The 57,671-nt window shown below is 67.4% G+C and carries 45 protein-coding genes and 1 tRNA gene (2 of these 46 cut by a window edge); 27 read left to right on the top strand and 19 right to left on the bottom strand.

What is annotated here, in order from left to right; translation table 11 throughout:
• The 7 genes from rodA to FSB78_RS04830 form a co-directional block, all read left to right on the top strand.
• Window positions 1-686 carry the 3' portion of a rod shape-determining protein RodA gene (rodA, locus tag FSB78_RS04860; protein ID WP_147080448.1) on the top strand. It extends 424 nt beyond the left edge of the window, so the window shows 686 of its 1,110 coding nt (coding positions 425-1,110); its start codon lies off the left edge, out of view; its stop codon occupies window positions 684-686.
• Window positions 687-784: 98 nt separating this feature from the next.
• Window positions 785-860, top strand: a tRNA-Lys gene (locus FSB78_RS04855).
• A gap of 259 nt (window positions 861-1,119) precedes the next feature.
• Window positions 1,120-1,710, top strand: coding sequence for an NADPH-dependent FMN reductase (locus tag FSB78_RS04850; RefSeq protein WP_147080446.1), 591 nt, complete (start codon window positions 1,120-1,122; stop codon window positions 1,708-1,710).
• A 358-nt stretch (window positions 1,711-2,068) separates the two neighbouring features.
• On the top strand, window positions 2,069-3,691 hold the full coding sequence (locus tag FSB78_RS04845) for an FAD-dependent oxidoreductase (RefSeq protein WP_147080444.1): 1,623 nt from the start codon (window positions 2,069-2,071) through the stop codon (window positions 3,689-3,691).
• A 127-nt stretch (window positions 3,692-3,818) separates the two neighbouring features.
• The gene (locus FSB78_RS04840; RefSeq protein WP_147080442.1) at window positions 3,819-5,348 is read left to right on the top strand and encodes a tryptophan halogenase family protein; all 1,530 of its coding nucleotides are present in this window, start codon (window positions 3,819-3,821) and stop codon (window positions 5,346-5,348) included.
• Between the two features lie 104 nt (window positions 5,349-5,452).
• The gene (locus FSB78_RS04835) at window positions 5,453-8,017 is read left to right on the top strand and encodes a TonB-dependent receptor domain-containing protein (protein ID WP_242008029.1); all 2,565 of its coding nucleotides are present in this window, start codon (window positions 5,453-5,455) and stop codon (window positions 8,015-8,017) included.
• Between the two features lie 77 nt (window positions 8,018-8,094).
• The gene (locus FSB78_RS04830) at window positions 8,095-9,114 is read left to right on the top strand and encodes a LacI family DNA-binding transcriptional regulator (protein WP_147080440.1); all 1,020 of its coding nucleotides are present in this window, start codon (window positions 8,095-8,097) and stop codon (window positions 9,112-9,114) included.
• Here the strand turns inward: FSB78_RS04830 and FSB78_RS04825 are convergent.
• From FSB78_RS04825 to FSB78_RS04805, 5 genes are all read right to left on the bottom strand, one after another.
• Window positions 9,111-11,309, bottom strand: coding sequence for an alpha-galactosidase (locus FSB78_RS04825; protein WP_242008027.1), 2,199 nt, complete (start codon window positions 11,307-11,309; stop codon window positions 9,111-9,113). The two genes, FSB78_RS04830 and FSB78_RS04825, sit on opposite strands and share 4 nt — an antisense overlap.
• A complete protein-coding gene (locus FSB78_RS04820) occupies window positions 11,306-12,463 on the bottom strand; it encodes a glycoside hydrolase family 68 protein (protein WP_147080438.1) in 1,158 nt (385 codons plus the stop codon). Before FSB78_RS04820 ends, FSB78_RS04825 begins: the two co-directional genes overlap by 4 nt.
• Before the next feature lie 2 nt (window positions 12,464-12,465).
• On the bottom strand, window positions 12,466-14,574 hold the full coding sequence (locus FSB78_RS04815; RefSeq protein ID WP_147080436.1) for an alpha-galactosidase: 2,109 nt from the start codon (window positions 14,572-14,574) through the stop codon (window positions 12,466-12,468).
• Window positions 14,571-15,857 (bottom strand): MFS transporter, encoded by a 1,287-nt coding sequence (locus tag FSB78_RS04810; protein WP_147080434.1) that lies wholly within the window; start codon window positions 15,855-15,857, stop codon window positions 14,571-14,573. Before FSB78_RS04810 ends, FSB78_RS04815 begins: the two co-directional genes overlap by 4 nt.
• A gap of 407 nt (window positions 15,858-16,264) precedes the next feature.
• Window positions 16,265-17,041 (bottom strand): SDR family NAD(P)-dependent oxidoreductase, encoded by a 777-nt coding sequence (locus FSB78_RS04805; RefSeq protein ID WP_147080432.1) that lies wholly within the window; start codon window positions 17,039-17,041, stop codon window positions 16,265-16,267.
• 113 nt (window positions 17,042-17,154) lie between these two features.
• On the opposite strand from FSB78_RS04805, the gene FSB78_RS04800 reads away from it, so the two are divergent.
• Together FSB78_RS04800 and FSB78_RS19625 are read left to right on the top strand one after the other, a co-directional pair.
• A complete protein-coding gene (locus FSB78_RS04800) occupies window positions 17,155-18,066 on the top strand; it encodes a LysR family transcriptional regulator (protein ID WP_147080430.1) in 912 nt (303 codons plus the stop codon).
• Window positions 18,067-18,445: 379 nt separating this feature from the next.
• Complete coding sequence (locus tag FSB78_RS19625; protein WP_147080428.1) at window positions 18,446-19,555, top strand: ABC transporter ATP-binding protein; 1,110 nt, start codon at window positions 18,446-18,448, stop codon at window positions 19,553-19,555.
• Here the strand turns inward: FSB78_RS19625 and FSB78_RS04790 are convergent.
• From FSB78_RS04790 to FSB78_RS04780, 3 genes are read right to left on the bottom strand one after another with little or no spacing between them, the layout of a single operon-like run.
• Window positions 19,516-20,352 (bottom strand): carbohydrate ABC transporter permease, encoded by an 837-nt coding sequence (locus tag FSB78_RS04790; protein ID WP_242008024.1) that lies wholly within the window; start codon window positions 20,350-20,352, stop codon window positions 19,516-19,518. The two genes, FSB78_RS19625 and FSB78_RS04790, sit on opposite strands and share 40 nt — an antisense overlap.
• 5 nt (window positions 20,353-20,357) lie before the next feature.
• Window positions 20,358-21,239 carry a carbohydrate ABC transporter permease gene (locus FSB78_RS04785; protein WP_147080426.1) on the bottom strand — a complete coding sequence of 294 codons (882 nt, stop codon included), beginning with the start codon at window positions 21,237-21,239 and terminating at the stop codon, window positions 20,358-20,360.
• Window positions 21,236-22,498, bottom strand: a complete 1,263-nt coding sequence (locus FSB78_RS04780) for an extracellular solute-binding protein (protein ID WP_147080424.1) — start codon at window positions 22,496-22,498, stop codon at window positions 21,236-21,238. The genes FSB78_RS04785 and FSB78_RS04780 overlap by 4 nt, the downstream gene beginning before the upstream one ends.
• A 177-nt stretch (window positions 22,499-22,675) precedes the next feature.
• Here FSB78_RS04780 and FSB78_RS04775 point away from each other — a divergent pair, with 177 nt between their 5' ends.
• Window positions 22,676-25,585 (top strand): TonB-dependent receptor plug domain-containing protein, encoded by a 2,910-nt coding sequence (locus FSB78_RS04775; protein ID WP_147080422.1) that lies wholly within the window; start codon window positions 22,676-22,678, stop codon window positions 25,583-25,585.
• 48 nt (window positions 25,586-25,633) lie between these two features.
• Window positions 25,634-26,368, top strand: a complete 735-nt coding sequence (locus FSB78_RS04770) for a glycosyltransferase family 2 protein (protein WP_147080420.1) — start codon at window positions 25,634-25,636, stop codon at window positions 26,366-26,368.
• A 21-nt stretch (window positions 26,369-26,389) separates the two neighbouring features.
• Here FSB78_RS04770 and FSB78_RS04765 read toward each other — a convergent pair whose 3' ends face one another.
• Window positions 26,390-26,755 (bottom strand): hypothetical protein, encoded by a 366-nt coding sequence (locus tag FSB78_RS04765; protein WP_242008022.1) that lies wholly within the window; start codon window positions 26,753-26,755, stop codon window positions 26,390-26,392.
• Between the two features lie 268 nt (window positions 26,756-27,023).
• Between FSB78_RS04765 and FSB78_RS04760 the strand changes: the two genes are divergently transcribed.
• The 5 genes from FSB78_RS04760 to FSB78_RS04740 all read left to right on the top strand — a co-directional run bounded on the left by FSB78_RS04760 (window position 27,024) and on the right by FSB78_RS04740 (window position 33,289).
• Window positions 27,024-28,190 (top strand): PepSY-associated TM helix domain-containing protein, encoded by a 1,167-nt coding sequence (locus tag FSB78_RS04760; RefSeq protein ID WP_147080418.1) that lies wholly within the window; start codon window positions 27,024-27,026, stop codon window positions 28,188-28,190.
• Window positions 28,187-28,378: a hypothetical protein gene (locus tag FSB78_RS04755; RefSeq protein ID WP_147080417.1), complete on the top strand. Its 192-nt coding sequence runs from the start codon at window positions 28,187-28,189 to the stop codon at window positions 28,376-28,378. The genes FSB78_RS04760 and FSB78_RS04755 overlap by 4 nt, the downstream gene beginning before the upstream one ends.
• A gap of 37 nt (window positions 28,379-28,415) precedes the next feature.
• A complete protein-coding gene (locus tag FSB78_RS04750) occupies window positions 28,416-30,605 on the top strand; it encodes a TonB-dependent receptor (RefSeq protein ID WP_147080415.1) in 2,190 nt (729 codons plus the stop codon).
• A gap of 51 nt (window positions 30,606-30,656) precedes the next feature.
• Window positions 30,657-31,754 carry an alpha/beta fold hydrolase gene (locus tag FSB78_RS04745; RefSeq protein ID WP_147080413.1) on the top strand — a complete coding sequence of 366 codons (1,098 nt, stop codon included), beginning with the start codon at window positions 30,657-30,659 and terminating at the stop codon, window positions 31,752-31,754.
• A gap of 146 nt (window positions 31,755-31,900) precedes the next feature.
• Window positions 31,901-33,289, top strand: a complete 1,389-nt coding sequence (locus FSB78_RS04740; protein WP_242008018.1) for a sugar porter family MFS transporter — start codon at window positions 31,901-31,903, stop codon at window positions 33,287-33,289.
• A gap of 15 nt (window positions 33,290-33,304) precedes the next feature.
• On the opposite strand, the gene FSB78_RS04735 is transcribed toward FSB78_RS04740, so the two are convergent.
• The gene (locus tag FSB78_RS04735) at window positions 33,305-35,866 is read right to left on the bottom strand and encodes a PAS domain S-box protein (protein WP_199743117.1); all 2,562 of its coding nucleotides are present in this window, start codon (window positions 35,864-35,866) and stop codon (window positions 33,305-33,307) included.
• A 244-nt stretch (window positions 35,867-36,110) separates the two neighbouring features.
• Here FSB78_RS04735 and FSB78_RS04730 point away from each other — a divergent pair, with 244 nt between their 5' ends.
• Window positions 36,111-37,373 carry an MFS transporter gene (locus tag FSB78_RS04730; RefSeq protein WP_147080411.1) on the top strand — a complete coding sequence of 421 codons (1,263 nt, stop codon included), beginning with the start codon at window positions 36,111-36,113 and terminating at the stop codon, window positions 37,371-37,373.
• A gap of 15 nt (window positions 37,374-37,388) precedes the next feature.
• Here the strand turns inward: FSB78_RS04730 and FSB78_RS04725 are convergent, their stop codons facing one another.
• Window positions 37,389-38,972 carry a glycoside hydrolase family 43 protein gene (locus FSB78_RS04725; RefSeq protein WP_242008016.1) on the bottom strand — a complete coding sequence of 528 codons (1,584 nt, stop codon included), beginning with the start codon at window positions 38,970-38,972 and terminating at the stop codon, window positions 37,389-37,391.
• 405 nt (window positions 38,973-39,377) lie between these two features.
• Between FSB78_RS04725 and FSB78_RS04720 the strand changes: the two genes are divergently transcribed.
• Both FSB78_RS04720 and FSB78_RS04715 read left to right on the top strand, forming a co-directional pair.
• On the top strand, window positions 39,378-42,533 hold the full coding sequence (locus FSB78_RS04720; protein ID WP_242008014.1) for a TonB-dependent receptor domain-containing protein: 3,156 nt from the start codon (window positions 39,378-39,380) through the stop codon (window positions 42,531-42,533).
• Window positions 42,534-42,559: 26 nt separating this feature from the next.
• Entirely contained in the window at window positions 42,560-44,143 is a 1,584-nt protein-coding gene (locus FSB78_RS04715) for a rhamnogalacturonidase (RefSeq protein ID WP_147080407.1), read from the top strand.
• Here FSB78_RS04715 and FSB78_RS04710 read toward each other — a convergent pair.
• Window positions 44,127-45,101, bottom strand: coding sequence for an endonuclease/exonuclease/phosphatase family protein (locus FSB78_RS04710; protein WP_242008012.1), 975 nt, complete (start codon window positions 45,099-45,101; stop codon window positions 44,127-44,129). The genes FSB78_RS04715 and FSB78_RS04710 overlap by 17 nt on opposite strands.
• A gap of 431 nt (window positions 45,102-45,532) precedes the next feature.
• Here FSB78_RS04710 and FSB78_RS04705 point away from each other — a divergent pair, with 431 nt between their 5' ends.
• The 3 genes from FSB78_RS04705 to FSB78_RS04695 all read left to right on the top strand — a co-directional run bounded on the left by FSB78_RS04705 (window position 45,533) and on the right by FSB78_RS04695 (window position 48,948).
• Window positions 45,533-47,542 carry a hybrid sensor histidine kinase/response regulator gene (locus tag FSB78_RS04705; protein ID WP_242008406.1) on the top strand — a complete coding sequence of 670 codons (2,010 nt, stop codon included), beginning with the start codon at window positions 45,533-45,535 and terminating at the stop codon, window positions 47,540-47,542.
• A gap of 176 nt (window positions 47,543-47,718) precedes the next feature.
• Window positions 47,719-48,432, top strand: coding sequence for a DUF6629 family protein (locus tag FSB78_RS04700; protein WP_147080401.1), 714 nt, complete (start codon window positions 47,719-47,721; stop codon window positions 48,430-48,432).
• A gap of 111 nt (window positions 48,433-48,543) precedes the next feature.
• Window positions 48,544-48,948, top strand: coding sequence for a barstar family protein (locus tag FSB78_RS04695; RefSeq protein WP_147080399.1), 405 nt, complete (start codon window positions 48,544-48,546; stop codon window positions 48,946-48,948).
• A 55-nt stretch (window positions 48,949-49,003) separates the two neighbouring features.
• Here FSB78_RS04695 and budC read toward each other — a convergent pair whose 3' ends face one another.
• The 5 genes from budC to FSB78_RS04670 all read right to left on the bottom strand — a co-directional run bounded on the left by budC (window position 49,004) and on the right by FSB78_RS04670 (window position 53,172).
• Complete coding sequence (budC, locus tag FSB78_RS04690) at window positions 49,004-49,765, bottom strand: meso-2,3-butanediol dehydrogenase (RefSeq protein WP_147080397.1); 762 nt, start codon at window positions 49,763-49,765, stop codon at window positions 49,004-49,006.
• Window positions 49,765-50,334 carry a type 1 glutamine amidotransferase domain-containing protein gene (locus tag FSB78_RS04685; RefSeq protein WP_147080395.1) on the bottom strand — a complete coding sequence of 190 codons (570 nt, stop codon included), beginning with the start codon at window positions 50,332-50,334 and terminating at the stop codon, window positions 49,765-49,767. The genes budC and FSB78_RS04685 overlap by 1 nt, the downstream gene beginning before the upstream one ends.
• Before the next feature lie 39 nt (window positions 50,335-50,373).
• Window positions 50,374-51,459 (bottom strand): catalase family protein, encoded by a 1,086-nt coding sequence (locus FSB78_RS04680; RefSeq protein ID WP_147080393.1) that lies wholly within the window; start codon window positions 51,457-51,459, stop codon window positions 50,374-50,376.
• Between the two features lie 295 nt (window positions 51,460-51,754).
• Window positions 51,755-52,174, bottom strand: a complete 420-nt coding sequence (locus FSB78_RS04675) for a (R)-mandelonitrile lyase (protein WP_147080391.1) — start codon at window positions 52,172-52,174, stop codon at window positions 51,755-51,757.
• A gap of 14 nt (window positions 52,175-52,188) precedes the next feature.
• Window positions 52,189-53,172: an aldo/keto reductase gene (locus FSB78_RS04670; RefSeq protein WP_147080389.1), complete on the bottom strand. Its 984-nt coding sequence runs from the start codon at window positions 53,170-53,172 to the stop codon at window positions 52,189-52,191.
• A gap of 148 nt (window positions 53,173-53,320) precedes the next feature.
• On the opposite strand from FSB78_RS04670, the gene FSB78_RS04665 reads away from it, so the two are divergent.
• The gene (locus FSB78_RS04665) at window positions 53,321-54,214 is read left to right on the top strand and encodes a LysR family transcriptional regulator (RefSeq protein ID WP_147080387.1); all 894 of its coding nucleotides are present in this window, start codon (window positions 53,321-53,323) and stop codon (window positions 54,212-54,214) included.
• 61 nt (window positions 54,215-54,275) lie between these two features.
• On the opposite strand, the gene FSB78_RS04660 is transcribed toward FSB78_RS04665, so the two are convergent.
• Window positions 54,276-54,731 (bottom strand): hypothetical protein, encoded by a 456-nt coding sequence (locus tag FSB78_RS04660; RefSeq protein WP_199743116.1) that lies wholly within the window; start codon window positions 54,729-54,731, stop codon window positions 54,276-54,278.
• A 147-nt stretch (window positions 54,732-54,878) separates the two neighbouring features.
• Window positions 54,879-55,556 (bottom strand): winged helix-turn-helix transcriptional regulator, encoded by a 678-nt coding sequence (locus FSB78_RS04655; RefSeq protein ID WP_147080385.1) that lies wholly within the window; start codon window positions 55,554-55,556, stop codon window positions 54,879-54,881.
• Window positions 55,557-55,621: 65 nt separating this feature from the next.
• On the opposite strand from FSB78_RS04655, the gene FSB78_RS04650 reads away from it, so the two are divergent.
• The 4 genes from FSB78_RS04650 to FSB78_RS04635 form a co-directional block, all read left to right on the top strand.
• Window positions 55,622-56,056: a VOC family protein gene (locus tag FSB78_RS04650; RefSeq protein ID WP_147080383.1), complete on the top strand. Its 435-nt coding sequence runs from the start codon at window positions 55,622-55,624 to the stop codon at window positions 56,054-56,056.
• Window positions 56,057-56,127: 71 nt separating this feature from the next.
• Entirely contained in the window at window positions 56,128-56,823 is a 696-nt protein-coding gene (locus FSB78_RS04645; RefSeq protein ID WP_147080381.1) for a glutathione S-transferase family protein, read from the top strand.
• Entirely contained in the window at window positions 56,820-57,605 is a 786-nt protein-coding gene (locus FSB78_RS04640) for a VOC family protein (protein WP_147080379.1), read from the top strand. Before FSB78_RS04645 ends, FSB78_RS04640 begins: the two co-directional genes overlap by 4 nt.
• Window positions 57,602-57,671: the 5' end (the start) of a VOC family protein gene (locus tag FSB78_RS04635; protein WP_147080377.1), read on the top strand. It continues 416 nt past the right edge of the window; the window shows 70 of its 486 coding nt (coding positions 1-70); its start codon is at window positions 57,602-57,604; the stop codon falls past the right edge of the window. Before FSB78_RS04640 ends, FSB78_RS04635 begins: the two co-directional genes overlap by 4 nt.

Raw genomic sequence — 57,671 nt, 5'->3', positions numbered from 1 at the left:
CGGCGGCGCTGCTGATCGGCATCCCCGCGGCGCTGGTGATGCTCCAGCCCGACCTCGGTACCGCGCTGATGATCTGCGCGGGCGGCGGCACGGTGATGTTCCTCGCCGGCATCCCGCTCCGGCTGTTCATCGGTGGCGGGCTCGCCTTCTCCGTCGCGACCCCGCTCGCGGTCAATTTCCTGCTCCACGACTATCAGCGCAACCGCGTCCTGATCTTCCTCGACCCCGAGAGCGACCCGCTCGGCACCGGCTATCACATCAGCCAGTCGAAGATCGCGATCGGCTCGGGCGGCATCTGGGGCAAGGGCTTCCTCCAGGGCACGCAGAGCCACCTCGACTATCTCCCCGAAGGCCATACCGACTTCGTCTTCGCAACGATGGCGGAGGAATGGGGCCTGGTCGGCGGCTGCCTGCTGATCCTCGCCTTCCTGCTCGTGATCCGCTGGGGCATCGACGTCGGCCAGCGCGCCACCGGCCGCTTCGCCCGCCTGACCGCCGCAGGGCTCGCCACGACGATCTTCTTCTACGTGGCGATCAACCTGTCGATGGTGATGGGCCTCGCCCCCGTGGTCGGCATCCCCCTGCCCTTGGTTAGTTTTGGCAGCTCGGCGCAGATGACGGTCCTGCTGTGCCTCGCGATCCTGATGTCGATCGACCGCCAAAATCGCAAAACTGTGGGCTGGTAGACAAAAAGGGGTTGCGCGCTCCGCCTGGCCTGCTAACAGCGCGCTTCCCCGGGAGACGGGGCGCCACACCAGCGGCGCCACTCAATCCGCCCCGGTATGGACGCATAGCTCAGTTGGTAGAGCAGCTGACTCTTAATCAGCGGGTCCTTGGTTCGAGCCCAAGTGCGTCCACCAAAATTTCCTAGGTATACGAAACACTTACTGGCGTCGTGACTTGCGCGGCACAGATGGCCGTCGGCGCTCTGGAGTGCGCAAATGACGTTCCTCGTCCAGAGGGGCTATCAACCTCACGGTGTCCTCGTTCAGCTATTACCACGGCAGCCAGGGGCCGATCGGAACAACGCCGATCTGCTAGGCAGCGTTGAAAGCTGATCAACCGCAGGGCACTGGGCTCGGTGCGTTGGCGCCACATGCTTCAAAAGGAATTGCCGCGATGAGCGACCGGGTTCTGATCTTCTACGGTTCCTATCGTTCCGACCGGCAGGGCATCCGCCTCGCCCAATGGCTCGTCCGCGCCTTCGCCGAACGCGGTGCATCGGCCGAGCTGATCGACGCCAAGGCGGTCGACCTCCCCATGCTCGACCGCATGTACAAGGAATATCCCCGCGGCGAGGCGCCGCCAGCGCTCGAGGCCCTCGCGGAAAAGATCAGGACGGCCGACGCCTTCGTCTTCGTGACCGGCGAATATAACTGGGGGGTGCAGCCAGGGCTGAAGAACCTCACCGACCATTTCCTGGAGGAATGGTACTGGCGGCCGGCGGCGATCGTCAGCTACTCGGCCGGGCGCCTTGCCGGGGCGCGCGCCGGCCTCGCCTGGCACGGGATCCTATCCGAGATGGGCATGGTGGTGGTGTCCAGCACGATCGCGGTGGGTTCGATCGGCCACGTGTTCGATGCAGCCGGGGAGCCGGCAGGCGACGGTGGCGGCGCTCTCACCCGGGCCTTCCCCCGCTTCGCCGACGATCTCGGCTGGTGGACGCAGGCCGCCCGTGCGCAGCGCGAGCGGCTCGACCCGCCCTATTGATCCGGCCGACGTCCACGCGCTCCGCGTTGGCGCCGAGCGACGGACCGCACCCGGCGCGCGTCGCTCACCCCTTCGCCGCCGCGGCCGCAAGCTCCTCGAGATCGAGGTCGTGTTCGAGATCGTGGAGGGTCTCGTCATCGATACGGCCGGCACGGTGCAGGCGGACCAGTTCGGCTCGAAGTTCGCCGCTGGATGCACAAGGCCGCCTTTTTTCCTGCTCGTCCGGTGGTCCTGCAATCCGTCCCGGACATCGTCAACGCGGTCGGGAAGCGTAGGGGGCGCGCCTGCATCGGGCCTGCATCGATTGCCGTCGCCGCGGTGGCCGGGCTAGGGATGGGACGCACAGGGGACAGGTTTCATGGAAACGATCGGGCACGACCTGCGGGAAATGCAGCGGGTGCCGCTGCAGCCATCGCACATTGCCGCGATCCGGGCGGCGGGGACGCGCACGCACTATCGCAAGGGAGCGATGCTGGCCGAGATCGGCGCTCCGGCCGACCGCTTCGTCTATGTCGAAGACGGCGAGATCGAGGTCGTCAACCCGTTCACGGGCGACCGGCTGGTGCCTTCGACGCTGGGCCCCACCCAGTTCATGAGCGAGATCTCGCTGCTGTCGGGCGGCACGTGGTCGCTGCCGATGCGCGCCGCGAGCGACACGACCGTCGTCGAGGTACCGCGATCCGCGATGCTCCGCCTGATGGCGGCGATACCGGAGATGTCGGACATCGTCATCACGGTCCTGGCGGCACGCCGTCGACGGCAGCTGGATTCCGGCGACGGCATGCTCGTGCTGGTCGGCGAGGACGAGGACAGGGCCGTCAGGAAAGTCGCCGAGTTCGCCGCGCGCAACCGCCTGCCCTACCGCTCCTACGCGCTCGGCAGCGCCGAGGCCGCGCATGTCGCGAGCAGTTGCGGCACCGCGCCGCGAGAGCCCGTCGTGGTGTTCGGCCGCGACGTGGTGGTGAGCGATCCGACGCCCGAAAAGGTGGCGCGGCTGCTCGGACTCGACCAGGACGTTCCCGAGGACGAGGCCTTCGACGTACTGATCGTCGGCGCCGGGCCCGCCGGCGTGTCAGCCGGCGTCTATGCGGGAGCCGAAGGGTTGCGCGCGCTGGTCGTCGACGAGACCGCGATCGGCGGCCAGGCCGGCACGTCCAGCCGGATAGAGAATTACATGGGCTTTCCCACCGGCGTCTCCGGCGCCGACCTCGTGTGGCGCGGCGAGGTCCAGGCCATGAAGTTCGGAACGCGCTTCGTCATGCCCCGGCGCATCGAATCGCTGGAGCGGCTCGATGACGGCGCCTTTTGTGCGACCTTCGCCAACGGTCGTCGGGTGCTCGCCGCCTCGGTGGTGGTCGCCACCGGCGTCCAGTACAGACGCCTGCCGATCGCACGCCTCGCCGAGTTCGAGGGCGCGGGCATCTATTATGCAGCGACCGAGAACGAGGCCCGCTTCTGCCGGGATACGGAGGTGCTGGTCATCGGCGGCGGCAATTCGGCCGGGCAGGCGGCGATGTTCCTCAGCCGCACGGCGCGGCACGTCCGCTTGCTGGTTCGCGGCGACACCCTCGCCTCGTCCATGTCCAGCTATCTGTCGAGCCGGCTCGAGGCCGATCCCGCGATCACCATCGAATACGGGGCCCATGCCGTCGCGCTTCATGGCGGGGACAGCCTGGAGGCGGTGACGATACGCAACGCCGACGGCGACCGCATCGTGGCAAGCTGCGCGGTGTTCGTGATGGTCGGCGCAGCACCCAATACCGGCTGGCTTTCCGAACTGGTCGCTCTCGACGCCAAGGGCTTCGTGCTCACCAGCGAAGCGGCTGGCGCCGTGTCACCCTTCGCCACATCGTGCGCCGGCATCTACGCCGTCGGCGACGTCCGCGCCGGATCGGTGAAACGCGTCGCGTCCTCGGTCGGGGAAGGGTCCGTCGTCATCTCCAACGTGTGGGAGCATGTGCGCAACTTGGATCGTTCCTGATTGCACGCTGCCTCCAACGTCGGCAGCCCCAGACGTATTTCAATCGATTGCGAAGCGTCTGTTTCGTCCGTACGTGATCCCAAACGCCGCAAGACGGCGCAGCCATGGAGGGTGAGAGGTGGATCGAATGGACAGGACCGAAACGGCAATCCGGTCTGTAGCCATCATTGGCGGCGGCACTGCCGGTTGGATGACGGCGGCGGCGCTGGCGCACGCACTCGGGACGCGGTGTCCGATCACGCTTGTCGAGTCGGACGACATCGGCACCGTGGGTGTCGGCGAAGCGACGATCCCCCCGATCAAGTTGTTCAACGATACGCTCGGCATCGCCGAGGCCGATTTCCTCCGTGAAACCCGGGGGACGTTCAAGCTCGGGATCGAATTCGTCGACTGGGCGAAGATCGGGCATCGGTATTTCCATCCCTTCGGCACGTTCGGCAAACCCTTCGACCTGGTGGCCGTGCATCAGCACTGGCTTGCCGCGCGCGACGCCGGATCGTCGATACCGCTGGACGACCTGTCGATGGCCTGGGGTGCGGCCAGCCGGGGTCGGTTCGCCGCGCCGATGGCGGATCAACGCAGCGTCGCCTCGACCTTCGACTATGCCTATCATTTCGACGCCGGCCTCTACGCGCGGTTTCTGCGCAATTATGCCGAGGCGCGCGGCGTCGTGCGCATCGAGGGCAAGGTCGGCGACGTGGCGCTTCACGGCGATACCGGCCATGTCGCCGGCGTCACCCTGCAGGACGGACGACGGATCGAAGCCGATCTGTTCGTCGATTGCTCGGGGTTTCGTGGCCTGCTGATCGAGGGCGCACTCGCCACCGGTTACGAGGACTGGACGCATTGGTTGCCATGCGACCGCGCCGTCGCGGTGCCGTGCGTAACCGGCGGTGACGGCCTCACGCCCTATACCCGCTCCACGGCGCGTGCCGCGGGCTGGCAATGGCGCATCCCGCTGCAGCACCGCACCGGCAACGGCTATGTCTATTGCAGTCGCCACATCTCCGATGACGAGGCGACCGCGACCGTCCTGGCGAACCTCGACGGCGAGGCGCTTGCCGAGCCCAGATTGCTGCGATTCACGACGGGTCGCCGCCGCCTGTTCTGGAACCGGAACGTGGTTGCGATCGGGCTTTCGAGCGGTTTCATGGAGCCGCTCGAATCCACCAGTATCCATCTGATCCAGACCGGCATCGCCAAGCTGCTCGCCTATTTCCCGACGCGTGACTTCGACCCGTTGATCATCGACGAGTACAACCGTGTCGCGATCACCGAGTATGAGCGGATTCGCGATTTCCTGATACTGCATTACAAGCTGACCCGGCGGGACGATGCCCCGCTCTGGCGGGAATGCGCCGCGATGCCGATCCCCGAGACGCTCGCGCTGAAGATCGCGCATTTCCAGCGCGGTGGCCGGCTGATCGCCCGCGATATGGATCTGTTCGGTCCGGCCAGCTGGCTTGCCGTCCATATCGGCCAGCTGAACGATCCCGGCTTTGGCGACCCACTGCTCGACACGGCGACCGGCGGGAGAACGAGCACGGTGTTCGTCGACCGGCTCGCCGATGCGATCGCGAAGATGGCCGAGTCCATGCCGTCCCACAGCGATTATCTCACCCGCATCGGCGCGAGCGCGATACCCCGCCAAAAATAAGACAATTGGCCCCGCAATCCATTGCATCTTCGCTTGCAAACGATTGTTGCGGTGGTATGGAGGTGTCGTAGCCTCCGGAGCGGGGCGACTCAGGAGGGTTTGCTATGAAGATGAGGTTTTTGCTTGCCTGCACGTCGCCGATCGCGATGCTTGCGGCGTTCCCCGCGTTTGCTGCCCAGACCGGCCCGGCAGATCCCCAGTCGACCAACTCCACGGCGCAGCCCGTCGCGACCGGCGCCGACCAGGTCAGCCAGGCCGGGGACATCCCCGACGCCGCGGCGCAGAGCGAAGATATCGTCGTGACCGCGACCACCGGCGAACGATCGCGGTTCCGCAGTTCGATCTCGGTGTCGCAGATCAGCCAGGAAGCCATCCAGAACTTCACGCCGCGTTCGGAAGCGGAGGTCCTGCGCAACATCCCTGGCCTTCAGCCCTCCGACACCGCGGGCCCGGGCGGTAACGCCAACATCGGCGTGCGCGGCATCCCGGTGTCGACCGGCGGATCCGAATATGTCGCGCTGCAGGAAGACGGGCTGCCCGTCGTGCTGTTCGGCGACATGAACTTCGGCAACAACGACTATTGGCTGCGCTTCGACCAGAACGTCCAGCGCGTCGAAGCGGTGCGCGGCGGCTCGGCGTCGACCTTCTCCAGCCAGGCGCCCGGCGCCGTCGTCAACTATCTCAGCAAGACCGGCGACAAGGCTGGCGGGCAGGTCGCGTACAGCAACGGCCTGGGCTACCGCGAGCACCGCGTCGACTTCGACTATGGTGCGCCGATCAACGACACCTTGCGCTTCCATGTCGGCGGCTACGCGCGCAACGGCGGCGGCCTGACCAACGAGAAATTCAACATCCTGCGCGGCTATCAGATCAAGGGGAACATCACCAAGGATCTGCCCGACAACCGGGGGTTCATCCGCCTGAACTTCAAGCGGCTCGACGAACAGGCGCCGACCAACACGACGACGCCCTCGCTCGCCCGGTACAACGGCACGAAGATCACCGGCTTCTCGCCACTGCCGACCTTCGACGGCCGCGACGGGTCGTCCTACTCGATCTACAACCGCAGCTTCCAGTATCTCGATTATGACGGCCGCGGGGTGAAGAACGCCGAGGTGCAGGGCATCCACCCGCGCGTCACCGGCATCGGCGCGCAGTTCCATTACGACCTGACCGACAACCTGACGATCGACAACAGCATCCGCTATCAGTGGATCAAGGGCAATTTCACCACCCAGTTCATCAACGTGGCGCCGCGTACCGGTGCAGGCGGCGTCATCGGCTCGACGGTCAACGGCAGCACGGTCGGCTCGCTCCGCTATGCAGCGGGTCCGAACGTCGGACAGGTCTATACCGGGGCGTACGTAAACAATAACCCGAACATCAATACGTTGATGAAGAACATGAACAACTTCGCCAACAACCTGACGTTGAACGGCAAGTTCGAAGTCGGACCCGGCAAGGCGACCGTCACGGCCGGCGTGTTCGTGATGAAGCAGAACATCGTCCAGGACTGGCACGTCAACCGTCAGTACAGCGAACTCAACGGCGAGAATGCCGTCCCCCTCGATCTCTTCTCGACGACCGGCACGCAGCTGACGGCCGCCGGCCAGGCCGGGTTCAACGACAATTGGGGCAGCTGCTGCGCTCGCCGGGTCGATCTCACCTATACCGACGCGGCACCCTTCCTGCAGGTCGGCTACGAGGTCGGCGGTCTGAACCTCGACGCCAGTGTCCGCTACGACAGCGTTCACGGCGAAGGCACGGCACAGGGCGGCGTCGCCGGCCCGGTTACCCGTGTCGCGGATGCGCTGGGATCCGCGCTGATTCCGTCGCTGGTGCTCAGCCCGACGGTCGAGAATATCGACTATACCGATCATTATTTCAGCTGGTCGCTGGGTGCGCTCTACGCCTTCAACACGAACACGAGCATTTTCGCACGGGCCAGCCGCGGTGGACGCTTCAATGCCGACCGCCGCGTCTTGTCGGGCAACTTCAACGCCGACGGTTCGCTCAACCAGCAAGGGCAGTCGACCTCGGTCAACTTCCTCAACCAGCAGGAGATCGGGCTCAAGCAGCGTGGCGAGGTGCTCGGCGGCTCCTATTCGGTGGAAGTCACCGGCTTCCGCTCGACGCTGACCGAGAATAACTACGACTTCACGCGGATCAGCCTGCCTGCCCCGAACAATGATCCGAACATCTCGAACGGGTATCGTTCCTACGGCATCGAGTTCACCAGCCGTGTCACGGCCGGCAACTTCCACCTCGCCGCGGACGCCACCTATTCGAGTTCGAAGATTACGAGCAGCGGCACCGCCGCTCTGGTCGGCAACCGCCCGGGTGGCCTGCCCAAGTTCCTGTTCGTGGTGTCGCCGTCCTATGATGCGGGGATCGTGGCCTTCGGCGTCAGCGTCAACGGCCAGACCAGCACCAAGTCGGACGATTTCAATCTCTACACGATCAAGGGCTCGACCTTCGTCAACGGCTTCCTCACCGTGCGACCGGTCGAGCGCATCGAACTGGGATTGAATGTCAACAATCTGTTCGACAAGCTCGGTTTCCGTGGTGGCGGCAGCCTGAACCCGATCCTTTCGTCGAACAGCGCGGTGTTCAGCAACACCGCCCTGTACGGACGCACGGTCACCGGGTCGGTCCGGTATCGCTTCTAGGTCCCCCTGGATGGAGCGTCTCCCCCCTTGCGCTCCATCCCTTTTTTTTGGGTACCCAACGCGGTAGGGCTGACGGCATGACGATTTCAAAGTCGACCGTGCCCGTTCGTACCCTTGTCGACCTCGCCCGGCTCGCCGGCGTTCACCCGGGCACCGTATCGCGAGCCCTTGCGGGCAAGACCGTCGTCAACGACGAGACGCGTCAGCGCATCGAAGCGCTTGCGATCGAGCATAATTTCCAGCCGAACCTGATGGCCCGCCGGCTGCGGACCCAGCGGACCGGCGTGATCGGCATCGCCGTCCCGCTCGGCCATGAACGGCGTCAGCACGTGTCCGATCCGTTCTTCCTGACCTTGTTCGGTCATCTGGCCGATGCGCTTACCGAACGTGGCTATGACGTGATGCTCTCGCGCATCATCCCCGATGCCGAGGACTGGCTGAGCCGGGTCGTGCATTCCGGCATGGTCGACGGGGTCCTGCTGATCGGCCAGTCGGACCAGTTCGACGTCATCGAGGCGGTGGCCGAGAACTATCGTCCGCTGGTCGTCTGGGGAAGCCATGTGCCGGGCCAGCGCCATTGCGCGATCGGCGTTGACAATTTCGCCGGAGGCCGTCTGCTCGGCGAGCGGTTGATCGCACAGGGCGCGACCCGTATCGCCTTCATGGGCGAGATCCGGACGCTGGAGATCACGGAACGCTATCGTGGTCTGTGTGCAGCCGCGGAGTCCGCCGGCACCCCTCCCCCGATCCAGCTCGACACGCACATGGCATCGGACGTGATGGGCGAGGAAATCGCCGCCAACCTGGATCGCGTGACCGGCAAGATCGACGCGATCGCCTGCGCGTCCGACGTCATCGCGCGGCGGACGATCGGCACGCTCGCCGAGCGCGGACTGTCCGTGCCCGGAGACCTTCGCGTCACCGGGTTCGACGATCTCCCCTTCACCGCGCAGATGGTGCCGTCGATAACCACCGTCCGCCAGGACCTGGAGATCGGCAGCGCGGCGATGATCGATGCGCTCTTCGCGCGGATCGCGGGCGAGACCGCGCCCTCCGTCGAGATGACGCCGCGCCTGATCGTCCGCGACAGCGCCTAGGGCGCTGCCTCGAACACGAAGGCCGCACCGACGAAATCGCCCTTGAGCGGTGCGCGGATACCCTGCGTCATCCAGTATTGCCCGCTCGCGACGGCGGGGACACCCGCCGGCAGCGGAGTACCGCCCAGCATGCGAACCGAATAGCGCCGCTCCGCCGCCAGGCCCAGTGGCAGGATCGCACCGGGATTGTCGCGCCACATCGACGAATGCAGCATCTGGAACAGCACGGCCTGGCGCTGGTCGCGGGCGACGTACATCGTCGCCGATGTCGACGCCGACGCATCGGGGCTGATCAGCCGGTAGAGCCGCCCGCGCTGTACGGTCGGCCGGATCCCCTTGTAGGCCGCGATCCACTTGGACGCCGTGGCGAAATCCTCCGCCTGCCATTTGATCAGGTTGGCGCCGATCCCCAGTCCGCCCTGCATCGCCGAGAGGAACCGATAGTCCAGCGTGGTGACGCGGGTGTTCGCCCAGTTGGGACTGTCGGTCACCCAGGCCATCATCGTCGCCGGTGCATAGGCGCGGGTGAACCCGTCCTGGATCGCCAACCGGTCGGACGGGTCGGTATTGTCCGAGGTCCACACCTCGTCGACGCGCGCCATCATGCCCAGATCGACGCGTCCGCCTCCGCCGGCACAGCCTTCGATCTCGAGCGCGGGATGCCGGCGACGCAAGGTGTCGAGGATCGAATACAGGTTGCGGACATAGTCGACATACAGGCGCTGCTGGTCCTCCGGGGCCTGCTCCGCCCAGCCGGGTTCGGTCCAGCGGCGGTTCACGTCCCATTTGAGGAACGCGATGTCGTTCTCCGTCACCAGGCGGTCGAGCCAGGCGAGGACGTGATCGCGCACGTCCTGGCGAGCCAGGTTCAGCACCAGCTGGTTACGCGCCTCGGTCCGCGGGCGTCCCGGGAAGCTGACGACCCAGTCGGGATGCTTGCGATAGAGATCGCTGTCCGGGTTGACCGATTCCGGCTCGACCCACAGCCCGAAATCCATTCCCAGCGACTTCACCTTGTCGATCAGCGGTTTCAGCCCGTTGGGGAACTTGCGCGGATTGACCGTCCAGTCGCCCAGGCCCGCACGGTTGCTGTCGCGTGCCCCGAACCAGCCGTCATCGACCACGAACCGCTCGGCGCCGATCTTGGCAGCCTTCTCGGCCAGCGCCATCTGTCCGGCCTCGGTCACGTCGAACGCGGTCGCCTCCCAGCTGTTGTAGAGCACGGGACGCAGCTTGGCGCGGGCGTGGTCGGGCAGGATGTGCGCCATCTGGAAGTCGTGGAAGGTTCGCGACGCACCGCCCATGCCGTGATCGGAATAGCCGGCGTAGAAGACCGGGGTGTCCAGCGTCTCGCCGGGTTTCAGCCGCCAGGCGAAGTCATAGGGGTTGTAGCCGGCACCGACGCGCACGCGGCCGAGCACGTCCTGCGCGACGCTGATCCGGAACGATCCCGACCAGGCCAGCGCGCCGAACCAGACCGGACCGCTCTCCTCCGCGGTCTTGCCGTTGCGGCCGATCGCGAACCACGGATTGTTGCCATGCCCCGTCAGACCGCGCCGGCTTTCGATCGCGGTCAGCGCGGGGGTTACGGGCGTCTCTTTCAGCGTCCATTCCGCGGCGTGACGTCCGGTCAGGTAGCTGAGCCGGTAATCGTCGCCGCTGGGCAGCGTGAACACCGCCGCCGCCAACTGGTCCACGCGCATCGGACGCTTGCCGCCGTTACGGATCGTCGCCGAGCGCGCCAGTATCCCCGTATCGGGATCGATCGTGTACCGCAGCGTGACGAAGAACGGCTGTACGATATCGGCCAGTTCGACGATCAGCGTCTCGCCATCGACGCGGTGGCTGCGATATTTGAGGACGAGGTCGCGATTGCCGTCCGCGAACGCGACCTTGACCCCGGGCTCGGTGACGAGCCCCTCCCCCTGCCCCGGAAATTCCTGCGCTGTCACGCTCGGTGCGGGATCGAAACTCGACGGCTCGGCGACGGGCGGCGGGACGAGCGGATCGCCGTCCGGCAGCGGCGCGCCCCAATGGATGGGACGCAGATAGCCCTTGTCGTCGACGCCCAGCGCATAGCTGACGCCCGACCCGTCGAGCCGGAACACTCGCGAACCCGGCGCCGCGGTCACCTTGGCCGACGCCGGCATCGCGAGCGCGACGAGCGGCAAGCATAGCAGGGCCCGTCGCATCATCGTCCCATCTCCACATTCGCCACGTCGCCCTGGAGCGTCAGCCGGAACCAGGGCGCAGCCGTCCCCCCGAAATGCGCGCGTCTGGTCCCTGCATCGTCGAGCGCCGCGCCGTTCAGGCCCCAGAAATCGACGAAACTGATGACCTCCAGCTCGCCCGTCACCCACCAGCAATAGGCCTGGTACGGCTCTTCGGCCGGATTGCCCGCAACCAGGCCGGAGCCGTTCAGAGCACGCCACGGCCCCGCCATGCTCGACGCGACCATGCCGTACAGCCCGGTCGGTGCCGCGATGCCGTCCGCGAAGCGCTTCCGCTGCGTCGACCAGAACAAGTAGTATTGCGCGTCGTGAACCACGATATGCGGCCGTTCGAGCTCGCTGTTGACCCCGATCGATTCGACGAGCGGTGGGACCAGCGTCCAGTTAGCTTCCTCGACAGCGCGTCGCGCGGCACCGACGACCCCGTCATGCACGTCGGCGACCCAGCCGGCCGATCCGCTGAAAAGCAGATATTCGGCGCCGTCGGCAGGATCGCGGAAATAGCCGGGATCGCGAAAGCCCTTGATGCGCCCGTCGACGGCGTCGGCCTGGTTGGCGCGCAGGTAGGTCGCGCCGTCTGCCGCGATCGATTCCACCGGTTCGCTCCATTCACCGACCCGGCCCGAGTCGAAGCGTCCGCGCGTTTCGAACAGTCGCTGTTCGAACGTCCGTGCTTCGCCACGCCGCCCGGATGCGGTGAAATACATCGTCAGGGTCACGCCGTCCTCGTCCAGCACGGCAGAGCCCGACCATTCGCGGCTGCCCGGGGCGAAGTCGTCGGGGAACGTCGTCCCGTGATCGCGCCAGCCGTCCGCGCCGTGGCTGGTCAGGCGGATACGCGCGGCATCGTGTCGATCCTCGGGATCGTCGAACCGCGGCGTGGCGAGAAAGAACCACCAGCTGCGCCCGTCGACATAGGCAGTCCGGCCGTCGGCATAGGCGATTTGCCACATGTCCCACAGGTCATGGTCCACGACGATCGGAACGACGTCGCGCACGGTAATGACCGGCAAGGCTGATCCGGGCTGGTGCGCGGCCTGTCGCGCTTGCTCCGCGCTCCAGTGGGTCGGCCGCGTAGCGTCGGTGCTGGAAACGGATACGATAGTGGCAACGGTCATGATTAGTGTGTCTCCAGCGCGAAGAGCGCGACGCTTTCGGCTTTCATCGCCGGCATCGGCAGGCCTGCCTGTGCGAGCCAGTCCCCGTCGAACAGGACGCCGTCCCCGCGCATCGCACCGAACAGCGCGGCGTCGGGCGCCGGATGGCCGTCCTCGGTGGCAAGATCGAGCAGGCGCACCCGGAGCGATCCGGCCCCGGCAAGCGGCGGCAGCGTCACCGCCGGCGGATGCCGGAAGGTCGTCGGATCGACCCGCGTCACGCTCAGCAGCAGAGCACCGGGCTCGCCGTGCATCTGCCAGACGAGGCCGTCCGGCCCTTCCCCCAGCCAGACCTTGCCGGAATGGAACTGCGCGCGCAGCTGCTTGTAGCGCGCGATCGCGTCGGAAAGCACCGCGTTCTCCCGCTCCGACAATGCGGCGGGGTCCAGTTCCACGCCCAGGTGGCCGGGCAGCGCGACCGCCGCACGGAACGCCATGCCCTGCCGCCGCCCGGTCGAATGCGCCGGGCTGGCGCCGACATGGCTGCCCATCATTTCCGCCGGCATGAAATGGAGAAATCCGCGCTGCATCCGCACCCGGCTGACCGCATCGATACAGTCGCTCGTCCAGAACCGGTGCGTATGCGCGGCTATGCCCGCGTCGATCCGGCCCCCGCCGCCTGCGCAGGCCTCGATTTCCAGCGCAGGATGCGCAGCCCGCAACCGCTCGAACAGTGCATAGGCGCCCGCGACCTGTGCGTGATAGCCGGCATGGCCTTGCGCACCGCCCGCGGGGGCGAGGTCGCGGTTGTGATCCCATTTGAGATACGCGATCGGCAGATCGCACAGCAGCCGGTCGATCGCCTCGAAGAGATAGTCGCGAACCGCCGGCCGACGCAGATCGAGCACCAGCTGATGGCGGGAGGTCAGCTGTGGCACGCCATCGACCTGCAACGCCCAGTCGGGATGCGCGCGCGCCAGGTCGCTGTCCGGATTGACCATCTCGGGCTCGACCCACAGCCCGAACGACATGCCGAGCGCGACGACATGACGTGCGAGCGGGCCAAGGCCGTCGGGATATTTGGCGCTGTCGGTCACCCAGTCGCCAAGTGCCGCCGTGTCGTCGTCGCGGCCCTTGAACCAGCCGTCGTCGAGCACGAAGCGCTCCACGCCCAGCGCCGCCGACCGATCGGCCAGCGCCATGAGTGCCGCCTCGTCATGGTCGAAATAAAAGCCTTCCCAGCTGTTCACATGCACCGCGCGGGGCGGCATTCCGGTACCGGGCCAGGGCGCCCGTGCACGGATCGCGCCGTGGAAGGCCTGGATCGCGCCGTTCAGTCCCGCCGAGGAACATGCCGCCAGCATCTCGGGCGTATCGTAGCGCGCACCCGGCGACAGACGACATTCGCCGGGGGCGAGCGCCTCGCCCATCTGCAGCGTCCAGAAACCATCGTCATCCCGCTCGACCGACAACCGGTGATTGCCCGACCACGCGAGTTGCGCCGCATGGACGCGCCCGGCATGCCATCCTGTGTCGGGGCCCATGACGAACACGCCCGGCGGTCCCGCATGGCCCGTCAGTCCGCGGCGGTTGTCCCGAACCCAGCCCTGCGCGGGCATCGGTTCCAGTTGGGGCACGAACTCGGCATTGTGGCGTCCGGTGAAGCTGCGGATGCCCGCACAATCGGCCGGCAGCGGCAGCGTGCCCGCCGCCAGCCAATCGATGTCGAGCACGTCGTCACCATCGTTCGTGACCGACGCCGACAGCGTCGCGACGTCACCCTGCACCGTGATCCGCTGGACCAACGTCACCTTCGCGGCGCGATCGACGAGCGTGACCTCGATCAAACCGTCGCCCTCGTCGATCGAGGCCGTCTCGAACCATTGGGCGAAATTCCGCCCCGCACGATGCGCCCGCAAGGCGGGCGATCCGAACCAGCCCGTCCCGAACGCGGGCGCCACGGTCAGTGGCTGGTCCACATCCGGCGAGAAGGATGCGGCGGGTCGGCTGTCGACGAGCGACGGCAGCGCCCCGGCATCGACCCGCGGTCCCCACCAGCGCCAGGCCGGCGGCGCGCTCCCGCGGGGTTCCAGCACCAGGCTCGTCGTCGGCCCCTGCAGCGCGATCATCATGCGCCGACACCCACCGACAGACCCTGAGCGTCACGCTCGCGCACGCTCCAGACGGCGGCTGCGGCCGCGAACATCAGGACCCCGCACAAGGTCAGGACATTGCGGGGATCGCCACCCAGGAGCCGGTCGTAGAACAGCCACATCGTGCCGGAAAAGATCAGCATCGGAATCACGATCATCATGTTGAAGATACCCATGTAAACGCCCGTCCGTTCGGCCGGGATCGATCCCGCCAGTATGACGTAGGGGTTGCCCATCATGCTGCCCCAGCCGATGCCGATGCCGATCGCGGGCAGGAACAGCATCCATTTGTCGGCGACATGCGGCAACCAGAGCATACCCAGCCCGGCAAGGACGAGGCATCCGGCATGCAGGCTTGCCGCCCCGAAGCGCTTCGCCAGCGGCACCATCGCGAAGGCCGCGACGAAGGCGACGCCGTTGTAGAACGCCGCCATCTCGCCGTTCGCCAGCACCGCGGAATGAAAGCCCGACGAGGTCGGCAGGCTGGTGTGATAGACCGACCGACCGATCGAGTAGATCACGTACGCCCAGTAGGCGGCCATCGCGTACCATTGGAACAGGCTCATCAGTGCGAGCTTGCGCATCGCGACCGGCATGGCGCGGATAGCCGATCCGATCTCGCGTAATACCGCACCGAAATCCTTCGGTGTCGTCGCGATCCTGGCCTTGTCTTCAGCCGAGAGCGGCAGTTCGGGGACCCGCCGGATCGACCACAGGATCGTCGAGAAGCTCAGGACCGCGCCGACCATGAAGGCGACCCGCGCGGTGTAGGGAATGTTGTGCGTATCGACCCAGTCCTGGTTCATGCCCGCCCACACCAGCAACGACGGTGTGAGGAACGCGAACATCTGCGCCAGCCCCGTGAACGCGCTCTGGGTCAGGAACCCGATCTGGTGCTGGTCCGCGTTGAGCCGATCGGCGACATAGGCGCGATAGGGCTCCATCGTGATGTTGTTGCCGGCATCGAGGATCCACAGGATCGATACCGCCATCAGCAGCGACGAACTGAGCGGCATGAAGAACAGGCCGGCAGCGCAGAGCAAGGCGCCAAGCAGGAAATAGGGCGTCCGCCGTCCCCAGCGACTGTCGGTGCGATCGCTCATCGCGCCGATCAGCGGCTGCACGAGCAGACCGGTCACGGGTCCTGCGAGTTGAAGCAGCGGCAGCGCCGCCTCCGACGCGCCGAGATACCCGTAGATCGGCGCCATGTTGCCCTGTTGCAGGCCGAACGAGAACTGCAGGCCCAGGAAGCCGAGGTTCATCTCGAGAATTCGTGAGAGCGACAATCGGGGCTTCGAACCGGACGGGTGCATCAATGATCCTCACTCGCTGACACTCGTCTGCGCGAGCTGAGACCGTTCATAGCATCCAGACAAACAAGCGCAACAATCGATTGCGATAATCGAGCTCAGCGATCGATCGGAGTGTTGGATCGCCACGGAGTTGCCGACCTGCACCGGCGCCGGCGTCCCGTCTGCCCATGAACAAAAGGCCGGATATCACGGCGATAGCCTGAGATTGGGCAACGTGCTTCGGTCGATCGACGGAGCAATCCCGAACGCCGGAACACGATCAGCGGGATGGAAACCCGTGCCCCCGCCCCGTCGTGCACCGGACACCGACTCTACCCAGGAAAGTCGGCGTCCGCCGTTCGGAATCGTCGCGCGGACTACACGATCGTCGGCGTGATCCCGCCATCGACTCGCAACGCGGCGCCGTTGGTCGCCGCCGCCAATGGACTCGCGACATAGGCGACCATGCTGGCGACTTCGTCGGGCTCGATCATCCGCTGGATGAGCGAAGTCGGGCGGTCCCTGGCGAAGAACTCGCGTTCGATCGCCGCATCCGATTGCAAGGCATCGCTCGCCACGCTCTTGAGGAAACTCACGATTCCCTCGGACCGGGTCGTGCCCGGCATCACCGTGTTCACGGTAACGTTGGTGCCCTTGGTCAGGGCCGCGAGCCCCCGCGAGATGGCGAGCTGCGCGGTCTTGGTCATCCCGTAATGGATCATGTCGGACGGGATCATCACGGCGGACTCGCTCGAGATGAAGATGATCCGCCCCCAGTCCCGCGCCAGCATGCCCGGGAAATAGGCGCGGGCGAGCCGGGCGCCCGACAGCACGTTCACCTCGAAGAAGCGGCGCCAGTCGTCGTCGGTGATCTCGGCAAACGGCTTGGATTCGTAGATGCCGAGATTGTTGACGAGGATATCGACCGCAGGAAGCGCGGCAACGAGCGCCGCCGCACCCTCTGCGGTCGCCGCGTCGGCGAGGATTGCGTGCGCCGCGCCGACATCCGCGGCGGCGGCGTCGAGCTTCGCCCGGTCACGCCCGCAGATAGTGACCTCGACGCCCTCGGCGGCGAGTTGGCGGGCAATCTCCAGTCCGATGCCAGCGGTCGAACCGGTGACGAGCGCACTCTTGCCGCGAAGTTTCAGGTCCATGGGGATGTCCTCGATTATCCAGTGTCGGTCGAGCCATGAAATAAGCCTGCTGTCCGCGCTTGATAATCGGCCCGCCCGGCGCTTTACCTGTGAAGCAGTTTCACAGGTGGCCAATGGATAACCGAGCGGGCGAGATGCAGGTGTTCCTGCGCGTGGTGGATACCGGCAGCTTCTCGGAAGCGGCGCGGGCGCTGCGGATGACCCCGTCGACGGTCAGCAAGCTGATCGCGCGGATCGAGGCGCGGATCGGGGTCCGCCTGATCGAGCGATCGACGCGGCGGCTGTCGCTGACCGCCGAGGGACAGGTCTATTACGAACGTGGCCAGGTCATGCTGGCGGACCTCGACGATCTCGACCGCCAACTGACGCAAGGCGCGGCAAGCCCGGGCGGCACGGTCCGGATGACCGCATCGGTCGGCTTCGGCACGCTCGGGATCGAGCCGCTGCTGCCCGCCTTCTGGCAACTCTATCCCGACATCGTCGTCGATCTGTCGCTGTCGGACGATATCGTCGACCTGTATCTCGACCGGACCGATATCGCGTTTCGCATCGGCCATCTGCCGGACTCGTCGTTGATCGCGCACAATCTCGGCACCGCCCGCCGCGTCATCGTGGCGTCGCCCGACTATCTCGCGCGACGCGGCACTCCGGTCACGTTCGCCGATCTGGCTAACCACGACTGTCTGGGGTTCAACTTCCGCCGGACGATCACGTCATGGCCGATCGCAGAGGGCGGCCGGATCGTCGAGCGCGCGGTGCGGGGATCGCTGATTGCCAACAACGGCGAGACGGTCCGGCGCATGGCGATCGCAGGCGTCGGGCTCGCCCGCCTCGCCGACTTCCACGTCCGGTCCGACCTGGCCGCCGGACGCCTGGTCGAGGTCCTGCCCGGCCCCTCCGCAGGCGATGCGGAAAGCGTGCACGCACTCTCCGTCGGTGCGCGCGAACTCCCGCGCAGGGTCCGTGCCTTTCTCGATTTCGCCGTCCCCCGCCTGCGCGCCTTCGTGCAAGGCTCGGGGACCTGAACGCGCCTCAGTCCGCCGTACCGAGTACCCGGATGATCCGCCGGTCCGCGATCAGCCTGAACAGCAGTGCAGGCGTTCCCTGCGTATTCCTGATTTCAATGCGGCTGCCCGCGACTGGCACTACAGGATTGCGACCTTTGATCGCGGACTAAGGCGCTGCCAGACGTCGCCGCGGAAATTGAGGCCCGTCCGGACGCGTAGATCTCTTTGGGAAGGCCCGACGGATCGACCATGACCGCGTAGACGCCGGGTACTCGGAAAAGCGGAAAATTCCGGTCGCATGACTGTTGAGACTGCAGATCCCCCAAAAGGGGCAGGCGCGGTCACCATTTGACACGAACTCGCAATGTCTCGCAGGTGACGTCCCGAGGAGACGAGTTTGGCCGAGGTTACGATTGCCGGGCTTACCAAGCGGTTCGGGGATAGCATCGCGTTGCATCCGACCGATCTGGTCGTCGAGGATGGCGAGTTCCTCGTGCTCGTCGGCCCATCGGGCTGCGGCAAGTCGACCCTGCTGCGGATGATCGCGGGGCTCGAGGCGCCGAGTGCCGGGCGCGTGTCGATCGGCGGGCTCGACGTCACCGATGCGGCGCCGTCCGAGCGCGGGGTGGCGATGGTGTTCCAGTCCTACGCGCTCTACCCGCAGATGACGGTCGCCCAGAACATCGCGTTTCCGCTGACGGTCGCGGGCGTGCCCAAGCGGGAGATCGCCGATCGCGTCGCCGCCGTCGCCGCGATGCTGGACCTTGCCCCGCTGCTCGACCGGCGGCCCCGCGCGCTGTCGGGGGGTCAGCGCCAGCGCGTGTCGATCGCGCGCGCGGTGGTGCGCCGCCCCCGCGTGCTGCTGCTCGACGAACCGCTGTCCAACCTCGACACGACGCTGCGGGCGCGGATGCGGCACGAGTTCGCGCGGCTCCACCAGCAGCTCGGCAGCACGATGATCTACGTCACCCACGACCAGCTCGAGGCGATGACGCTCGCCAACCGTATCGTCGTGATGAGCGAGGGCCGCGTCGAGCAGATCGGCGCACCGCTCGACGTCTATCGCCGCCCCGCCAGCCTCGCGGTCGCCGCCGCGATCGGCTCGCCGGGGATGAACCTGCTGCCCGTGACGATCGTCGCGTGCGACGCGGACGGTGCAGTCGTGCAACTACCGGGCGGCACCGCCGTCCGCACGACCGCGCGTGTTCCCGCCGACGCGATCGGCGGGCCGGCGACGTTCGGGATTCGGCCGGAGCATCTCTCGCCCGCCGAGGACGGCGCGTTCGCGGGCGCGGTCGAGCTGCTCGAGCGTCTGGGCCCGCTGTCCTTCGCGCATCTCGGCGCGCAAGGCGCCGTCGGCACGATCGTGGCGCAATTGCCCGGCGACCGTGCGGTGACGCTCGGCGAGACGCTGCGGTTCGCGGTACCCGCCACCGACACCCACCTGTTCCGCCCCGACGGCCGTGTCTATCCCTTGATACTGCCGCCGAGCAGCCCGGTCAGGTAATAACGCTGCAGCGCGAGGAACAGCAGCAGCACGGGCATCGTCGTCACCACCGCTGCCGCCATCATCAGTTCGCCGTCGGCGGCGTGCTCGCGCGCGATCGCGGCGACCGCGACGGGCAGCGTATACAGATGCTGGTCGGCGAGCACGATCAGCGGCCACAGGAAGTCGTTCCAGCTCCCCAGGAACAGGAACAGCGCCAGAGTCACGACGATCGGCGTCAGCAGCGGCAGCACGATGCTGCGGAAGATCCGGGCCTCGCTGGCCCCGTCGATCCGCGCCGCGTCGAGCATCTCGTCGGGGATCGCGAGCGTCGCCTGGCGCACGAACAGGATCGCGAAGATGCCGGCGAGGCTCGGCAGGATGACGCCGGCATAGCTGTTGACCAGCCCCAGTTCCTTGAAGATCAGGAACAACGGCAGCATCGCGACCTGCCCCGGTACCACCAGCGACGCGATCAGCAGCTGCAGCCCTCGCTCGCGCCCGCGAAAGCGCAGCTTGGCAAAGGCATAGCCCGCCGGCACCGTCAGCAGCAGCCCGAGCGCGGTCGACACCGCGGCGACACCGATGCTGTTCACCAGCGCCGGCACGATCCGGTAATCGAACCACGCGCCGTCGAACTGTCGCCGGACGAGCAGTTCGTGGTAATTCTCCAGGCTCCAGCGCGACGGCCATAACGGCGTCGGCAGCGTCGTCGATTCGCCGCGCGGCATGAACGATACCACGACCATATAGGCGAGCGGCGCGATCGTCAGCGCGGTGATGAGCGCCGCCGCGGCGGTCGATACGATCGTGCGCATCCGCCTCACAGCCATTCGTGCCGCCTCCCGATCCGCGTCTGGATGATCGTCACCGCCAGGATCATCAGGAACAGGATGAACGCGACCGCGTTCGCCTGCCCCAGGTTCCACCATTTGAAGCCTTCGTCGAACATGAAGTACAGCACCGTCGTCGTGCTCTGCGCAGGCCCGCCGAGCGTCATCACATAGGGTTCGGCGAAGATCTGCAGGAAGCCCGCCACGCTCATGACCGTCGCCAGCAGAAGCGTCGGCCCGATCGCCGGCAGCGTGACGTGGCGGAACCGGCCCCAGCGCGACGCACCGTCGAGCCGCGCCGCCTCCATCAGATCGACCGGAACCGCCGACAGCGCCGCGGTGAAGACGATCATGTTGTAGCCGAAGATCTTCCACGTGACGAAGATCAGGATGGCGGGGATCGAGGTGTGCGGATCGCCCAGCCAGTCGATCGGCGCCACGCCGACCGCACCCAGCGCACGGTTGATCAGGCCGAAACGCTGGTTGAACAGGAACCGCCACACCACCGCGGTCGCGACGATGCTGGTGACGTACGGCGCGAACAGCAGCACGCGCCACAGCGGCTTCCATCGCACCGTCGCGTCGTTCAACAGCAGCGCGACGAACAGCGACGTACCGATCGCCATCGGCACGCCGAGCACGGCGAACAGCATGGTGTTGCCGAGCGCTCGCCAGAACAGCGGCGTCGACAACAGGTCGACGAAATTGCCGAGCCCGACGAACTCCAGGTTCGACCAGTCGGCGAGCGCGTAGATCGAATAGTCGGTAACCGACAATGCCAGCGCGAGCGCCGTCGGCAGCACGAAGACGAGCGCGATGATCGCGAGCACCGGCGCCGAGAACAGCCAGCCGGTCCGCTCCTGCCGCGTCACAGGATCGTCCCCGCCTCGACCAGCGCGCGGCGCTTCGCGAGCAGGCGATCGACCCGCGCGTCGAGCGCGGCGAGCGCCGCGTCGAGCGTCTGCACGCCGCGGACCACGCGTTCGGCGGCAAGCTGGATCTCGGCCTGGATGCGTTCCCACTCGATCACGCGCGGCGCCGACGCGGGCTGCCACATCTGCGCCGCGAACGGGCGCAGGACCGGGTCGGCAAGCTGCGGCGAACGCCACGCCCCCATCCGCGCGGGCAGGTTGCCGATCAGCCGCTGATAGTCGAGCTCGCTGGGGGCCGATGTCAGGTGCCGGACCAGCGCCCAGGCCTCGCGCGGGCGCTTGGTCTGGGTCGAGACGCACAGGCTGGAACTGAGCCCGGAGACAGGGCCGATGCCGTGCGGCCCCGCGAGCCGCGCGGTCGCCCAGCGGTCGCGCGGAATGATGTCGGCGCGTCGCGCGAAATCCTTCAACGTCGTCGGCCCGCTCGGCCAGATCGCGCAATAGCCCGTCGCGAACGCTGCGACCGGATCCTGGATTTCGGTCGACAGCGCCATCGGTGCGTATCCGTCGGCATAGAGCGAAGCGTAATAGGCAAAGGCGGCGCGTGCCTCTGGCGTCTGGAAATTGCCCCGCGTGTCGCGATCGCGCAGCATCGTCGATCCCGCCTGCGACAGCATCGTGATCAGCGCCGTCGGCCAGTTGAGCAGCATCAGGAACACATAGTCGTCGGGCCGCCGCCGCTTGATCGCGCGCGCCATCCGACGCCAGCCGTCCCAGTCCTCGGGCGGCGTGTCGTAGCCCGCGGCGGCAAGGATATCGCGACGATAGAATTGCACCTGCGGCGCGACCGACCAGGGCACCGCATAGTCGCGCCCGCCCACCTGGGTCGATGCGAGCACGCCGGGAAACATGTCGGCGACGAGCGCTGGCGATGGCACCGTCGCGATCGCGCCGATCGTCGCGAACTCCTGGACCCAGCCGTTGAACAGCATCAGCACGTCGGGCAGCGCGCCGCCGGCAAACGCGGTCAGCAGCTTCTCGTGGCTCGCGGTGGTCGGCAGCGACTGGACGTCGACGTCGATCCCCGTCGCGGCGGTGAACGCGGGCATCAGGTGCGGCGAATAATCCCCCTCCCAGCTCATCGCCCATAACGACAGCGGCGCGTCCGATCCTCGTCGACTGGCGCAGCCGGCCAGACCCAGCGCGGGCAGCAGCCCCAGCGCGGCCCGCCGCGTCCATTCGGTCGTCCCCTCTCCCATCGACCCGACGATGCCGCATCATTCGGCGGCGCACCACCCGTCGGGCGATTAAATCCCGTTATAACCTATGTTATTATTCTGCGGAGGCTCGGTGGCGATTGATGCGATCCGGAGGATTGCCCTAAGGTGCCGGCAACGACGCCGGCGGGGGACAAGCCGGCACACAGGGAGAGAAGCATGTCGCGTACCCATCGCCGCCGCCTTTGTCTGTCCGGCGCGGCCATGCTCGTCGCATCGGTCGCGCAGGCGCAGACCGTGCCGCCCGCTCCGGACGCGGCGACCCCGGACGCCTCCGACTCTTCCGCCGCCGACATCGTCGTCACCGGTTCGCGAATCCAGCGGCCCGACTACGAAGCCCCCAACCCGATCGTCTCGTTCGGCGCCGCCGATCTCCAGCAATCGGGCAACACCAACGTCACCACCTTCCTGCAGCGCGTCCCCGCGCTGACCAACTCGCTCGACAGCACGCGCACCGCGGGCAGCAACCAGGCGGACGGCAGCTTCGGCCAGGTCGGGCTCAACCTGCTCGACCTGCGCGGGCTCGGCCCCACGCGCACGCTGGTGCTCGTCAATGGCCGCCGTCATGTCGCGGGCCAGCCGGACACCGCCGCGGTCGACATCAACGCGATCCCGACCGACCTGATCGACCGCGTCGACGTCCTTACCGGTGCCGCGTCGGCGGTGTACGGGGCCGATGGCGTGTCGGGCGTCGTCAACTTCGTGATGAAGCGCGACTTCGACGGCGTGATGGCGCGATCGCAGTTCGGGATATCCGAGCGAGGCGACGCCGCGAACCGCTTCGCCTCGCTGGTCGCCGGGCGCAACTTCGCCGACGACCGCGCGAACGTCACGCTGGCGTACGAATACAACGCCGACCAACCGCTCGCCAACGACGACCGCCGCTATCTCGCCGGCCAGCAGCGGCAGTATTTCGTCAATGTCGACGGCTACGACCCGACCCGCGCGGGCAGCTACCAGAAGGCACCGGTCGGCGACCTGCGCTATCCCTACAGTTCGAACCAGGGGATCGTGTATATCGGCGACCAGACGTTCCGCGGCGACGGCGCGATCTACACGCCCGGCCGCTTCCTGCAGAACGACGGCTACACGGTCGGCGGCGACGATACGCCGGTCGCGGGCTACATCGGAGACATCTTCCCCCGCACCCGCCGCCACGCCGGCAATGCGCTCGCGCACTATGACGCCTCCGACGCGTTCAAGATCAGCCTCGAGGGCAAATTCGTCCAGTCGACGGTGACCAGCTTCAGCGGCTATGGCGGCAATTATCCGGCGACGATCGCGCTCGACAATCCGTTCATCCCGGCAAGTATCCTCAACGCGGCACGCGCGGCCGGACTGACCTCGGTCGACGTCAACCGCAACAATTTCGACATCCCGCGCCGCGGCGAGACCGATCGCCGGCGGACCTATCGCGGCGTCGTCGATGTTACAGGGCGGCTGACCGACCATGCCAGCTACGACGTCTCCTATACCTACGGGCAGACCGATGTCCGCGCGACGAAGCTCAACGACCGTCTGAATACCCGCTTCCTCGAGGCACTCGACGCCGTTCGCGGGCCCGGCGGCACGATCGTCTGCCGGTCGGCGACGGCGCGTGCGGCGGGATGTGTCCCGGTCAACACGTTCGGCGGAACCACCGTCGACCCCGCCTCCTTCGCCTATTATCTCAGCAACCCGGAAAGCGACGCGCGGATCACGCAGCATGTGGCGAACGCCTCGCTGACCGGCGACTTCGGCCAGGCCTTCACGCTGCCCGGCGGCCCGGTCGCTTTCGCGGTCGGCGGCGAATATCGGCGTGAATCGAGCCGCTTCACGCCCGCCCAGGCGCTCGTCGACAACGCCTTCTACCAGTTTGACGAATATATCATTCCGACTGCATCGCGCGGCCGTTTCGACGTCTGGGAGGCGTTCGGCGAACTCAACGCACCGCTTCTCAAGGACCGGCCGTTCTTCCACCTGCTGTCGCTCGGCGCCGCGGGGCGGTATTCGGACTATTCGACCGTCGGGTCGACCAAGGCCTATCAGTTCAACGCGATCTGGGCGCCGATCCGCGCGATCAGTTTCCGCGGCTCCTATGGCCGGTCGGTGCGCGCGCCCAATATCGGCGAACTGTTTCGTCCGACGACAGGGTCGAGCGCGTTCTTCTCCGACCCCTGCTATCTCGGCAACCGCGCCCTCGGCACCTCTACCCGCGCCGCCAACTGCGTCGCGCTGATCAGCGGCCTGGGCGGCAACCCCGCGACCTTCACCGCGCAGAACAACCCCGACGCGACGATCTTCATTCCCGGCTCGGTGTCGGGCAATGCCGATCTGCGGGCGGAGGTCGCGCGGACCTGGACCGCGGGCGTCGTGCTGCGACCCGATTTCGTACCGGGCCTGTCGATCGGCATCGATTGGTACGACATCCGCCTGCGCGATGCGATCAACAACCCGAATGGCGACGCCGCCAACAGCATCGCCGAACTCTGCGTCGACCAGCCGACGCTCGACAACCCGTTCTGCGGACAGATCAGCCGTGCCCGCGGTACCGGCTTCATCAACGGCTACACCGTCCAGCCCGCGAACGTCTCGGCGTTCCGCACGGCGGGCGCGGAGCTGAACCTGGCCTATCGCTTCCAGACTGCCGGCATCGGGACCTTCGACGTCCGGCTGGTCGGTGGGTATCTCGACACGCTCGAACAGGTCGCGACGCCGGGTGCCGAGGTCGAGAACAACGTCGACCAGATCTTCCGGCCCAAATGGAACGCCACCTTCTCCCCGACCTGGATCAACGGTCCGTTGACGGTGAGCTACAATCTGCGCTGGCAGAATGGCGTGCGGCGGTTCAGCCGGTTCGAGACCGACGGCAACGCGACGCTCGTCGATCCGCGCTATTTCCGGTACAAGGCGCTGTGGCAGCACGACGTGCAGGCGCAGGTCGAGGTCGCCGAGGATTTCGCCTTCTACGGCGGGGTCAACAATCTGGCGGACCAGAAGCCCGATATCGGCTTCCAGACCAACGTCCCGATCTCGCCGGTCGGGCGGTATTTCTACGCGGGCGCGAAGGTCCGGTTCGGCGGTCGTTGATACGGTGGCACGCTTGATCGCCCGGTGAAAACCGGCGAGGAGCGTGCCATGCCAGCACCCCCAATCCGGTTCACCCCGCTCGCGACCTACGACGTCGTCATCCCATGCCATAACCGCGCGCACGTCGTCGCCGACGCCGTCGCCAGCGTGCTCGCGCAGGACCCCGCGCCGGTCCGCGTGATCGTCGTCGACGACGGCTCGTCCGACGACAGCGCCGCGGTCCTCCGCGCGCTCGCTGCGGCGCACCCGTCGGTGGAGGCGGTCATATTGCCGCGCAACGTCGGCGCATCGCAGGCGCGCAACACCGGCACTGGCTTGTCGCTGGCCGACTGGATCGCGTTCCTCGACAGCGACGACGTCTGGCTGCCCGGCGCCGCCCGCGCGCTTCTCGAAGGTGCCGCGAACGGGCCGCACGACATCGTCGTCGGCCATTTCTCGCGCGTCGAGAGCGATGGCGCGCCGCAAGCGCCCGAATGCGGCTGGGACGGCGACTGCATCCGCCGCGGGCTCGCGAGCGGCGGCGTGATCGGTCCGAGCTGGTCGATCGTCCGCCGCGCGTCGGTCGAGCATGTCGGCGGCTTCGACCCCAGCTTCCACAATTGCAACGACTGGGATTTCTACACGCGCGTCGCCGCCGCCGGCGCGCGTTTCGCCCGGGTCGATCACTGCGTCGCGCTGTATCGCACCGTGGCGGGCAGCCGCCTCGTCAACGACACCGCGATCGGCGCGCGCAACGCCGATCGCGTGCTGGCACATCCGTACCTCGCCCGTCTCGACGCATAGGATCCAGCCGACGGATTGAGACTAGAGCGGCGACGCCGGGTCGGTCAGGATGCCGCACGCGGCGGCAGCCTTGGCGACTTCGAACGGGACCTTCGGATCTTTCACCTGGCCGGACACGCGGACGAAGTCGCTCGCGGTCAGGCGGCCGGGCGTCGTGTCGCCGTCGCGTGATGCCCTGGCTGCACGCCCGAGTTGCTGGAGCTGACCAAGCGACAGGTTCGCCTCGAGACGGTCGCCGACACACTGCGACTGGGCAGGCTGGAAGCCATAGCCCTCGAGCGACGTCGCGATCCTCGCGGACGGGTTCACGCACGCGGCCAGCGAGGCCAGGCCGATCCCCATTCCAACGATACCCGTGACGCGTGCGACCCGTCGATAGTCTGACATAAACACCCCTGTTGTCGGCGCCATGTCCAACCGGAGCGGCGCTCAAGCTGATGGTTCCGGGTGCAGAACCCTCCGTCCCGATCGTTGGTTTCTAGTAGTGTTGGCAGCCGTTCGGGCCGAAAACTACCAAACACGCCGCAGGTGGCTCATTCAGCCTCCGATCCGTCTCCCCCACCCTCCGCCAGGCCAAGATCAAATTGACAGCGCATGCACGGCTGCGTACGGCGCTATTGCGAATTGATATCAACTTCCCGGCAAACGCACCCTGATGACGAGTCCCTCGATCCGCGCGTGGTATCTCGTGCACAAATGGACCAGCCTGGTCTGCACGCTGTTCCTGCTGATGCTGTGCGTCACGGGCCTGCCGCTCATCTTCAGCGACGAAATCGACCAGATGGGTGGCGGCACCCAGCAGTTCGGGATGCCCGGCGTCGGTTCGTCCGGCACCGCGCAGGGCCTGCTCCCCCTCGATACCATGATGGCCAAAGCGCTCGCCGCCCGGCCCGGCGAAGTGCCGCTGTTCATGGCATTCGACAATGATCAGCCGTCGATGACGATCACCACCGGACCGACGCCGGACGCGCCCGGGTCCGCGATGACGACCATGGTGTTCGATCGGTCGACCGGCGCGCTGCTGACGAAGGAAGGCGGCGGGGGCGTCATGCGGTTCCTGCTCGATCTCCATACGGATATGTTCCTGGGGCTGCCGGGCATGCTGTTTCTGGGCGCGATGGGCCTCGCGTTCACCGCCGCGCTGGTGTCCGGCGTGGTGCTCTACGCCCCCTTCATGCGCAGGCTCGCCTTCGGCACGCTCAGAACGTCGCGCAGCACGCGGTTGAAATGGCTCGATTATCACAACCTGCTCGGCATCGTCGCGCTGGCGTGGATGACCGTCGTCGGGCTCACCGGCGTGATCAACACGCTGGAAAAGCCGATCAACGCCCTCTGGCAGCGGAACGAGCTGGCCGCGATGACGCGCGCCTATGCGAGCAAGGCGGCGCTCCCGCCCTCGCGGTACGGCTCGCTGGACACCGCGATGGCCGCGGCGCGGAAAGCGCTGCCAGGCAACAATCCGCAGTTCATCGGTTTTCCGGGTGGCAGCTTCAGTTCGAAGCATCATTATGCCGTGTTCTTCCAGGGCGACACGCCGCTGACCCAGCATCTGCTGACGCCCGCACTGATCGACGCCGAGACGGGTGCGTTCACGACCGCGCGGTCGATGCCCTGGTACAACAAGGCGCTGTCGCTCTCGCGCCCGCTGCATTTCGGCGATTATGGCGGGCTACCCCTCAAGATCCTGTGGGCCGTGCTGGACCTGTTCACGATCGTGGTTCTCGTCACCGGCCTGTACCTGTGGCTCGGCAAGCGACGTGCCTCGTCCGCGGCGCATGTCCGCGAAGTCGAAACCGGCGGCGTCGTGATGCCCGCAGAATGACGCAGCGCCGACCGTCGCGGCAAAGCCTCCGCGCGATCTTCGCCGCCCCCCTGGTGATCGCAGCGCTCACGATCGTCGCGCTGATCGCGGCGCTGACCGGCGACGGCTGGCGCGACGCGCTGTCGTGGGCGGGTCTCGCCGTACCGATCCTGACCGTCGCCTGGGCCATGCGCGCCCGCCGCACCTGAACGACATCATCGCGCCGCAGCCGGCGCCATCAAGGACATGCCCGTGACCAAGACCCGCTCTTTCCTGCGCCTGACGGCCGGCGTATCCGCACTGGCCTTGGCATGTCCCGCCACCGCGCAGGAGGGCGCGGCCGACGACCGCACCGAAGAGATCGTCATCACTGCGCAGAAGGCGAACCGGACCGGCGTGACGCACGACGGGCGGGTCGGCGTTCTCGGCGACAAACCGGCGGAAGACGTCCCCTTCGAGATCAAGAGCTACAATGCCGCGCTGATCCTCAACCAGCAGCCGCAGACGCTCGGCCAGGTACTCGACAACGACCCGTCGGTGCGGACGAGCTATGGCTTCGGCAACGCCGCGGAGCAGTTCGTGATCCGCGGCTTCGCGCTGTCCGGCGACGATATCGCGTTCGACGGCCTCTACGGCATCACCCCGCGCCAGCTGATCGCGCCCGAACTCTATGAGGCGGTCCAGGTCCTGAACGGGGCGAGCGCGTTCCTCAACGGCGCGGCCCCGGGCGGCACCGGGATCGGCGGCAGCGTCAACCTCGTCCCCAAGCGCGCGGGCAGGACGCCGCTGACCCGTCTGACGACGAACTACACGTCCAGCGGGCATGTCGGTGGCAGCTTCGACGTCAGTCGCCGCCTCGGTGCCGGTGGCGAATGGGGCGTGCGTATCAACGGCGCGGCGCGGCGCGGCGATGTCGCGATCGACGACGAATTCCGCAGCGCCTACCTGCTGGGCGGTGCGATCGACTATGACAATGGTCCGCTCAGACTGTCGCTCGATCTCGCCTACCAGAAGGTGCGGGTGAACCAGATCCGGCCCAAGCTGACGCTCCCCGCTGCGATCACGGTCATTCCACGCGTGCCGAAGGCCACGACCAATTACGGCCAGCCCTATTATTTCACCAACCTGCGCGACGTCTACGGCCAGTTCCGCGCGGAATACGACCTGTCGGACGCGGCGATGGCCTATGCCGCCTTCGGTGCGCGCGACGGATCCGAGGATGGCTTCTACAGCACGCTGTCGCTGCTCGACGCGACGACCGGAACGGCGTCGGTGTCGGGCTCGCTGATCCCCCGCACCGACAACAACGAAGCCGCACAGGCGGGCGTACGCGTGAAGCTTGCCGCGGGCGGCGTGACCCACGAATTCAACGTCGGCGGGTCGATGAACTGGCTGACCAACCGCAATGCGTTCGAATTCTACGCGATCTCGTCAGGCACTACGAATATCTATGCGCCGGTCGTCGTGCCGCAACCCAGTCGTGTCACCTCGCGCGGCGGGAACCTGGACGATCCCTTCCCGATCTCGCGGACCCGCCTGACGAGTACGTTCGCATCGGATACCATCGGTCTGTGGGACGATCGCATCCTGCTGACGGGCGGGCTGCGCCTGCAGCAGATCGTGGTGAAGAGCTATTCGAACATGACCGCGCTGCAGAGCGGCGAGTATCGCAAGGACGCGATTACGCCGGTTGCAGGCGTGGTGGTCAAGCCGGTCGACCATGTCTCGCTCTACGCCAACCGCATCGAGGCGCTCGTGCAAGGCGCGACCGCACCCCCGATCAGCGGCGGCCTCAACATCGTCAATGTCGGCGAGGTACTGCCGCCGTTCCGCTCGACCCAGTACGAGGTCGGCGGCAAGCTGACCCTCGACATGCTGACCGCGAGCCTCTCGTTCTTCAAGACCGAACGGGCGACCGCGATCGCGACCGCGCTCCCGGCACCGCCTGCCAACGCAGCGCGCTTCGAGGCCTCGGGGCTGCAGCGCAACAAGGGGATCGAGCTGAGCCTCCAGGCAGAGCCGATCGAGGGATTGCGGATCATCGCCGGCGGGTCGGTGCTCGACGCGCGGTTGCGGCGTCAGACCAACGGGCTCAACGAAGGGCGCAAGGTGGCCGGCGTGCCGGACTACCTCATCAACGGCAACGCCGAATGGGACCTGCCGTTCGTCCGGGCGCTGACGCTGACCGGTCGCGTCGTGCACACCGGCGAGCAGCCCGCCAACGCCGCGAACACGCTGTCACTGCCGAGCTGGACCCGCTTCGACCTCGGCGCCCGCTATGTCGCGGTGGTCAGCGACCGGCCGCTGACGCTGCGCGTCGGCGTCGATAATCTGGCGAACAAGCGATATTGGGCGACCGCCTTCGACAGCTCGCGCCCCGACCTGCTGCAAGGCGCGCCGCGGACGGTCAAGCTGTCGGCGTCGATGGACCTGTAGGATCGAGCTCGCGACGCTTGCGTACGGCAGGGTTAGGCGCAACGATAGGCCATGTCGTTTCTCCTCTCGCTCCTGCTGCTCCAGGCCGCCGCCACGCAGACGCCGCCGCTCACCCCGGCGGTCAAGACAGCCCCGCCGACCTCGAAATGGCCGGCGCGCGATGCGCACTACACCATTCGCGGGTTTCGCTTCCGCTCGGGCGACGCCCTGCCGGCGTTGCGCATTGCCTACACGATGCTGGGGCAGCCCCACCGGAATGCCCGGGGCGAGATCGACAATGCGGTCATGGTGCTGCACGGCACGGGCGGTACGGGTCGCCAGTTTCTCAGCCCGCAATTCGCCGACGAGCTCTACGGCCCGGGGCAACCGCTCGACATCACGCGCTACTGGATAATCCTCCCCGACGGCATCGGCCATGGCGCATCGTCGAAGCCGTCCGATGGGCTGCACATGCGGTTCCCGCACTACGACTATGACGACATGGTCGAGGCGCAGTACCGCCTGCTCCACGACGGGCTCGGCATCCGCCGCATGCGGCTGATCATGGGAACCTCGATGGGCTGCATGCAAAGCCTGGTCTGGGGCGAAACATACCCCGACTTCGCCCGCGCGCTCATGCCGCTTGCCTGCGAACCCGTGGAGATCGCGGGGCTCAACCGCATGTGGCGGAAACTGGCGATCGACGGGATCAAGGCCGATCCGGCCTGGGCGGGCGGCGAGTACGCCACGCCCCCGGTCCAGGGCTTGCGCACGGCCGCCAGCCTGCTGTTCGTCGCGGGCGCCGCGCCGCTCTACTTCCAGGATCGCTACCCCGGGCGCGACGCAGCCGAGGCATTCGCCGAACAGCGCGTCGCGGCATCGATCGCCGGGACGGACGCCAACGACCTCGTCTATCAGCTCGATGCGTCGCGAACCTATGCGCCCTGGTCCCGGCTGGAGGCGATCACCGCCCCCACGACGTGGATCAATTCGGCCGACGACTTCATCAATCCCCGCGCGCTCGACTACCCGCAACGCGCGGTCGCCCGCATGAAGGACGCGCGCTTCCGGATGATCCCGGAGAGCGCGGATACCCGCGGCCATGGCACCCACACCGCCGCCCGGTTCTGGAAACAGGACCTTGCAGACCTGCTCCGACGAACCGACTAGTGCGGACAAGGCGGGGCCCGACGTGATGGCCGGTGCGGTCCGTACGTCCTCATCCCGCTCGCCGGTTCGTCCGGGCCGCCCGCAATCTGCAGCGTTTTCAACGTCTCGTGCGTAGTCATGCCGAGCTTGCAACGGATACTATCGATATGGCCGCCACCGCCGTCCCGTCCACCACGCCCACGCCCCCCCCTACGCCTGGTGAACCCTCGTTGCTCACTCCGGGGCTGTTGGCGTGTATCGCCACGGCGTCGCTTGCCGGCCTGCTGTTCGGGTTCGACACCGCGGTGATTTCCGGCACGACCGACGCATTGACGCGCGAGTTCGCGCTGACGCCGACCTGGCTCGGGATCACCGTCTCGTCCGCGCTTTGGGGGACGCTGATCGGCGCGCTGTTCGCGGGCAAGCCCGGCGATCGCTTCGGCAGCCGCAACACGCTGCGCATCCTCGCCGTCTTCTACATCGTCGCGGGCGTCGGCAGCGCGCTGTCGTGGAACTGGGGTTCGCTGATGGGTTTCCGGGTATTGTGCGGGCTGGCGGTGGGCGGATCGTCGGTCCTCGCGCCAGTCTACATCGCCGAGGTCGCGCCCCCCAGCCGGCGCGGCACGCTCGTCGCGATGTTCCAGTTCAACGTCATCCTGGGCATCCTGCTCGCCTATGTCTCCAACGCGGTGATCGCCTCGATGGGCCTGGGCGACGCCGAATGGCGGTGGAAGCTCGGCGTCGCCGCGGCGCCCGCGCTGCTGTTCATGATCCTGCTGTTCCGCATTCCCAACAGCCCCCGCTGGCTGGTGGGCCGCGGCGAGACCGACGAAGCAACCGCTGCACTCGCGCGGATCGGGATGACCGGCGACGCCGCACATGCCGAGATCGCATCGATCCGCCAGGCGCTGTCGCAGAGCACCGAGCAGGTGGCATTGTCCTGGACGCGCCACCGCAAGCCCATCGTGCTGGCCATCCTGGTCTCGGGCTTCAACCAGCTGTCGGGGATCAACGCGATCCTCTATTACCTCAACGATATCTTCGCGAAGGCCGGCGATCTGTCGCCCAACCTGCAGGCGATCATCATCGGCGTCGTCAACATGGTCTTCACGCTGGTCGGCATGCTGCTGATCGACCGGCTCGGGCGGCGCACGCTGCTTCTGGTCGGTGCCGCCGGCATGTCGGTGTGCCTCGCCATCGCCGGGCTGGCGCTCCTCCACGTCCTGCCCGACGGCGTGTTGCTCTATGCGCTGATCGGCTTCATCGCCTTCTTCGCGCCCAGCACCGGCGCCGTGATCTGGGTCTATATCAGCGAAGTCTTTCCCACGGCCGTGCGCGCTCGCGGCAGCGCGGTCGGGGCCAGCACGCACTGGGGCCTGAACGCGGCAATCGCGGCCGTCTTCCCGACCGTCGCCGCCTGGTCGGCCGGGCTGCCGTTCCTCGTCTTCGCCGCAATGATGGCCGTGCAGTTCGTCGTGGTGCTGCTGTACTTCCCCGAAACCAAAGGCGTTCCGCTCGAGGAAATGGAGGCCAGGCTCGGCGTCGACCTGCGGTAACGCACACCCGCAGCGCTACATCGAAAGCATCTTCCCCACCCGCTGCTCCAAATCGAGAATATTGAACGGCTTGGTCAGCACGGCCATGCCGGTGTCGAGATGCCCGGCGCCCACGGCGGCATTGGCCGCATATCCCGTGACGAACAGCACCTTGAGATCCGGCCGGAAGGCTCGTCCCGCGTCCGCCACCTGGCGTCCGTTGAGACCGCCCGGCAGGCCGACGTCCGTGATCAGCAGGTCTATCCGCTCGCCCGACTGCAACAGGGCGACACCGAGCGGCCCGGTCTTGGCCGTCAGCACCCGGTAGCCGGCCTCGCTGAGGATCTCCGTGACCAGCTCCCGGATCGCGTCCTCGTCTTCGACGAGCAGCACCGTCTGCCCGACCCCGGCGCGAAGCCGGTCCGCCGGCTTGGCAACCTCCTCGATCCCCTGTCCGGTCCCCATGAGCCGCGGCAAATAGAGGCACATCGTCGTGCCGATCCCGACTTCCGAATAGATCCGCACCTGGCCACCGGACTGCCGGACGAACCCGTAGATCATCGACAGGCCAAGGCCGGTGCCTTCGCCGATCGGCTTGGTGGTGAAGAACGGGTCGAACACGCGCGCGATCACGTCCGGCGGCATGCCGGTACCGGTGTCGGTGACGCACAGCGAGACGTAGTCGCCTTCGGGGAGCTCCTGAGCCGCGGCGGAGCGTACATCAAGAGTCTTGTTGCCCGTTTCGATTGTCAGGACCCCGCCGTCAGGCATCGCATCCCGCGCATTGATGCACAGGTTCAGCAACGCGCTTTCCAGCTGGGGAGCGTCCGCCAGCACGCGCCAGATGTCCGGGGTGGTCGAGACCCGCAGCTCGATCGAGGGGCCGAGTGTCCGGCTGACGATCTCCGTCATGCTGCCGACGAGCTCGTCCACGTCCACGGAGACCGGCGCCAGCGTCTGGCGGCGCGAGAAGGCGAGCAGCCGCTGGGTGAGCGCCGCGGCACGATGCGCACCGCTGAGCGCCATGGTCATGTAGCGATCGAGCTTGTCGTACTGCCCTGCAGCGACCCGGTGGCTCAGCAGTTCGAGCCCGCCCGTCACCGCCGTTAGCATATTGTTGAAGTCGTGCGCCAGTCCGCCGGTCAGCTGGCCGACCGCCTCCATCTTCTGCGCCTGACGCAGCGCCTCTTCGGCCTGCATCAGATCGGCGGTTCGCGCCGCGACGCGTTGCTCGAGCGTGTCGTTGAGGCGCCGCAGCTCGGTCAGCGCGCGGTCGCGTTCCTCCGACAGCTTGCGCCGATCCTCGACGTCGATGAGAACGCCGGGGAAACTCAGCGGCGTCCCGTCGGGCGCATGCTCGACGCGGCCGTTCGCTTCCAGCCAGTGGTACTGCCCGTTCGCCCGCCGCGTGCGATATTGATGCGCATAGGCCCCGCCGCGCGCGATCGCCTCGTTGATGGCGTCTGCAAGACCCGCCTGGTCCTCCGGATGGACGGTCGCGACCACCTGTTCGAGGCTGAGGCCTTCGCGGCCCATGGCGGGATCCAGCCCGAACGCCCGTGCGAAGGGTTCGTCCACCGTGAAGCGATCGTTCGGCAGGTCCCAGACCCAGGTGCCGATGATGGCGCCCGCCGCCAGCGCGAGCTGGACGCGTTGCGCGTCGACCTTCGCCGCCGCCTCGCTCGCCCGCAACGCGTGCTCGGCCTCTCGGCGTTCGGTCTCGTCGCGGGCGATCTTGAGGAACCCGCGCGGATTGCCCTGCGCGTCGGGCGGCAGCGGGTGCATCGACCCGCTCAGGAAGACCTGCGAGCCATTCCGGTGGAGGTGCCAGCGTTCGTCGATCGCGCAGCCATCGCGGACCGCCCCCGCAATCTCGCGAACGTCGGCACCCTTCGCGCGGTCCTCCTCGATAAAGATCATCGATGCCGACTGCCCGATCGCTTCGTCCGGCGACCATCCCAGGACGGACTGCGCGCCCGCCGACCAGGTCGTGATGATCCCACCCACGTCGGTCGTGAAGATCACATGGTCTTTCGCCCCCTCGACCACGAGCCGCAGCCGCTCCTCGCTCTGGCGGAGCGCAGCATCGGCCAGCACGCGCTCGGTGGTCTCGTTGGTGAAGATGAAGAGCCCCGCGATCGCACCCTGCGGGTCGAGGATCCGGGAATAGGAGAACGTGAACCAGGTGTCGGCGGCGCCTCGGTCCGTGTCGAGCCTCCACGGCAGGTCTGTGAAGCGCTGGCTGCGGCCGGCGAACGCCTCGTCGATGATCGGCTTTGCCTGCTCCCAGGCATCGGCCCACACGATATGGAACGGCGTCCCCATCGCCCACGACACTCGCGGACCGAGCAACGGGAAATAGGCGTCGTTGAAGAAGAAGCTCAGCGGCTCGCTGCCCCAGGCGAGGATCATCGATTCGGGCGAATTGAGCACCGTGCTCAGGTTGGATTTCAGACTGTCCGGCCAGTCCGCCGGCGGCCCCAGCGGATGGCTCGACCAGTCCCGCTCCAGGATCAGCCGTGCCGCCTCGCCACCACCGGCCAGGAATTTCAGGTCCTCGGAAAGCGAGGCGGCATCGGCGACGGGCTGCGAATCCATGACAAGTCGTTAGCGCCTGTTCGCCGATGCCGAAAGGTGACCGGGTGTATCGCGGCAGTTCCGTTCCCCGGTCAGTCTTCCATCCGCCACCGCCAAGTTCTTGAACCGCTCGGAGATCCCTGTTCCCGGCCTGCCCGGGACAAAGCTTCACCGACCGGCCGGCTTACGCTCGCGGAGCGTGGAACATTAGGTCGAAGATAGGCTTTAGCGCATGTTAAGATCAGCAAGTCCGTGGAGAGTATTGATGACGAACGCGGACAATCGGCCTGCTGGCCGGGCAAAGGAGATACGTTCCGCGCCGCCGCGGTCCGCCAACAGCACGCTCGATGCGCTGAACTTCTTTCTCGCCGACGTCCGAGACGGTCTGGGTCCCTATCTCGCCATCTATCTGCTGGCGGTGCGCGGGCCGGCGCATGGCTGGAACGAGGCGACCGTCGGGATGGTGCTGACGATTGCCGGCATCGTCGGTCTCTTGTCGCAGACTCCGGCCGGCGGCCTGATCGATCGCAGCCGCACCAAGCCCCGCCTTGTCATCGTGGCCGCCCTTCTAGTCACGATCAGCAGTCTCACGCTGCCGTTCGTGTCGGGCTTCACGATGGTTACGATCACCCAGTCGATCGCCGCCGCCGCTGGCGCGATCTTCGCACCCGCGCTGTCGGCGATCACGCTCGGTCTGGTCGGGCCGAAGATGTTCGCCAAGCGCGTGGGGCGCAACGAAGCGTTCAACCATGCCGGCAACGCGGTATCGGCAGGACTGGCCGGCGTGCTTGCCTGGAAATTCGGGCCCGTCGTCGTCTTCTGGCTGATGGCCGGTCTTACCGTCGCGAGCATCGCGGTGACGTTGCGGTTGAACAACGACGACATCGACAACGCGGTAGCCCGCGGGCTCGATTGCGAACCCGACGAGGGCTGCGACGAGCCCGGCGGATGGCGCACGCTGATCGCCAACCGGCCATTGCTGACATTCGCCGGTATCGCGTTCCTGTTCCATCTCTCGAATGCCGCCATGCTCACCTCGGTCGGGCAATTGCTGTCGCGTACCGTCGGCAAGGATCAGGCGACGTCGCTCACCGCGGCCTGCATCGTTGCCGCGCAGCTGGTCATGGTGCCGGTCGCGATTGTCGTCGGGCGGAATACCGAACGCTGGGGTACCAAGCCGATCTTCCTCGTCGGCTTCGCGTTCCTCGCCGCGCGTGGTGCGCTGTATACGGTATCGAACGATCCGTGGTGGCTGGTCGGCGTCCAAGCCCTGGACGGTGTCGGTGCCGGCATCTTCGGGGCGCTGTTCCCCGTCGTCGTCGCCGATCTGACCCGCGGCACGGGGCGTTTCAACGTCAGCCAGGGTATCGTATCGAGCGTGTTCGGCCTGGGCGCCGCCTTGTCCGCGACGCTCGCCGGCACGATCATCGTGTGGGCAGGCTACACCGCCAGCTTCCTCACGCTGGCTGCGATCGCCGCGGCCGGGTTCGTCCTGTACCTGACCGCGATGCCGGAAACGCAACGCTGACCTGTCGACCGCCTGTCAGCGGTTCGCCGGGCTCGGGTGATCGACCATCACCCAGTCGATGTCGACCGACCCGCCGGGCGCACCGCGCGTGAAACTGAACAGCGCGGGACGCGATCCCTTCCACCATGAGAAGCGCGCGAGCGGGACGGCATCGCCAATCGGCAGGAACGACCTGCCGTTCAGGCTGTAGCTGTAGCGCACGGTCTGCTCCGGTCCGACGTCCGCGCGCAGGTCGATCGTGCCCCTGTCGAGCGCGGGGCCGGCCGTTTCCGCACCCTTGACCGCCATCGTCACGCGCACCTGCACTCTGTCGCGGACCAGACCGATCCAGCTCGGCTCGACGCCGAACAGCGACAGCCCGGCCCTTTGGCCGTCGCGCATCCTGCTGGCGTCGAACCGCGCCGTGACCCGCGCGCGCGGGCCCTGCAGGATCTGAGTCAACGTGTTGCGCGCGGTCACCAGATGCTCGGCGGAACCCGCAACGAGCCGCAGATAGCCGGGCCGCGCGGCGAGGCTCCAGCGGCGGTCGTCGGGATTGTGGTTCCACTCCCATTGCGGACCGAGCCGCGTCCCGGAGAAACTGTCCGATTCCTGCAGCGCATCGCTGGTCGGCGGGCTGCCGGTGTCCGGCATCGCGAACGCCGCGACCGGCTGGCCGCCCGCGCCGATCACCGGCCAGTCGTCCTTCCAAACCAGCGGCTCCAGATAGCTGATCCGCCCGAACGCGCCGGTGCTGTTGAAATGGACGAACCACCCCTGCCCCGACGGCGTCTCGACCCAGCCACCCTGGTGCGGCCCCTTGAGCGCGGTGGCGCCCTGGCTCAACACGACGCGCTGCTCGTAGGGGCCCGTGATCTTGCGCGCGCGCAGCGCAACCTGCGCGCCGGTTTCGACGCCGCCGAAGGGGGCTAGGATGTAGTAATAGCTGTTGCGTTTGTAGAGCTTGGGGCCTTCGAGAACGGGGAGGCGCGCCTTGTCTTCGACGATGATCGTGCCGGTATCGAGCACGCGGCGGCCGTCGGGTGACATGCGGTGCAGGATCAGTGGTCCGGCACCGTGTCGCGAATGGACCAGCCAAGCGGTGCCGTCATCGTCCCAGAACGGGCACGGATCCTCGAGCCTGGGCTGGTCGACGACCAGCACCGGCGGGTCCCAGGGACCGTCCACCCGCGCGGCGCTGGCCATGAAGATGCCTTCGTCGGGGGTCGCGAAATAGACGTAGAAGCGCCCGGCATGGAAGCGGATCGACGGCGCCCAGACGCCACCGGCATAGCGGGTCCCCCCGATCGGCTTCGAGATCGCGTCGGTCAGCGTGTGCGGCCCCGGCATGTCGTATTCGGGGGCGAACGGCAGGCGCGGCAGGACATGGCCGACGATGGTCCAGTGCACGAGATCGCGCGACCGCAGGATCGGGATGCCGGGCGAGAAGTGGAAGCTGGAGGCGACCATGTAGTAGTCGCGCCCGACGCGGATCACGTCGGGGTCGGAATAGTCGGCATAGAGGATCGGATTGGCATAGGTCCGCGGCGTAGCGCCCGACGCCATCGCGCACAGCGCGAGCAGTGGCGCGATCACCAGGACCCGGTAACGATCGGTCAAATCCATCTCTCCCCAGCCGCCGGCTACGCGCCGCTCCCCGCCAAGATACCGCTATCGTAAAGTCTTGCCACCGGTTTTCTGCGGCACCGATTGCGGACGGCCGAGCTGTATTCGATCACCCTCAAGCGAAAAACGTACAAATTTGGCCATCTACACAGACAATAGACGGGCGGCCGGGACGATCTGCGGTGGCGCTACCGAGGGACTTAGCCAGTTGTCACCAAAGCCTGCCGTTCAATACTCACGGTACCGCTACCGCTTGACATTCATTCTCGATCAATTAAAGAATGTTCCCACATTGTGAAATGACAAGCCATTTCATGATGTAACGCGGAGACGGGGGAAAACCCGTTCCGAGCAGGGATGGCCGGCGGTGTGTGCTGCGCGGTCGAAAGGGAGGATAGCATGAAGGCTTCGATCCAACGCCGTCGGACGCGCATCCTGTGCGGGACGATGCTCGCATCGCTCGGCATGGCGTTCCAGCCCGTCGCCGCGCAGACCGCGCCGCAGCCGGGTGCAGCCACCGCGCCGGCCGACGCCGCCGCACAGCCGCTTCCCGCGACCGGCCAGACCGATCCCGCCGCAACCGCCACGCCCGAGGGCGATCCCGCCGCGGCCGCCGACATCGTCGTCACCGGATCGCGCATCGCGCGCACCGGCTTCGACGCCTCCACCCCGGTCAGCGTCGTCAACGCCGACGACATCAAGCTGTCGGGCAACGTCAACGTCGAACGGACGCTGTCTCAGATCCCGCAGGCGGTCGGCTCGCAACTGGGCGGTGCGACCTCGAACACGGTTCCGGGCGGCTATGCCGACGTCAACCTTCGCGGCTTCGGCTCGACGCGCAACCTGGTGCTGGTCAACGGCCGCCGCTTCGCGATCTTCGGTCCCGAACAGGTCACCGATCTCAACACGATCCCGTCGAGCCTGGTGGAGCGGACGGAGATCGTCACCGGCGGATCGTCAGCAGTCTACGGTTCGGACGCCATCACGGGCGTCGTCAACTTCATCATCCGTGACGATTTCTCCGGCGTCGAGGCACGCTCGCAGGTCAATATCGACCGCCCGACCGGTACCCCCGTGTACAATGTCGACCTGACCGCCGGGACCAATTTCGGCGACGGGCGCGGCAACATCGTCGTCGCCGGCAACTATCTGAAGCGCGGCGCGATCACGCGCGGCCAGCGCGGCAGCTTCGCCTTCGACTCGCTCAACGACGGCTGCGTCACGCGCGACAGCGTCAGCGCGAACGGCAAGGGCACGCCCTTCACTCCCGCCGCCGGGCTGGGCTGCGTCGCCGGCGGCGGTGCGCTCGGCTTTATCGCGGGCGGCAGCGGCGATATCCCCAACGGCCGCTTCTCCGGCATCCCGGCCGCCGGCGGCAGCAACGCCGCGCTCAACGCCGCCTATGCCGCGGCAGGGCTCAGCCAGCTGACGACGCGCGGCTTCACCTTCAACGATGGTGGCACCGCAGCACGGCCGCAGATCACGCCGCAGGACGACTTCAACCTCGGGCCGGACAATTACCTGATCCAGCCGATGAAGCGCTGGATGGCGAACGGGTTCGCGCATTACGACTTCAGCGACGCGATCACCGCCTATACCGAGCTGCACTACAGCCGGAACACGGTGAACGCGCGGCTCGCGCCCACCAATGTCGGCGCGCCGACGCTGTTCAACGTCAACAATCCGTATCTGACGCCGCAGCTGCAGGGCGTGCTGAACCAGCTCGACCAGGCCGAGACGGGTACGACGACGGTGCCCAGCGGCACCACCAGCCGCACGACGGTACGCGGCGACGGGCTCGCGGTGCTGACCGCCGGACGTCGTTATGTCGAAGTCGGTCCGCGCCTCGCCAAGGAACAGCGCAACGTCTTCCGTGGCGCCTGGGGCGTGCGCGGTTCGCTCGGCGACGTGTCGGAGAGCTTCCTCAGCGACCTGAAGTACGACGCCTATTACACCTATGCGCGCAGCAAGGACACGCTGACGCTGGACAACGCGATCTCGCGCAGCCGGCTGCAGGCGAACCTGTTGTCGGTCGGCGGCGCGGCGCCGGTCTGCAACATCTTCGGGCAGAACGTGAACGCCGCCTGCGTCTCGGCAATCTCGATCAGCGCGGTCAACACCACGATCGCCAAGCAGCAGGTCGCGCAAGGCAGCCTGACCGGAACGCTGTTCCAGCTGCCCGCGGGCCCGGTCGGCTTCTCGTCGGGCTTCGAATGGCGCAAGACGAGCGCGCAATATTCGCCCGACGCCTTTCTCTCGTCGGGGGACGTCGCCGGCTTCAACCCCGGCCTGCCGACGCGCGGCAGCGTCAACGTGAAGGAGGTGTTCGGCGAAGTCCGCGTGCCGCTGATCCACGACACGCCGTTCATCGAGAGCCTCGTCGCCAACGGCGCGTTCCGCTATTCCAAGTACAGCCTGGGCGGCATCGGCGGGGTGTGGACCTATCTGGGCGGTCTCGACTGGCGCGTGAACCGCGACCTCGCCTTCCGCGGCCAGTATCAGCGCGCGATCCGCGCGCCCAACGTGTCCGAGCTGTTCGGCGGCGTGACCCGCGTCGTCAGCGTCGCGACCGACCCGTGCTCGAGCCGGGCCCCCGTGGCGCAGCAGACCGCGGCGGTGCGTGCGGTGTGCGTCGCGACCGGTGTGCCGGCGGCGAACGTCTTCACCGCGAGCGTCCAGCCCAATCCGATCATCCCGGCGGATTTCGGCGGCAACACCGCGCTCGGCGCGGAGAAGTCGGACACCTACACGGTCGGCGCGGTGATCACCCCGCGCATGGTCCCCGGGCTGTTCCTCAGCGTCGACTATTTCAACATCACGCTCGACGGCGCGGTGTCGGCGCTGGGCGGCGGGCTGCAGAACACGTTCAACCTCTGCTACACCGTGCTGCAGGATGCCGGCAGCGACTTCTGCCGCGCGATCGCGCGCAACCCGACGACGGGCGAGGTCAACGAACCCTATGTCGCGCGTATCCTCAACGCCAACACTGGCTCGCTGAAGACCTCGGGCCTCGACTTCGCGGCGCGCTACCGGCTCGATCTGGGCTTCGGGCTGCCGGGTATCGGCACCAGCAGCAAGCTCGAGTTCGGCACCAACTATACCTGGCTGGCGGAATTCACCTCGACCCCGGTCGCGGCGCTTCCCACCATCCAGAACAAGTGCGCGGGGTCGTACGGCCCGACCTGCGGCCAGCCGCTGCCGCGCTGGCGCGGCACGTCGCGGCTGACCTGGACGATCGAGGATCTGAGCCTCAGCGTCCGGCATCGCTATGTCGGACCGGTGACGACCGACCGCTTCGTCGTGCCGTTGCGCCAGGGGTCCGCCGCAACGCCGACGCTCGACAGCATCGCCTTCCCCAAACTGGGCGACGAGAATTACTTCGACGTGTCGTTCAGCTATGACCTGGCCAAGGGCGTGGAGGTGTTCGGCGGCGCCAACAACGTCTTCAACAACAACCCGCCGATCACCACGCAGGGGCCGAGTGCGAACACCTTCGCGGCGACCTACGACGTGCTGGGGACCGAGTTCTTCCTGGGCGCGACGCTGAAGTTCTGATCCACCGTCGACCGGGAGTGACGCGAATGACCTTGGACCGCCGTTCGATCATCATGGGGGGCGCCGGGCTCGCCGCGCTCTCCGGCGCCACGGCCGGTCGCGCGGAGCCCGTCGTGACGGGCTCCCCCAATGGTGGGCCCAGCGGCTGGCTCGACGTCCGCCACTACGGCGCGACGGGCGACGGCACGACGATCGACACACCTGCGTTCAACCGCGCGATCGACGCCGCAGCAGCGCGCGGCGGCGGCACCGTCCATATCCCCGCCGGCACCTATGCGTGCTACACGATCCGCCTGAAGAGCCGGGTCACGCTGCATCTCGACAACGGTGCGACGATCCTCGCCGCCGCGCCGAACGGCACGACCGGCTACGACATCGCCGAGCCCAATCCCTGGGACGCGTTCCAGGATTTCGGCCACAGCCACTGGAAGAACAGCCTGATCTGGGGCGAAGGACTCCACGATATCGCGATCGTCGGCGCCGGCCTGATCTGGGGCAAGGGGCTGGGCCGCGGCGACGGCAAGGACAATTGGCTGAAGGACCCGAACGGCCCGGGCACCGGCAACAAGGCGATTGCGCTCAAGAACTGCCGCAACGTGCTGCTGCGCGACTTCAAGCTGCTCGAGGGTGGCTGGTTCGCGCTGCTGGCGACGGGCGTCGACAACCTGACGATCGACAATCTGCTCGTCGACACCAACCGGGACGGCTTCGACATCGACTGCTGCCGCAACGTCCGCGTCAGCAACTGCACCGTCAACGCGCCCTATGACGACGCTATCTGCCCCAAGAGCAGCTATGCGCTCGGCGAACCGCGGATCACCGAGAACCTGACGATCGCCAACTGCCTGGTGACCGGCAACTACAAGATCGGTTCGGTCATCGACGGCACTTGGCAGAAGATGCCGGCGTCCTTCTCGAAGCTGATCCACGGCCGCATCAAGTTCGGCACCGAGACCAATGGCGGGTTCCGCAACATCGCGGTCACCAACTGCATCTTCGAGGACAGCCGCGGGCTCGCGTTCGAGACCGTCGACGGCGCGATGATCGAGGACGTGGTGGTCAGCAACATCACGATGCGCGGGATCGTCGACGCGCCGCTGTTCCTGCGGCTCGGCCGGCGGATGCGCGGGCCCAAGGGCCGGCCGATCGGCACGATGCGGCGGATCCTGATCCAGAACATCGTCAGTTCGAACGCGACGCTCCTGCCCTCCGTCATCGCCGGGCTCGCCGGGCATCCGATCGAGGACGTCCGGATCAGCGACGTGTTCCTGCACCAGGTCGGCGGCGCGCCCGCGGCGATGGCGAAGCTGCAGCCGCCCGAGGAGGAGCTCGGCTATCCCGAGGCGACGATGTTCGGCGACCTGCCCGCGACCGGGCTGTTCGTCCGCCACGCGCGCAACCTGGAGCTCAGCAACATCGAGATCGCGGTCGCCGCCGCCGATGCGCGCCCGGCGTTCCGCTTCGACGACGTCGCCGATGCGGACGCCTTCCGCGTCAAGGTGCCCGCCGGTGTCGGGTTCGTGTTGAAGGATGTCACCGGCTTTCGCAGCTTCGGCAGCCGGCGCGTTCCCGACCGGACCTTGCCCGGGCCCTTCACGGGCGAGGTGTAGGCGCCGGCGTCCGCCAGCTCACGCGGTAGGTGACGCGGAAGCCGTCGTGATCGGACAGTTTCGGACTGCCGGCCGACCCGTCGAACATCGCTTCGACCCGGATCGGTATGATCTGCACGTCGGCCCCGCTTTCGAACAGCTGCAGGTCCTGCGTGTCCATCCAGGGTTCGTCGCCGTCCCACGATATGCGCGTGTCGCAGCGCAGCGGCTGGTCGGTGCACCATTCGTGGACGATCTCGAAGGGTTCGGTGACGTTGCGGAACCGCTCGAACCGGATCGCCGAGCCGCGCATGTTGAAGTCGCCGCCGAGCACGGTCGGCACGTCGGGACTGCCGACCGCCGCCACGAACTTGCCCAGTTCCTCGACCTGAAGCCGGTGCGCGCGGGCGTGACGCTTGGGCGACACCCGCGAGGCGCCCTGCGAATTGAGGTGCGTGTTGAACAGGGCGATCGTCCCGGGAACGCCGGGCACCGCGATCCGCGCATAGAGCATGCCCTTGTTGCTCAGGCAGTCGAACCCCGCGCACCGCCGCCGCCCGAACGGCTCTGACCGCGTGTCGAGGATCGGAAACGCGCTGAGGATCGCGAGGCCCGACCCCGCCAGATGCAGCCCGAGCTCGCCCTTCTTCCATCTGTAGGGCGCCGGCATGACGCCTGCCCCCGCAAGCTGTTTCCGCTGCGTCCGGGACGGGCCCGTCACCATGTTGGCATAATCGAGGCCCGCGACGGCGCGGACGGCGGCCGGGCTGAACATCTCCTGGATCATGACGACGTCGGGCGCGTCGCCCCTGGCCGCCATGGCGCGCAGGACCGCACCGATCCGTTCCAGCGATGGACCACGACCGCTACGGGCAGGCCAGCCCAGGCCCTCGATGTTGAAGGTGAGAACGTCGAAGGTCGTGCTGTGCCGCAGCCCGTCGGCGGATATCGCGATCGGCCTGGCAGCTCTGGCCGACATCACGTTCGTCCGGGGCGGCGGCAGCGAGGCGCAGCCGGCCAGCAGCCCCAGCATGACGACGGCAGGCCGCCACCGTCGAGCGGAAGGGGAAAAGCGGCGATGGTCCAGGACTGGCATGCGAAGTCCGCGCTGTGAGAAGTACCCGCCGAGAACGCAACCCCGCACCTCGCGGGTCCAGCGCGACGCGCGGCGAAGACCGTATCCTTCACGGGCAGCCCGTCCCTCCCCATAACGTACCCCTGCAGGCCGGCCGCGGGTCATCTCCGAATGATCCATGTAAGAGATTGGAGTTCAACGACATGATACGCGCTCGTCCCTGGTGAAGACCGGTGTCGCGTATCCGCACGGATGGCGTCGTCTTCGACCGGAGGACGAGGAACTATGCCCGTAGTCTGCGCTGCATCCTGCACTGCCATACGGACGTGGTGCTGATGGAGCACGGCCTCGCGTCCGCTGCCAGCTCGTTCATGGACGATCAGAACGAGATGGCCGGCCGGCTGCGCAACCATCCCTGGTGCGACACCGCGCTCGGGCTGCCGCAACACTGGCCGGAGGCGCTGCGCACGCTGGTCGGCGTGATGCTCGGGTCCGATCAGCCGATGTTCACCGCCTGGGGACCGGACCGGCTGATGCTGTACAATGACGGCTATGCGCAGGTGCTGGGAAATAAGCATCCCGCCGCGCTGGGTCGACCATGCCGCGACGTCTGGGCGGAGATATGGCCGATGCTGGCGCCGCTGTTCCAGCGCGTCTTCGAGGGCAAGGCCGTGCACGAGGCGGACATGCTGCTGTCGCTCGATCGCTACGGCTATCTCGAGGACGCCTATTTCTCGTTCTCGTACACCCCGGTCCGCGATGCCGCCGGTGCCGTCGCGGGGCTGTTCTGCGCCTGTCGCGAAACGACGCTCGAGGTCGCCGTGAACCGCCGCGTGATCGCCGAGCGCGAACTGTTGTGGCGCAACTCACAGGACATGCTGGTCATCCTCGACGATGCCGGGATCTTCGAGGCGGTGAACCCGGCGGCCGCGCGGATCCTGGGATGGCAGCCGGAGGACATGACCGGGCGGTCGGTCTTCGACTTCATCCATCCCGACGATCGGGCGGACGCGCGCGCGGTGCTGGCGCAGGCGGCGCAGGGTCCTTTGCCGGCCTATGAGGTCCGGTTCCTCGACAAGGGGAACGGCGTGCGCTGGATGTCCTGGGTCGCCGCGCCGCAGGGCCAGTCCATCTACGCCACCGGCCGTGACATCTCGGACGCCAAGGCGCAGGCGGAAGCCCTGCGGCAGGTCGAGGACCGGTTGCGGCATGCGCAGCAGCTCGAAGCGATCGGCAAGCTGACGGGCGGGGTCGCGCATGATTTCAACAACCTGCTGACCGTCATTCGCGGGTCGGTCGATCTGCTGCAACGACCCGGCCTCGCAGAGGCGCGGCGCCAGCGCTATACCGCCGCGATCGCCGAAGCCGCCGACCGGGCCAGCAGGCTGACGGCGCAACTGCTGGCGTTTGCCCGTCGCCAGGCGCTGAAGCCCGAGCCGCTGGATTGCCGGATGGCGCTGCACGCACTCGCGCCGTTGATCGGTCCGCTCGTCGGCGCGGACATTCACATCGCCTGGACGATCCCCGACGCGCCCTGCCCGATCCTGGTCGACCACGGCCAGTTCGACACCACCATCATCAACCTGATCGTCAACGCGCGCGATGCGATGGCCGGACGCGGAGCGCTGACGATCGGCGTCGAACGGATGCCCCCACCGGCGGGCTATGACGGAGAGCGGGACCGCGACTGCTTCGCCATCGCGGTCACGGACACCGGTTGCGGCATCCCGGCCGATATCCTGCCGAGCGTCTTCGAGCCCTTCTTCACGACCAAGGCAAAGACGCTGGGCACCGGACTGGGACTGTCCCAGGCGTTCGGGTTCGCCAAACAGTCGGGCGGCGACATCGCGATCGTCAGCGACGTCGGATCGGGAACGACGGTCACGATCTACCTGCCCGTCTCGGCCGACCAGCCGACGGTCGCTGCCGCTCGCCCCCTGGACCCGGTCGACTTCGCGGGCGCGAACATCCTCCTGGTCGAGGACGATGCCGACGTCCGGCAGTTCGCGACCGACGTGCTTCTCGACCTCGATCATTCGGTGGTCGCCGCCGAGAACGGCCACAGGGCGCTCGAACACCTGTCGACGACGGCAACGCCGTTCGACATCGTCCTCTCCGACGTGATGATGCCCGGGATGACCGGACTGGAGCTCGGGGCCACCGTCCGGGCGCAGTACCCGCAGACCCCGATCGTGCTCACCAGCGGCTACAGCGATGTCCTCGCCGATGGCGGCGCCGCCGGGTTCGACCTGCTGCACAAACCCTATTCCGCCGCGCAGCTCGTCGCCTTCCTGAAGACAGCGATCTCGCACCATCGCGCAGCGTCCGCCACGAGCGCGCCCTAGGCCGCGGCGTCTCACCGCTTTCCGACGGGGTTGCCGGCGACCGCTCCGATGGCGGGCTGGCCGGCAACCCCGTCGAACGCGGATCGTCGGATGCGGACCGAGCATGCGTGCGTGCTGGCCATGTCGGGCAAAACCCTGCAAGGCGTTCCCCGCGGCCTCGGTTCGAAAGAACGATCATGTGCTTTTCGGCGACGGCCAGTTTCACGGCCTCGGGCGTGCTCGCCACGATCGGCGTCGCCACCCTGCGGCACGTCCGCGATCCGCGCGCGCTGCTGTTCGCGTCGGTCCCGCTGCTGTTCGCGATCCACCAATGTTCCGAAGGGCTGGTGTGGCTTGCGCTCGACGGCGGGATCGACCGGCCGGCGCTGGACCATTCCGTCTTCCTCTTCACCTTCTATGCGCTCGGGATCCTGCCGTTGCTGATGCCGGTCTCGGTGGCGTTGCTGGAACCCGCGGGCGTGCGCCGGCGGGCGATCCTGGGTTTGACCGCGGTCGGTGCGTTCGTCTGCATCTGGGACGTGGCCGGCCTGGTGGCGTTTCCCACCCGCGCCGTCATCGACCATCATTCGATCGCCTATTACAACCCGGTCACGAGCCGGCTGTGGATCTCGGCGCTCTATATCCTGGCGACGTGCGGTGCGCTCCTGCTGTCAACGCACCGGGTGGTGCGGACGTACGGCGTGCTCAACGTCATCGGGCTGACGATCGTGCACGTCGTGAAGGGCTATGCGTTCGCCTCGGTCTGGTGCTTCTACGCCGCTGTCCTGAGCGCCGTGCTGTATTGGCAGTTCCACCGGCAAACCATCAACGTCGAGACCCCGAATGGCGCGAGCCCGTTCCTGCGACCGTTTCTGTTGTCGTGGCTGCACCCCCGGCACGCGGTACGCTAACGCAGCCGGCGCGACATCGCATCCCGGCCGATGCCGGATTGAACGCAGCCCGCGGTCATGCCACGGCGGCACGGTCCCGGCGGGCCGCCCCCGCTGCCAGGAGCGGATGCCATGACCGACCCATCGCCGCTGACGATCACGATCGACGGCCGCCGGATCGTCGACATCGCGTCGTTCTACGACGAGATCAATCGCGTGTTCATGGCCGGCGAGGACTGGACGCTGGGCCAAAGCCTCGATGCGCTGAACGACCTGCTGTACGGGGGGTATGGCGTGATGACGGGCAAGCCGGCCGTAACGCTGGTCTGGCACGACATCGCGCACAGCCGCGCCGCCCTGGGCGTCGATGCGACCAGGGCGTTCCTGCGCGCGAAGCTCGAGGACCCGGCAAGGTTTAACACGGCGCTGATCACGGCGCAGCTCGACGCGCTCGACCAGGGGCGCGGCCAGACCTATTTCGATATCGTCCTGGACATCATCGACGATCATCCGAACATCACGCTCGTACCGCGCTGACGCGGCAGCGGTCCTGCCGAAGAGCAGACGCCCGACCCGCCCCTCGGCGTGGCGATCACGACAGCGGCGGCTGTCCGTTCGATGCGGTCAGGCCGCCGTCGACCGGCAAATTGACCCCGGTGACGAAGCGCGCGTCGTTGCTGGCCAGAAACGCGATGGCGCCCGCGATGTCGGCGGGCTCGGCGCCGCGACCGATCGGGATCCGCTCCTCGAACTTGGCGATGAGTTCGGGCTGCTCCTTCATCCCCGCGGTCAGCGCGGTATAGGTGAGCGACGGGTTTACCGCGTTGACGCGCACGCCGTGCTTCGCCTCGTCCATCGCCAGCGCGCGCGTTAAATTGCTGACCGCGCCCTTGGCGGCGCAGTAGAAGCTGTGGTTCCAGTCGCCGCCGAGCCCAGACACCGACGATATGTTGACGATGCAGCCCTTGGCCGCGCGCAAATGCGGGATCGCCGCGCGGCTCATATGGACCACGCCGTACAGGTCGGTCTCGATCACCTTGGTGAATGCGGCAAAGTCGCCTTCGTCGACCAGACCGAGATGGTCGACGCCGGCATCGTTGACCAGCACGTCGATCCGCCCGAACCGGTCGACCGCGGTCTTGACCAGCGCCTCGCAGGCCGCGCGGTCGGTCACGTCGGTTTCCTGCGTCGCGATCGTCCCGCCCAGCGCAGCCGCCAGCGTGTCGAGCGCGCCGGTGTCGATGTCGCCCAGCACGAGCGTCGCGCCTTCCTCGGCGAAGCGGCGCGCGGCGCCTTCACCGATGCCCGAGGCGGCACCGGTGATGACGACGACCTTGTCGGCGAAGCGCGCCATCACGCGTTCTCCGATTGCGCTTCGTGCTTGCCCTCGCAGAATTCCTCGACGAGCTTCGCGCAGAATGCGGGCAGGTCGTCTGGGGTGCGGCTGGTGACCAGGCCCTGATCGACCACGACCTCCTGGTCGACCCAGGTTCCGCCGGCGTTTTCGATATCGGTTTGCAACGTCGCGAACGACGTCAGCGTGCGGCCGCGGACCTGGTCGGCCTCGATCAGCGTCCACGGCGCGTGGCAGATCGCGGCAACCGGCTTCTGCGCCGCGAAGAACGCCCGCACGAAGGCGATCACCGCGTCCGACCCGCGCAGCGTGTCCGCGCCGACGCACCCGCCCGGGATCACCAGACCGTCGAACTCGGCCGCCGAGACGTCGCCGATCGCCTTGTCGATCGTGAACTTGGCACCGGGGTCGAGGTCGTTGTTGACCGTCTGCGCCTCGCCCGTCTCGAGGCTGATGACGGTCACGGTACCGCCTGCCTGCTCGACGGCGGCCTTGGGCTGCGCGAACTCGGGCTCCTCAGTGCCGCGGGGTGCGATCAGGATGGCGATGGTCTTGCCTTGAAGCTTCATGGGTCGTCCTTTCGAAAAAAGCAGATCTGGTGTGCGGTCTCAGGCCGGGATGTCGTCGACGCTCGCGGTGTTGGCGGCGGCGATGCCGGTCTCGCGGTGGCGGAAGTCGCTGAGCGCGCGATAGACCTGCAGACGCGCCCGCATCACGCCCCCAAGGGGGCGATGCGCCGCCAGGCTGTGCGCCGGACGGAACGTCATCACCTCGTCGAAATAGCGGACGCGGGCAGCGCTGTATGCGTCCTGACGGGGCAGCCGGATCGTCGCGATCGTCCGATAGGCGCTGTCCTCGGTAGGCCAGTCGACCGACGTGTCCTCGATCGGTTGGGTGTCCGCATTGGCCCAGAGCTGTGCCCGCAGTTCGAACACCGCATCGTTGCCGTCGAAATAGGCGATCGCGGCGTGCCGGAAGCCGTCCTCGTCTTGATGCGGATCGAGCGTCCATCCATCGAGCGCGCGTTGTTCCGCGGCAACCGGAAACGCCCCGAGCTTGGCGACATAATCGCCGAACCGGATCGGGCACTGGCTGAAATAGCACTCGTCGAGCGGATGGCTGAACGGATGGCCATAGAAGTCGAGCGTCGGACTGGGCGATCCGGCAACCGCGTTCAGCACCGCGTTGATGTTGCGCGCGACCGAGGCAGCCGCGCTCTTGACGGCTTCGGGCATCGGCACCGTCATGCCGATCTTCTTCGCCTGGCTCAGGAACCCGGCGGCAGTACCGGCGGGGAAGGTCGTGCCGCTCGCCAGCACGAAATCCTGCGTTGGCGCATCATGGCCCGCAAGCGCCTCGCCCTCGACGCCGAAGATCTTGATCGCCATGCCGCGATGCGTCGACACCCGGTCTCCCAGTTTTTCGCCAGGCCCCTGCGCAAAGCGTACGGCAACGGCGAACGTGCCCGGGGTCGCGAACAGTCCCTGCGCCAGTTCCGGCGGCAAGTCGTCGGCGACCGTCAGTTCGCCGACGACGCAGGCGGTGCTCTTGGCATGGCTGGCGCGCACGGCATGACCGTCACGCTTCTCGACCGTCTGGCTTTCCTGGGTCATCCCCTGGATGATGCCGTCGATGCTCTCCTGCTCGCCCGGCTCAAGCGTTTCTATGTCGTCGCGGTAAGGTAGATAGGCCATGACCGCCTCTCCCTCTGTTCGTGTGCTGGATAGGGTGTTCGGGACTTTGCCGATCGGCTAGCGGTCCGCCCGCGCCTCGGTCGCGTCGGACGCGAGCCTCGCCCGCGGTGTCGGATGTCTGGTGTTGGCGATCATGCAATGCTCCTGCCTGTCGGGTCATCAACAAGCAGGAGCGAGCAACGTTTCTGTACGAAACCGTGCCAAGTCACGGCAGGCACGGGCGGTCATAGTCCAGCGGATGCGGATCCGGAGCAGAGCGCGGACGGCTGCCGTGCCTGATCCCGGCCCGTGCTGATTACGCGGGGCCGGCGTACTGGTCGTCGGTGACGGGCTCCAGCCAGTCGACGCTGGCGCCGTCCTCGGCCTCGGCGATGGCGGCGTGCGTCATCCCGCTGGTCCCTGTCGCGCCGTGCCAGTGCTTGACGCCCGGTGCGATCCACACCGTGTCGCCGGTTGCCATCGCCTGAACCGCCTCACCCTCTGCCTGGACCCAGCCCTGCCCCGCGGTAACGATCAGCAACTGGCCGACCGGATGGGTATGCCAGTTGGTGCGCGCGCCGGGCTGGAACGTGACCGTGGCCCCGCCGAGCCGCGCCCCGCCCGTCCCCTTGAACGCCGAGGCCACGGAAACCGAGCCTGTGAAGTAGTTCGCGGGCCCCGCCGCGGGCGACTGTCCCGCGGGCGTTACCTGGATGGTGTCGGAAGATTGAACCATGATTGCGTTGCTCCTTACCGGTTGATCATTTGCTGCTGCGACGCGGAATAGCGCTCGCCCTGCAGCGCGATGCCGTCGAGCGCCTGCGCGATGCGCGCCAGATCGTCGCCGGTCAGCCGGACGTCGACGCTGCCCAGGTTTTCCTCCAGCCGGTGCAGCTTCGTGGTGCCGGGAATGGGCACGATCCACGGCTTCTGGGCCAGCAGCCACGCCAGCGCGACCTGCGCCGGGGTCGCGCCCTTCTCGGCAGCGATCGATCCGACGAGCGTGACCAGTGCCTGGTTCGCCTTCATAGCATCGGCCTGGAAGCGTGGCACGGTGCTACGGAAATCGTCTGCGCCGAACACGCTGTCCTGATCGAACCGCCCGGTCAGGAACCCCTTGCCGAGCGGCGAGAACGGCACGAACCCGATCCCCAGTTCCTCCAGCAACGGCAGGATCTCGGCTTCCGGCTCGCGCCAGAACATCGAATATTCGCTCTGTAGCACCGCGACCGGCAGCACCGCATGCGCGGCGCGGATCGACTCCGGCCCCGCCTCCGACAGGCCGAAATGCTTGACCTTGCCGGCCTCGATCAGCTCCTTCACGGTTCCGGCGACGTCCTCCATCGGGACGGCCGGATCGACGCGATGCTGATAGAACAGGTCGATGCGATCGGTCCCCAGCCGGGCCAGGGCCTCGTCGGCGACCTGCCGGATCCGTTCGGGGCGGCTGTCGAGCCCATCGCCCGGCACGCCGTTCTTGAACCCGAACTTGGTCGCGATCACCACCTGGTCGCGGATCGGCGCCAGCGCTTCGCCGACAACCTCCTCGTTGATCCCGGGACCATAGGCTTCGGCGGTGTCGAAGAACGTCACGCCGCGATCGTGTGCGGCACGGATCAGTGCGATCGCCTCGTTGCGGTCGGTCGCGGGGCCATAGCCGAAGCTCAACCCCATGCAGCCAAGACCGAGAGCGGATACTTCGAGGCCGCCTCGGCCCAATACGCGGTTCTGCATGCTTTGCTCCTGTGTCGTCGTCGCGCGATGCCGGTGGACACCACGCCTCCAGGCATAGATAGGCGCGCCGCATTGTTCCGATTAGACAGTGCCAGCGGGATGGGCCTATGAGCTCGTGTCATGAAACTTTCGCGGACCGATCGATATCATGGGACGTGAGGATCTCGGCAGCCTGGCGATGTTCCTCGCGGTGGCGGAGGAAAAGAGCTTCACCCGCGCCGCCGCCCGGTTGGGCGTGTCGCAGTCCGCGCTGAGCCATTCGATGCGTCGCCTCGAAGCGAAGCTCGGGCTCCGCCTGCTGACCCGGACGACGCGCAGCGTATCCCCGACGATCGCGGGGGAGCGGCTGCTCGATACGCTTCGCCCGGCGCTCGACGACATCGACGACACGCTTTCCTCGCTGACCGCGCTGCGAGAGCGCCCCGCCGGTACGATCCGGATCACGACATCGAAGCATGCGGCGCGGACGATCCTGTGGCCGGTCGTCGAGCGGCTCACCGCGGACAATCCCGACATCGTGGTCGAACTGAGCGTCGACAGCGGGCTCACCGACATCGTCGCCGAGCGCTTCGATGCGGGCGTGCGCCTCGGCGAGCGGCTGGAAAAGGACATGATCGCGGTACGGATCGGGCCGAAGCTCCGCATGGCGGCGGTCGCCTCGCCGACGTATTTCGCAGCGCACGGCAAGCCGGAAACCCCCGCCGACCTGGCGCAGCACCAATGCATCAACCTGCGCTTCGTGAGCTCGGGAAGTCTGTATGCCTGGGAGTTCGAAAAGGCGGGTCGGGAACTGAAGGTGAAGGTCGACGGCCAACTCGTCATGAACGACCCCGATCTCACGCTCGAGGCAGCGATCGCCGGCCGCGGGATCGCCTTCGTGATCGAGGACCACGCCGCCGCCCAGATCGCGGACGGACGCCTCGTGCGCGTCCTGGACGATTGGTGCGAACCCTTTGACGGCCATTATCTCTATTACCCGAGCCGTCGCCAGCCGTCCCCGGCGTTCAGCCTGCTCCTGGATGCGCTTCGGCACCGCGACTAAGGTCCGGCATCGACGAGCCTCAGGACGGCGCCACGACGCGCCGTCGTCGAGACCGGTCCGCCTACTTTCGCACCAGCTTGAGCACGCCACCGTCATACCAGGGCATGGCCAACACGCCGCCGGCTCCACGGTACACGACGGGGCGGTCGCCCGGCCCCCAGCTGCCGGATCTGCAGCGGATCGCGAACGCCGTCGGCCGGGGAAGACCGAGCTTGCGAAGCTGCGGGCGCAAACCGGCCGGTGCCGGTGTTGCGAGCCGCCGGAAGCTCGGGCTCACACAGGCATCGCGGGTCGCGGGCGGCTGGTCCCAGGCAAGTCTTGCCTGCGAAAAGGTCAACCGCTTGCCCATCAGGCTGGGGTCGTTGTCGGCAAGCGCCTGCACGCCGGTATCGGACACCGCGACACCCGCGACCCGCCAGTGCCCCGCAAACGCAGCGGCGCCGTTCCCCGACTGTGCGATCCCTGGCGTCGCGGCGATCACCACCGCCGACACGACCGCAAAACCTCTCATCGTCATGGCTGACTCCCTTCGTCCCGCAGCGCGTGCCGGACCTCATCTATCCCGGCAAACCCCCGGCCGGAGACGAGGTTCCGATCGCCCGGCGCTTTCGACATGGGTCGGTGCGCCGATCCGGGCTCGTCAGAAAGGAAGCACCGTCGGCGCCTACGCCCTCGGAGCCTTGGGCGGCAGAGCGAACAGATCGACGAAGCGGCACGCAGCGTCGGTGCTGCCGGTTACCGCGATCGGCAACTGGTCGAGCGGCACCTTGCCATAGACGAGTGCGGCGATCATCGGCGGATCCGCCGCCAGCACGACATCGGCGGCCGCCGGATCCTCGCGCGTCACGTCGAGCGTCCCGCCGACGCGGACCACGAAGGCTTCGTGGTCGAAGCGAAAGCCGATCGCCGCGCGCCACCCGTCGCTGCCCCGGAACATCGTGCGGAACGACAGCATCAACGAGGCCGGCGAGATCGGCAGAGTCGGGTCGTGCCCCGGCGAACGCGCGGCCCAGCGCCCCAGCGCCTGGATGGCGTCCTCCGCCTCATAGCCCCACGGCGTCAGGCCATAGACCTGCACGCTGGCGGGCGGTGGCAGTTTCTCGCGACGCGCAATGCCTGCCGCGGCGAGCCCGTCGAGTCGCTGCGTCAAGGTGTTGGCGCTGATCCCCGGCAGCGCGGCCCGCAGTTCGCCGAACCGGCGCGGACCGAACATCAGTTCGCGGACGATCAACAACGACCACCGCTCACCGACCAGTTCCAGCGCATGCGCGGTGCCGCAGGCATCGTCATACCAGCGTTTCGCCGGCCCCGCCCCGTCGCCGGTCACATTTTCTAACTTCATGGTTGTTTTTCATAACCGGCAGCGGCAGTCTGCGCAAACAGCGAGTCGCCAAGGATTGGTTCGACATGGCCAAGACGATCTTCGTGAACCTGCCCGTCACCGACGTCGCCCGCGCGGCGGCGTTCTACGAGGCGATCGGCTTTACCCGGAACGCGATGTTCTCGACCGCGCAAGCCGCTGCGATGGAATGGTCGGACACGATCTCGGTGATGCTGCTCGATCATGGCATCTACGCCACCTTCACCGACAAGACGATCATCGACGCGCACACCAGCAGCGGCGTGCTGTTCGCGCTCTCGCGCGACAGTCGCGCGGAGGTGGACGCGATCACCGCGGCCGCCGTCGCCGCCGGGGGGCGCGAACTGCACGGCGCCGAGGATCTGGGCTTCATGTACAGCCGCGCGTTCGAGGATCCCGACGGCCATGGCTGGGGCCCGATGTTCATGGACATGGCGGCCGCCGCCGAGGCGATGCGCCAGCCCGAGGAGGCTGAGACCTGACCGACGCAAGGATCGGTGTCCACGCCGCCCGGCCGCATGGCGTGCGGTCCACGGCAGATAGGAGAGGATAGATGCGCCCGACCATCACCGCGTTCGACTGGGTTCCCGACTTCGCCAAGGGACAGGTCCGCGACCTGCGCGTCCGCTGGGCGCTCGAAGAGGTCGGCCAGCCCTATGACGTGATCTACCTGAGCCAGGGCGAGCAGAAACAGGCGCCGCACCGCGGGCGCCAGCCCTTCGGCCAGGTTCCGACCTACGAAGAGGGCGAGATACTGCTCTTCGAATCCGGCGCGATCGTCCACCACATCGCCAACACCCACGGCACCATGCTGCTCCCCGCCGATCCCGCGGCACGCGCGCGCGCGGTCGAATGGATGTTCGCCGCGCTCAACACGGTCGAGCCGCCGATCATGGACCATGCGACCGCCACCCTGTTCGAACGCGGCAAGCCGTGGTCGGCGCCGCGCCTGCCCTCGGTACTCGCGCGCATCGAGGAGCGGCTGGGCGAACTGTCCCGGCGATTGGGCGAGCAGACCTGGCTCGACGGCGACGTCTTCACCGCGGGCGACCTGCTGATGGTCGCGGTGTTGCGGATCATCGCCGACGACGGCCTGCTGGACGGCCACCCCACGCTGCGCGCCTATGTCGCGCGCGGTACCGCCCGCCCCGCCTTCGTCAGGGCGCTCGCCGACCAGATGGCAGGGTTCACCGGCGCGCCCGCGCCCGAATTCGCCGCATGGCTTGCCAGGCAGGGAGAGCGGGCATGACCAAGGACGCTGGCATTCCGGCCTGGTTCGAGCTCACCACGCCCGACGACGCCAAGGCGCAGGCCTTCTACGCCGCGACGATCGGCTGGACGATCGCGCCGTCGGGCATGGCCGAGCATGGCGAGTACCTGATCGCCACCGCGCCCGACGGCGCGGCGGTCGCCGGGATCATGACCCCGGCGCCCGGCGCCCCGTCGCTGTCCGGCTGGTCGATCTATTTCGGCACGCCCGACGTCGATGCCGCCGCGGCGAAGGTCCGGGATCTCGGCGGTTCGATCCCGGTCGCGCCGATGGACATCCCGGGCGTCGGCCGCTTCGCGATCGCGGCGGATCCGCAGGGCGTCGGATTCCTGCTCATGACCGGCGAGAGTTCGGATCCATCGACCGCGTTCGCCCAGGGGACGCAGCACGGCCACGGCGTCTGGGTCGAGCTCGCCACGCCCGACCCCGACGGCGCGCTGGCCTTTTACGGCGCGCTGTTCGGCTGGACCCGGGAAGGCGCGATGCCGATGGGGCCGATGGGCGACTATGTCTTCCTCGGCAGCGGCGAGGCACGCCCCGGCGCGGTGATGTCGAGCACGACGACCGGCGCCCCCGCCCGCTGGAACTGGTACGCCTACGTCCCCGACATCGACGCCGCGATCGCCGCCGCGACCGATCTGGGCGGCACCCTGCTGCAAGGCCCGGACCCGATCCCCGGCGGCGACTATTCCGCCAACGTCGGCGACACATCCGGCGCGCAGATCGGGCTGGTCGGTCCCCGCACGACCGCCGTGACATGACCGGGATCGCACCCTGCATCTGGTATGACGGCACTGCCGAGGACGCCGCGACCTTCTATGCCGCGA

Source organism: Sphingomonas ginsenosidivorax (assembly GCF_007995065.1).
GTDB lineage: Bacteria > Pseudomonadota > Alphaproteobacteria > Sphingomonadales > Sphingomonadaceae > Sphingomonas > Sphingomonas ginsenosidivorax.
Note: the sequence above shows the minus strand (reverse complement) of the source record. Positions and strands in the feature narration are given on the sequence as shown.

Excerpts from the sequence above, each read along its gene's own strand:
- FSB78_RS04850 (WP_147080446.1), top strand. The coding sequence starts at position 1,120 with ATGAGCGACCGGGTTCTGATCTTCTACGGTTCCTATCGTTCCGACCGG.
- FSB78_RS04845 (WP_147080444.1), top strand. The coding sequence starts at position 2,069 with ATGGAAACGATCGGGCACGACCTGCGGGAAATGCAGCGGGTGCCGCTG.
- FSB78_RS04840 (WP_147080442.1), top strand. The coding sequence starts at position 3,819 with ATGGACAGGACCGAAACGGCAATCCGGTCTGTAGCCATCATTGGCGGC.
- FSB78_RS04835 (WP_242008029.1), top strand. The coding sequence starts at position 5,453 with ATGAAGATGAGGTTTTTGCTTGCCTGCACGTCGCCGATCGCGATGCTT.
- FSB78_RS04830 (WP_147080440.1), top strand. The coding sequence starts at position 8,095 with ATGACGATTTCAAAGTCGACCGTGCCCGTTCGTACCCTTGTCGACCTC.
- FSB78_RS04825 (WP_242008027.1), bottom strand. The coding sequence starts at position 11,309 with ATGATGCGACGGGCCCTGCTATGCTTGCCGCTCGTCGCGCTCGCGATG.
- FSB78_RS04820 (WP_147080438.1), bottom strand. The coding sequence starts at position 12,463 with ATGACCGTTGCCACTATCGTATCCGTTTCCAGCACCGACGCTACGCGG.
- FSB78_RS04815 (WP_147080436.1), bottom strand. The coding sequence starts at position 14,574 with ATGATGATCGCGCTGCAGGGGCCGACGACGAGCCTGGTGCTGGAACCC.
- FSB78_RS04810 (WP_147080434.1), bottom strand. The coding sequence starts at position 15,857 with ATGAACCTCGGCTTCCTGGGCCTGCAGTTCTCGTTCGGCCTGCAACAG.
- FSB78_RS04805 (WP_147080432.1), bottom strand. The coding sequence starts at position 17,041 with ATGGACCTGAAACTTCGCGGCAAGAGTGCGCTCGTCACCGGTTCGACC.
- FSB78_RS04800 (WP_147080430.1), top strand. The coding sequence starts at position 17,155 with ATGGATAACCGAGCGGGCGAGATGCAGGTGTTCCTGCGCGTGGTGGAT.
- FSB78_RS04790 (WP_242008024.1), bottom strand. The coding sequence starts at position 20,352 with ATGCGCACGATCGTATCGACCGCCGCGGCGGCGCTCATCACCGCGCTG.
- FSB78_RS04780 (WP_147080424.1), bottom strand. The coding sequence starts at position 22,498 with ATGGGAGAGGGGACGACCGAATGGACGCGGCGGGCCGCGCTGGGGCTG.
- FSB78_RS04775 (WP_147080422.1), top strand. The coding sequence starts at position 22,676 with ATGTCGCGTACCCATCGCCGCCGCCTTTGTCTGTCCGGCGCGGCCATG.
- FSB78_RS04770 (WP_147080420.1), top strand. The coding sequence starts at position 25,634 with ATGCCAGCACCCCCAATCCGGTTCACCCCGCTCGCGACCTACGACGTC.
- FSB78_RS04765 (WP_242008022.1), bottom strand. The coding sequence starts at position 26,755 with ATGTCAGACTATCGACGGGTCGCACGCGTCACGGGTATCGTTGGAATG.
- FSB78_RS04760 (WP_147080418.1), top strand. The coding sequence starts at position 27,024 with ATGACGAGTCCCTCGATCCGCGCGTGGTATCTCGTGCACAAATGGACC.
- FSB78_RS04755 (WP_147080417.1), top strand. The coding sequence starts at position 28,187 with ATGACGCAGCGCCGACCGTCGCGGCAAAGCCTCCGCGCGATCTTCGCC.
- FSB78_RS04750 (WP_147080415.1), top strand. The coding sequence starts at position 28,416 with ATGCCCGTGACCAAGACCCGCTCTTTCCTGCGCCTGACGGCCGGCGTA.
- FSB78_RS04745 (WP_147080413.1), top strand. The coding sequence starts at position 30,657 with ATGTCGTTTCTCCTCTCGCTCCTGCTGCTCCAGGCCGCCGCCACGCAG.
- FSB78_RS04740 (WP_242008018.1), top strand. The coding sequence starts at position 31,901 with ATGGCCGCCACCGCCGTCCCGTCCACCACGCCCACGCCCCCCCCTACG.
- FSB78_RS04735 (WP_199743117.1), bottom strand. The coding sequence starts at position 35,866 with ATGGATTCGCAGCCCGTCGCCGATGCCGCCTCGCTTTCCGAGGACCTG.
- FSB78_RS04730 (WP_147080411.1), top strand. The coding sequence starts at position 36,111 with ATGACGAACGCGGACAATCGGCCTGCTGGCCGGGCAAAGGAGATACGT.
- FSB78_RS04720 (WP_242008014.1), top strand. The coding sequence starts at position 39,378 with ATGAAGGCTTCGATCCAACGCCGTCGGACGCGCATCCTGTGCGGGACG.
- FSB78_RS04715 (WP_147080407.1), top strand. The coding sequence starts at position 42,560 with ATGACCTTGGACCGCCGTTCGATCATCATGGGGGGCGCCGGGCTCGCC.
- FSB78_RS04710 (WP_242008012.1), bottom strand. The coding sequence starts at position 45,101 with ATGTCGGCCAGAGCTGCCAGGCCGATCGCGATATCCGCCGACGGGCTG.
- FSB78_RS04705 (WP_242008406.1), top strand. The coding sequence starts at position 45,533 with ATGGAGCACGGCCTCGCGTCCGCTGCCAGCTCGTTCATGGACGATCAG.
- FSB78_RS04700 (WP_147080401.1), top strand. The coding sequence starts at position 47,719 with ATGTGCTTTTCGGCGACGGCCAGTTTCACGGCCTCGGGCGTGCTCGCC.
- FSB78_RS04695 (WP_147080399.1), top strand. The coding sequence starts at position 48,544 with ATGACCGACCCATCGCCGCTGACGATCACGATCGACGGCCGCCGGATC.
- budC (WP_147080397.1), bottom strand. The coding sequence starts at position 49,765 with ATGGCGCGCTTCGCCGACAAGGTCGTCGTCATCACCGGTGCCGCCTCG.
- FSB78_RS04685 (WP_147080395.1), bottom strand. The coding sequence starts at position 50,334 with ATGAAGCTTCAAGGCAAGACCATCGCCATCCTGATCGCACCCCGCGGC.
- FSB78_RS04680 (WP_147080393.1), bottom strand. The coding sequence starts at position 51,459 with ATGGCCTATCTACCTTACCGCGACGACATAGAAACGCTTGAGCCGGGC.
- FSB78_RS04675 (WP_147080391.1), bottom strand. The coding sequence starts at position 52,174 with ATGGTTCAATCTTCCGACACCATCCAGGTAACGCCCGCGGGACAGTCG.
- FSB78_RS04670 (WP_147080389.1), bottom strand. The coding sequence starts at position 53,172 with ATGCAGAACCGCGTATTGGGCCGAGGCGGCCTCGAAGTATCCGCTCTC.
- FSB78_RS04665 (WP_147080387.1), top strand. The coding sequence starts at position 53,321 with ATGGGACGTGAGGATCTCGGCAGCCTGGCGATGTTCCTCGCGGTGGCG.
- FSB78_RS04660 (WP_199743116.1), bottom strand. The coding sequence starts at position 54,731 with ATGACGATGAGAGGTTTTGCGGTCGTGTCGGCGGTGGTGATCGCCGCG.
- FSB78_RS04655 (WP_147080385.1), bottom strand. The coding sequence starts at position 55,556 with ATGAAGTTAGAAAATGTGACCGGCGACGGGGCGGGGCCGGCGAAACGC.
- FSB78_RS04650 (WP_147080383.1), top strand. The coding sequence starts at position 55,622 with ATGGCCAAGACGATCTTCGTGAACCTGCCCGTCACCGACGTCGCCCGC.
- FSB78_RS04645 (WP_147080381.1), top strand. The coding sequence starts at position 56,128 with ATGCGCCCGACCATCACCGCGTTCGACTGGGTTCCCGACTTCGCCAAG.
- FSB78_RS04640 (WP_147080379.1), top strand. The coding sequence starts at position 56,820 with ATGACCAAGGACGCTGGCATTCCGGCCTGGTTCGAGCTCACCACGCCC.